The 56018-nt window shown below is 70.0% G+C and carries 55 protein-coding genes (1 of these 55 only partly in view); 32 read left to right on the forward strand and 23 right to left on the reverse strand.

Going from position 1 to position 56018, the window contains the following annotated elements:
- Positions 1 to 339, reverse strand: the 5' portion of a protein-coding gene (gene xylB / locus FB560_RS00765) for a xylulokinase (protein WP_141870614.1). Its footprint begins 972 nt before the window's first position; the window shows 339 of its 1311 coding nt (coding positions 1-339); it begins with the start codon at positions 337 to 339; its stop codon lies off the left edge, out of view.
- 8 nt (positions 340 to 347) lie between these two features.
- Positions 348 to 1538, reverse strand: coding sequence for a xylose isomerase (xylA, locus tag FB560_RS00770; RefSeq protein WP_141870615.1), 1191 nt, complete (start codon positions 1536 to 1538; stop codon positions 348 to 350).
- 124 nt (positions 1539 to 1662) lie between these two features.
- Between xylA and FB560_RS00775 the strand changes: the two genes are divergently transcribed.
- Positions 1663 to 2826, forward strand: a complete 1164-nt coding sequence (locus FB560_RS00775) for an ROK family transcriptional regulator (protein WP_229673371.1) — start codon at positions 1663 to 1665, stop codon at positions 2824 to 2826.
- A gap of 20 nt (positions 2827 to 2846) precedes the next feature.
- Here FB560_RS00775 and FB560_RS00780 read toward each other — a convergent pair whose 3' ends face one another.
- The gene (locus tag FB560_RS00780) at positions 2847 to 3512 is read right to left on the reverse strand and encodes a type 1 glutamine amidotransferase domain-containing protein (protein ID WP_141870617.1); all 666 of its coding nucleotides are present in this window, start codon (positions 3510 to 3512) and stop codon (positions 2847 to 2849) included.
- Positions 3513 to 3605: 93 nt separating this feature from the next.
- Here FB560_RS00780 and FB560_RS00785 point away from each other — a divergent pair, with 93 nt between their 5' ends.
- Positions 3606 to 4511 carry a LysR family transcriptional regulator gene (locus FB560_RS00785; RefSeq protein WP_141870618.1) on the forward strand — a complete coding sequence of 302 codons (906 nt, stop codon included), beginning with the start codon at positions 3606 to 3608 and terminating at the stop codon, positions 4509 to 4511.
- A 6-nt stretch (positions 4512 to 4517) separates the two neighbouring features.
- Here FB560_RS00785 and FB560_RS00790 read toward each other — a convergent pair whose 3' ends face one another.
- Positions 4518 to 5102, reverse strand: a complete 585-nt coding sequence (locus tag FB560_RS00790) for an antibiotic biosynthesis monooxygenase (protein WP_141870619.1) — start codon at positions 5100 to 5102, stop codon at positions 4518 to 4520.
- 437 nt (positions 5103 to 5539) lie between these two features.
- Here FB560_RS00790 and FB560_RS00795 point away from each other — a divergent pair, with 437 nt between their 5' ends.
- The 6 genes from FB560_RS00795 (at position 5540) to FB560_RS00820 (ending at position 12156) form a co-directional block, all read left to right on the forward strand.
- Positions 5540 to 6169 carry a response regulator transcription factor gene (locus FB560_RS00795; protein ID WP_170197997.1) on the forward strand — a complete coding sequence of 210 codons (630 nt, stop codon included), beginning with the start codon at positions 5540 to 5542 and terminating at the stop codon, positions 6167 to 6169.
- Between the two features lie 40 nt (positions 6170 to 6209).
- A complete protein-coding gene (locus tag FB560_RS00800; RefSeq protein WP_141870621.1) occupies positions 6210 to 7394 on the forward strand; it encodes a thiolase family protein in 1185 nt (394 codons plus the stop codon).
- A gap of 303 nt (positions 7395 to 7697) precedes the next feature.
- Positions 7698 to 9197, forward strand: coding sequence for a CoA-acylating methylmalonate-semialdehyde dehydrogenase (locus FB560_RS00805; RefSeq protein ID WP_141870622.1), 1500 nt, complete (start codon positions 7698 to 7700; stop codon positions 9195 to 9197).
- Positions 9198 to 9237: 40 nt separating this feature from the next.
- Entirely contained in the window at positions 9238 to 10419 is a 1182-nt protein-coding gene (locus FB560_RS00810) for an acyl-CoA dehydrogenase family protein (protein WP_141870623.1), read from the forward strand.
- Positions 10416 to 11303, forward strand: coding sequence for a 3-hydroxyisobutyrate dehydrogenase (mmsB, locus tag FB560_RS00815; protein ID WP_141870624.1), 888 nt, complete (start codon positions 10416 to 10418; stop codon positions 11301 to 11303). The genes FB560_RS00810 and mmsB overlap by 4 nt, the downstream gene beginning before the upstream one ends.
- 76 nt (positions 11304 to 11379) lie before the next feature.
- On the forward strand, positions 11380 to 12156 hold the full coding sequence (locus FB560_RS00820; protein ID WP_141870625.1) for an enoyl-CoA hydratase-related protein: 777 nt from the start codon (positions 11380 to 11382) through the stop codon (positions 12154 to 12156).
- Between the two features lie 10 nt (positions 12157 to 12166).
- Here FB560_RS00820 and FB560_RS00825 read toward each other — a convergent pair whose 3' ends face one another.
- Genes FB560_RS00825 through FB560_RS00835 form a run of 3 tightly spaced genes read right to left on the reverse strand, consistent with a single transcriptional unit; the run spans position 12167 to position 13615 of the window.
- Complete coding sequence (locus FB560_RS00825) at positions 12167 to 12610, reverse strand: YdeI/OmpD-associated family protein (protein ID WP_141870626.1); 444 nt, start codon at positions 12608 to 12610, stop codon at positions 12167 to 12169.
- Positions 12607 to 13077 (reverse strand): SRPBCC family protein, encoded by a 471-nt coding sequence (locus tag FB560_RS00830; protein WP_141870627.1) that lies wholly within the window; start codon positions 13075 to 13077, stop codon positions 12607 to 12609. The genes FB560_RS00825 and FB560_RS00830 overlap by 4 nt, the downstream gene beginning before the upstream one ends.
- A 1-nt stretch (position 13078) precedes the next feature.
- Positions 13079 to 13615 carry a MarR family winged helix-turn-helix transcriptional regulator gene (locus FB560_RS00835; RefSeq protein ID WP_141870628.1) on the reverse strand — a complete coding sequence of 179 codons (537 nt, stop codon included), beginning with the start codon at positions 13613 to 13615 and terminating at the stop codon, positions 13079 to 13081.
- A gap of 140 nt (positions 13616 to 13755) precedes the next feature.
- Between FB560_RS00835 and FB560_RS00840 the strand changes: the two genes are divergently transcribed.
- The 3 genes from FB560_RS00840 to FB560_RS00850 are packed head-to-tail and all read left to right on the forward strand — an operon-like array spanning position 13756 to position 17181.
- A complete protein-coding gene (locus FB560_RS00840; protein ID WP_141870629.1) occupies positions 13756 to 14532 on the forward strand; it encodes an electron transfer flavoprotein subunit beta/FixA family protein in 777 nt (258 codons plus the stop codon).
- Position 14533: 1 nt separating this feature from the next.
- Entirely contained in the window at positions 14534 to 15505 is a 972-nt protein-coding gene (locus FB560_RS00845; protein WP_141870630.1) for an electron transfer flavoprotein subunit alpha/FixB family protein, read from the forward strand.
- Positions 15506 to 15507: 2 nt separating this feature from the next.
- A complete protein-coding gene (locus tag FB560_RS00850; protein WP_141870631.1) occupies positions 15508 to 17181 on the forward strand; it encodes a cytochrome b/b6 domain-containing protein in 1674 nt (557 codons plus the stop codon).
- A 118-nt stretch (positions 17182 to 17299) separates the two neighbouring features.
- On the opposite strand, the gene FB560_RS00855 is transcribed toward FB560_RS00850, so the two are convergent.
- Entirely contained in the window at positions 17300 to 17806 is a 507-nt protein-coding gene (locus FB560_RS00855) for a GNAT family N-acetyltransferase (RefSeq protein WP_141870632.1), read from the reverse strand.
- A gap of 130 nt (positions 17807 to 17936) precedes the next feature.
- On the opposite strand from FB560_RS00855, the gene FB560_RS00860 reads away from it, so the two are divergent.
- Together FB560_RS00860 and FB560_RS00865 are read left to right on the forward strand one after the other, a co-directional pair.
- Entirely contained in the window at positions 17937 to 18497 is a 561-nt protein-coding gene (locus tag FB560_RS00860) for an acyl-CoA thioesterase (RefSeq protein ID WP_141870633.1), read from the forward strand.
- A gap of 35 nt (positions 18498 to 18532) precedes the next feature.
- On the forward strand, positions 18533 to 19933 hold the full coding sequence (locus FB560_RS00865; protein ID WP_141870634.1) for a hypothetical protein: 1401 nt from the start codon (positions 18533 to 18535) through the stop codon (positions 19931 to 19933).
- On the opposite strand, the gene FB560_RS00870 is transcribed toward FB560_RS00865, so the two are convergent.
- From FB560_RS00870 to FB560_RS00885, 4 genes are all read right to left on the reverse strand, one after another.
- Complete coding sequence (locus FB560_RS00870; RefSeq protein WP_141870635.1) at positions 19888 to 20478, reverse strand: hypothetical protein; 591 nt, start codon at positions 20476 to 20478, stop codon at positions 19888 to 19890. The genes FB560_RS00865 and FB560_RS00870 overlap by 46 nt on opposite strands.
- Complete coding sequence (locus tag FB560_RS00875; protein WP_141870636.1) at positions 20478 to 21038, reverse strand: DUF4352 domain-containing protein; 561 nt, start codon at positions 21036 to 21038, stop codon at positions 20478 to 20480. The genes FB560_RS00870 and FB560_RS00875 overlap by 1 nt, the downstream gene beginning before the upstream one ends.
- Complete coding sequence (locus FB560_RS00880; protein ID WP_141870637.1) at positions 21035 to 21730, reverse strand: hypothetical protein; 696 nt, start codon at positions 21728 to 21730, stop codon at positions 21035 to 21037. The genes FB560_RS00875 and FB560_RS00880 overlap by 4 nt, the downstream gene beginning before the upstream one ends.
- 83 nt (positions 21731 to 21813) lie before the next feature.
- On the reverse strand, positions 21814 to 22515 hold the full coding sequence (locus FB560_RS00885; RefSeq protein WP_141870638.1) for a hypothetical protein: 702 nt from the start codon (positions 22513 to 22515) through the stop codon (positions 21814 to 21816).
- A 272-nt stretch (positions 22516 to 22787) separates the two neighbouring features.
- Between FB560_RS00885 and FB560_RS00890 the strand changes: the two genes are divergently transcribed.
- The 6 genes from FB560_RS00890 to rocD all read left to right on the forward strand — a co-directional run bounded on the left by FB560_RS00890 (position 22788) and on the right by rocD (position 30541).
- Positions 22788 to 26471, forward strand: coding sequence for a proline dehydrogenase family protein (locus FB560_RS00890; RefSeq protein WP_141870639.1), 3684 nt, complete (start codon positions 22788 to 22790; stop codon positions 26469 to 26471).
- Positions 26472 to 26600: 129 nt separating this feature from the next.
- Positions 26601 to 27035 carry a hypothetical protein gene (locus tag FB560_RS00895; protein WP_141873057.1) on the forward strand — a complete coding sequence of 145 codons (435 nt, stop codon included), beginning with the start codon at positions 26601 to 26603 and terminating at the stop codon, positions 27033 to 27035.
- The gene (locus FB560_RS00900; protein WP_141870640.1) at positions 27035 to 27250 is read left to right on the forward strand and encodes a helix-turn-helix transcriptional regulator; all 216 of its coding nucleotides are present in this window, start codon (positions 27035 to 27037) and stop codon (positions 27248 to 27250) included. The genes FB560_RS00895 and FB560_RS00900 overlap by 1 nt, the downstream gene beginning before the upstream one ends.
- Before the next feature lies 1 nt (position 27251).
- Positions 27252 to 28250, forward strand: coding sequence for an NAD(P)-dependent alcohol dehydrogenase (locus FB560_RS00905; RefSeq protein WP_141870641.1), 999 nt, complete (start codon positions 27252 to 27254; stop codon positions 28248 to 28250).
- 175 nt (positions 28251 to 28425) lie between these two features.
- Positions 28426 to 29337, forward strand: coding sequence for a dimethylargininase (gene ddaH, locus FB560_RS00910; RefSeq protein ID WP_141870642.1), 912 nt, complete (start codon positions 28426 to 28428; stop codon positions 29335 to 29337).
- A 1-nt stretch (position 29338) separates the two neighbouring features.
- Complete coding sequence (gene rocD, locus FB560_RS00915; protein ID WP_141870643.1) at positions 29339 to 30541, forward strand: ornithine--oxo-acid transaminase; 1203 nt, start codon at positions 29339 to 29341, stop codon at positions 30539 to 30541.
- 141 nt (positions 30542 to 30682) lie between these two features.
- Here the strand turns inward: rocD and FB560_RS00920 are convergent, their stop codons facing one another.
- From FB560_RS00920 to FB560_RS00935, 4 genes are all read right to left on the reverse strand, one after another.
- Positions 30683 to 31018 carry a hypothetical protein gene (locus FB560_RS00920; protein WP_141870644.1) on the reverse strand — a complete coding sequence of 112 codons (336 nt, stop codon included), beginning with the start codon at positions 31016 to 31018 and terminating at the stop codon, positions 30683 to 30685.
- A gap of 62 nt (positions 31019 to 31080) precedes the next feature.
- Positions 31081 to 32886: a BCCT family transporter gene (locus tag FB560_RS00925; RefSeq protein WP_229673375.1), complete on the reverse strand. Its 1806-nt coding sequence runs from the start codon at positions 32884 to 32886 to the stop codon at positions 31081 to 31083.
- 138 nt (positions 32887 to 33024) lie between these two features.
- On the reverse strand, positions 33025 to 34353 hold the full coding sequence (locus FB560_RS00930; RefSeq protein WP_141870646.1) for an MFS transporter: 1329 nt from the start codon (positions 34351 to 34353) through the stop codon (positions 33025 to 33027).
- 5 nt (positions 34354 to 34358) lie between these two features.
- Positions 34359 to 34799, reverse strand: coding sequence for a MarR family winged helix-turn-helix transcriptional regulator (locus FB560_RS00935; protein ID WP_141870647.1), 441 nt, complete (start codon positions 34797 to 34799; stop codon positions 34359 to 34361).
- A gap of 82 nt (positions 34800 to 34881) precedes the next feature.
- Here FB560_RS00935 and FB560_RS00940 point away from each other — a divergent pair, with 82 nt between their 5' ends.
- The 5 genes from FB560_RS00940 to FB560_RS00960 all read left to right on the forward strand — a co-directional run bounded on the left by FB560_RS00940 (position 34882) and on the right by FB560_RS00960 (position 39531).
- Positions 34882 to 35619, forward strand: coding sequence for a copper homeostasis protein CutC (locus FB560_RS00940; protein WP_141870648.1), 738 nt, complete (start codon positions 34882 to 34884; stop codon positions 35617 to 35619).
- 32 nt (positions 35620 to 35651) lie between these two features.
- Positions 35652 to 36518, forward strand: a complete 867-nt coding sequence (locus tag FB560_RS00945) for an alpha/beta fold hydrolase (protein WP_141870649.1) — start codon at positions 35652 to 35654, stop codon at positions 36516 to 36518.
- 177 nt (positions 36519 to 36695) lie between these two features.
- Positions 36696 to 37433, forward strand: a complete 738-nt coding sequence (locus tag FB560_RS00950) for a DUF1684 domain-containing protein (RefSeq protein WP_141870650.1) — start codon at positions 36696 to 36698, stop codon at positions 37431 to 37433.
- 44 nt (positions 37434 to 37477) lie between these two features.
- Positions 37478 to 38527 carry a lipoyl protein ligase domain-containing protein gene (locus FB560_RS00955; protein ID WP_141870651.1) on the forward strand — a complete coding sequence of 350 codons (1050 nt, stop codon included), beginning with the start codon at positions 37478 to 37480 and terminating at the stop codon, positions 38525 to 38527.
- A 56-nt stretch (positions 38528 to 38583) separates the two neighbouring features.
- Positions 38584 to 39531, forward strand: a complete 948-nt coding sequence (locus FB560_RS00960) for a DNA-methyltransferase (RefSeq protein WP_229673379.1) — start codon at positions 38584 to 38586, stop codon at positions 39529 to 39531.
- Between the two features lie 5 nt (positions 39532 to 39536).
- Here the strand turns inward: FB560_RS00960 and FB560_RS00965 are convergent, their stop codons facing one another.
- A complete protein-coding gene (locus FB560_RS00965; protein ID WP_141870653.1) occupies positions 39537 to 40109 on the reverse strand; it encodes a TetR/AcrR family transcriptional regulator in 573 nt (190 codons plus the stop codon).
- A gap of 149 nt (positions 40110 to 40258) precedes the next feature.
- On the opposite strand from FB560_RS00965, the gene FB560_RS00970 reads away from it, so the two are divergent.
- The 4 genes from FB560_RS00970 (at position 40259) to FB560_RS00985 (ending at position 45052) form a co-directional block, all read left to right on the forward strand.
- Positions 40259 to 41566, forward strand: a complete 1308-nt coding sequence (locus tag FB560_RS00970) for an MFS transporter (RefSeq protein WP_141870654.1) — start codon at positions 40259 to 40261, stop codon at positions 41564 to 41566.
- Between the two features lie 29 nt (positions 41567 to 41595).
- Entirely contained in the window at positions 41596 to 43098 is a 1503-nt protein-coding gene (locus FB560_RS00975; RefSeq protein ID WP_141870655.1) for a carboxylesterase/lipase family protein, read from the forward strand.
- A 34-nt stretch (positions 43099 to 43132) separates the two neighbouring features.
- Complete coding sequence (locus FB560_RS00980; RefSeq protein ID WP_170197999.1) at positions 43133 to 43822, forward strand: phosphatase PAP2 family protein; 690 nt, start codon at positions 43133 to 43135, stop codon at positions 43820 to 43822.
- A 249-nt stretch (positions 43823 to 44071) separates the two neighbouring features.
- A complete protein-coding gene (locus FB560_RS00985) occupies positions 44072 to 45052 on the forward strand; it encodes a hypothetical protein (protein ID WP_141870657.1) in 981 nt (326 codons plus the stop codon).
- A gap of 208 nt (positions 45053 to 45260) precedes the next feature.
- Here FB560_RS00985 and FB560_RS00990 read toward each other — a convergent pair whose 3' ends face one another.
- The 3 genes from FB560_RS00990 to FB560_RS01000 are packed head-to-tail and all read right to left on the reverse strand — an operon-like array spanning position 45261 to position 47505.
- The gene (locus tag FB560_RS00990; RefSeq protein ID WP_141870658.1) at positions 45261 to 45608 is read right to left on the reverse strand and encodes a cupin domain-containing protein; all 348 of its coding nucleotides are present in this window, start codon (positions 45606 to 45608) and stop codon (positions 45261 to 45263) included.
- The gene (locus FB560_RS00995; RefSeq protein WP_141870659.1) at positions 45605 to 47008 is read right to left on the reverse strand and encodes an NAD(P)/FAD-dependent oxidoreductase; all 1404 of its coding nucleotides are present in this window, start codon (positions 47006 to 47008) and stop codon (positions 45605 to 45607) included. The genes FB560_RS00990 and FB560_RS00995 overlap by 4 nt, the downstream gene beginning before the upstream one ends.
- A gap of 29 nt (positions 47009 to 47037) precedes the next feature.
- Positions 47038 to 47505, reverse strand: a complete 468-nt coding sequence (locus FB560_RS01000; RefSeq protein ID WP_141870660.1) for an Lrp/AsnC family transcriptional regulator — start codon at positions 47503 to 47505, stop codon at positions 47038 to 47040.
- 99 nt (positions 47506 to 47604) lie between these two features.
- On the opposite strand from FB560_RS01000, the gene FB560_RS01005 reads away from it, so the two are divergent.
- The 4 genes from FB560_RS01005 (at position 47605) to FB560_RS01020 (ending at position 52583) form a co-directional block, all read left to right on the forward strand.
- Complete coding sequence (locus tag FB560_RS01005) at positions 47605 to 49038, forward strand: gamma-aminobutyraldehyde dehydrogenase (RefSeq protein WP_141870661.1); 1434 nt, start codon at positions 47605 to 47607, stop codon at positions 49036 to 49038.
- 131 nt (positions 49039 to 49169) lie between these two features.
- On the forward strand, positions 49170 to 50312 hold the full coding sequence (locus FB560_RS01010; RefSeq protein WP_141870662.1) for an ROK family transcriptional regulator: 1143 nt from the start codon (positions 49170 to 49172) through the stop codon (positions 50310 to 50312).
- 22 nt (positions 50313 to 50334) lie between these two features.
- Positions 50335 to 51261: a polysaccharide deacetylase family protein gene (locus tag FB560_RS01015; protein WP_141870663.1), complete on the forward strand. Its 927-nt coding sequence runs from the start codon at positions 50335 to 50337 to the stop codon at positions 51259 to 51261.
- On the forward strand, positions 51258 to 52583 hold the full coding sequence (locus tag FB560_RS01020) for an MFS transporter (protein ID WP_141870664.1): 1326 nt from the start codon (positions 51258 to 51260) through the stop codon (positions 52581 to 52583). The genes FB560_RS01015 and FB560_RS01020 overlap by 4 nt, the downstream gene beginning before the upstream one ends.
- Positions 52584 to 52586: 3 nt before the next feature.
- On the opposite strand, the gene galE is transcribed toward FB560_RS01020, so the two are convergent.
- Genes galE through galT form a run of 3 tightly spaced genes read right to left on the reverse strand, consistent with a single transcriptional unit; the run spans position 52587 to position 55949 of the window.
- Positions 52587 to 53564 (reverse strand): UDP-glucose 4-epimerase GalE, encoded by a 978-nt coding sequence (gene galE, locus FB560_RS01025; protein WP_141870665.1) that lies wholly within the window; start codon positions 53562 to 53564, stop codon positions 52587 to 52589.
- Positions 53565 to 53613: 49 nt separating this feature from the next.
- Complete coding sequence (galK, locus tag FB560_RS01030) at positions 53614 to 54792, reverse strand: galactokinase (RefSeq protein ID WP_141870666.1); 1179 nt, start codon at positions 54790 to 54792, stop codon at positions 53614 to 53616.
- Positions 54789 to 55949: a galactose-1-phosphate uridylyltransferase gene (galT, locus tag FB560_RS01035; protein ID WP_141873058.1), complete on the reverse strand. Its 1161-nt coding sequence runs from the start codon at positions 55947 to 55949 to the stop codon at positions 54789 to 54791. Before galT ends, galK begins: the two co-directional genes overlap by 4 nt.
- Between the last annotated feature and the right edge of the window lie 69 nt (positions 55950 to 56018).

Here is a 56018-nt window from a genome sequence, read left to right on the forward strand (position 1 = left end):
CGCGACCAGGTCCTGTGTGCCGAACTCGGCCACGAGGTCGGCCGCGGCGTCCGCGGAGCGGGTGTCGTTCCACAGCAGGGCGTCGCGGATGACTGCGCCGGAGGCATCGAGCGCCACCATCCCGTGCTGCTGTCCACCGATGGCCCAGGCCTCGATGTCGTCGAGTCCTCCAGCCTCGGCGATCGCGGCCGACAGCGCCGTCCACCACGACTCGGGGTCGACCGAGGTGCCGTCCGGGTGCGCGGCGCGGCCGGTGCGCACCACCGTGCCGGTCGCCGCATCCGTGACGACCACCTTGCAGGACTGGGTCGAGGAATCGACCCCGAGTGCGAGTGCCATGCTCGGACTCAGCGGGCGCCGAGGAGGTGCTCCGTGGCGAGCTGCTGCAGCCGCACGAATCCGAAGCCCTTGCCGCCGAAGTAGGCGTTCGCATCGAAGTCCTCGTAGGCGCTGCGGTCGGCGAGCAGGTCGTCGTATGACTCGCCCTCGCCCAGGGTGGGAGCGGCGAGTTCGATCACGCGCGCGGCGGCCAGGGCCTCCTGCACCTCGGGGTCGGCGCGGAACGCCGCGGCCCGCTCCTTGAGCAGCAGGTACGTGCGCATGTTGGCGGCGGCCGAGTCCCAGACGCCGGTCTCGTCTTCGGTGCGGCTCGGCTTGTAGTCGAAGTGACGCGGGCCGTCGTAGGCGGGGATGCCGTTCGGGCCGCCGTTCTCGAGCAGGTCGACGAGCGAGAACGCGTTGTGCAGGTCGCCGTGGCCGAACACCAGGTCCTGGTCGTACTTGATGCCGCGCTGGCCGTTGAGGTCGATGTGGAAGAGCTTGCCGTGGAACAGCGCCTGGGCGATCCCGGCGGTGAAGTTGAGTCCCGCCATCTGCTCGTGGCCGACTTCGGGGTTCACGCCGACGAGTTCGGGGCGCTCGAGCGAGTCGATGAACGCGATCGCGTGGCCGAGCGTGGGCAGCAGGATGTCGCCGCGCGGCTCGTTCGGCTTCGGCTCGATGGCGAAGCGGATGTCGTAGCCCTTGTCCGTCACGTAGTCGCCGAGCAGGTTGACGGCTTCGCGGTAGCGCTCGAGTGCACTGCGGACGTCCTTCGCCGAGTCGTACTCCGCACCCTCACGGCCGCCCCACATCACGAACGTCTTGGCGCCGAGCTCGGCGGCGAGGTCGAGGTTGCGCAGCACTTTGCGCAGCGCGAACCGGCGCACCTGGCGGTCGTTGGAGGTGAAGCCGCCGTCTTTGAAGACCGGGGCGGAGAAGAGGTTGGTGGTCACCATGGGCACGATCAGGCCGGTGTCGGCGAGCGCACCCTTGAGGCGATCGATCTGGGTCTGACGCTCGGCGTCGGTGGAGCCGAAGGCGAACAGGTCGTCGTCGTGGAAAGTGAGTCCGTACGCGCCCAGCTCGGAGAGCTTCTCGACCGCGTGCACGACGTCGAGCGCCGGGCGGGTGGGTCCGCCGAACGGGTCGGCGCCGTTGTAGCCGATGGTCCACAGGCCGAACGAGAACTTGTCGGCGCGGGTGGGGGTGAGGCTCATGATGCTCCTTCGCATGGTGCCGCACGGCGGCTTCCCGTAAAATGTTGTGAGCAACAACATATAACCTGAGGATGACGATGTCCAGCCTTCTAGACTGAGACGCCGAACCCCGATGGAGGACGATGTGACGACGGATGCTGCGCCGAAGGACAACGGCGACGGCGTGCGCGCCCGCAATCTCGCCCGCATCCTGCGCCTGGTGCATCTGGGGGGTCCGCAGTCGCGCGCCCAGCTGACGACGGCGACCGGGTTGAACAGGTCGACCGTCGCCGATCTCGTCGGCGAGCTGGTCGGCGACGGGTGGGTCGTGGAGCGGGAGCCCGATCCCGTCGGCCGGGTCGGCCGCCCTTCGCCCGTGGTGGAGGCGTCGCCCCGGCGCGTGGTCATCGCGGTGAACCCCGAGGTCGACGCGATCGAGATCGCCGCGGTGGATCTCGCCAGGGGCATCGCGCTGCGCGAACGGATCGAATCGGATGCCCTCCTGAGTGCGGAGGCGACCGCCGAGCTCGTCGCGGAGGTCATCGCACGCTGGCGCGACGAGGCGCTGCGCGGCTTCCGCCTCGTCGGCATCGGGATCGCGGTGCCGGGCCTGGTGCGTGCGGCCGACGGGCTGGTGCGCAACGCCCCGCACCTCGGCTGGGTCGATGCGCCGCTGCGCGCCCTGGTCGCTTCGCAGACGGGCCTGCCGGTGGCGGTGGGCAATGACGCGAGCCTGGGCGCACTCGCCGAGCATCTCTTCGGTGCTGCGGCGGGTGCGGATGACGTCATCTATCTCAACGGCGGCCCCTCGGGCATCGGCGGCGGGATCATCGTCCACGGCCTGCCGGTCGGGGGCGTCGGGGGATACGCCGGCGAGTTCGGGCAGAACCGCGTGCGCGCCGCCGGAGCGGAGGGGCCGGAGCCCATCGTGCTCGAGGACACCGTGAGCCGGGCGCGACTGCTCGCCGTGCTCGGGCTCCAGACGGCGGACGACCCGACGCTCGCCGAGGCGCTGGCCGCGGCGTCCGAGACCGCGGGCGATGTACAGGGGGAGAGTCGGCGCCAGCGGGTGGTGCTCGCGCAGGCGATCGCGGATGCCGTGAACATCCTCAACCCCTCCGTGGTCGTGCTCGGCGGTTTCCTCGCGATGCTCGTCGAGAGCGACCCCGAGGGCTTCGCCACCGCCGTCGCGACCGGGGCGATGGCGGAGAACGCCGAGGGGCTGCGCATCCTCTCGGCATCCCTCGCCGCCGACCGACTGCTGCTGGGTGCGGCCGAGCTCGCGTTCACCTCGGTCGGGGTGATCTGAGCCCGGTCAGCGCGCGAGTCTCAGGCCAGCGCGCTCAGCAGTGCCTGGGCCGCAGATGTCGAGGACTGCGGGTTCTGTCCGGTGATGAGCAGGCCGTCGACGACGGTGTGGTCGCTCCATGGTGCCGCGATCTCGACCTCGGCCCCGAGCGCACGCAGTGACGTCTCGAGCAGGTACGGCGCGCGATCCGCGAGTCCGCCGAGGCGCTCCTCCTCATCGGAGAATCCGGTGATCCGTCGTCCGGCCACCACCGACTCGCCCTCGGCGGAGCGGGCGGGCAGGAACGCGGCGAGCCCATGGCACACGGCAGCGAGCGGTCGGCCGCCGGCGACCGTCGCGGCGATCAGGGCCGCAGAGTCGGCGTCGACGGCGAGATCCTGCATGGGTCCGTGTCCGCCGGGGTAGTACACCGCGTCGAACGCGGCCGGCTCGACCTCGGCGAGCACGAGCGGGGTCGAGAGCGCGTCGATGTGCGCGATCGCCTCGGCGTCGCCGTCGGTCAGGCTCGTGGAGTCGACGGCAGGGATGACGCCGCCGGGGGTGGCGAAGGCGACATCGTGTCCGGCCTCCGTGAGGATGCGGTAGGGAGCGAGCAGTTCTTCGGCCCAGTAGCCGGTGGGGTGAGCGGTGCCGTCGTCGAGGGTCCAGGTGCGGGCGCCGGTGACGACGAAGAGGATGGTGGACATGCGATCTCCCGGGGTGAGGCGGCGGATGCCGCGCGTGTGCGGATACTCGGGACAACGAGCGCCTCTATGTGCTGATTCCGATAGATTGCCGATATGAGCAATCGGAATACCGATGGTTTGCAGGATCTCGGCCTGTGGCGCACGTTCCTGGCGGCATACCGCGCCGGGTCGGTGTCCGGGGCCGCGCGGATGCTCGGGCTCGCCCAGTCCTCGGTCACGGCGCAGCTGCAGTCGCTCGAGGCGACGCTCGGTGAGCCGCTGTTCGCCCGGCACGCGCGCGGCATCCGTCCCACCGCGCGCGCCGACGATCTCGCGGCGCGTCTGGCCGGCCCGCTCGACGCTGTGGCCATCGCGATCGGCGCAGATCCCTCCCGCCCTGTCGAGATCGCCCCCGTGAGGCTCGGCGGCGCCGCCGAGTTCCTCGCCACGGTCGTCATGCCGGCGCTGGCTCCGGCGGTCGCCGGCGGCCTTCGGCTCACGGTCACCGCCGGACTCGCGGACGATCTCCTGGAGCGGCTCGGTGCAGGCAGTCTCGATGTCGTGCTCTCCGCCGTCCGGCCGCGCGGGCGGCGGCTGCCCGCGGTCCCCTTGTTCGACGAGGAGTTCGTCCTGGTGGCCTCGCCCTCGCTCGGCATCCCGGCGGCGGCAGACCTGCGCGCCGAGGCGCTCGCCTCCCACCCCCTCCTCGCGTACGCGCAGGATGTGCCGATCCTGAGACGCTACTGGCGTCATGTGTTCGGCGCGCGCCTGGAGCGCGAACCTTCGCTCGTGGTCCCCGATCTGCGCGGTCTCGCCGCGGCCGCCGTCGCCGGAGCGGGGGTGACGGTGCTGCCCAGCTACCTGATCGCCGATGAACGGGCGGACGGTCGACTGATCGTGCTCCGCGAGACCGAGGATCCCCCCATCAACACGGTGTATCTGGTTCGCCGTCCCGGAGCCGTCGGCGAGGCGGTCACCGCGGTGGAGCGGATGCTGCGCGACGCCGCCCGGAGCCTGTGAACCTGATCAGCGGGCGAGCCAGCTCCGCAGCGAGCGGGTGACCCAGGGGAGCACCCAGTAGGTCATGATCGGCGTCAGGACCAGGGTCGTGCACAGCACGCGGAGCCAGATCGGCAGCGCATCCCACCCCGGCACCGGGCTCATCGCAGAGGTGAAGGCCAGGTTCACCGGGAAGAAGCCCAACCAGATCGTGACGGCCTGCTTCCAGCGCGGCGGGGCGTTCACGACGGCGACGGTCGCCGTGCCCTCGGCAGTCGGCAGAGTGATCGTGCCGGTGGAGGGCTCGTCGAACCATCCCTCGATGCCGCTGCGGCGCCGTGAGCGCTCGCTGCGGATGAAGCCCTCGCCCATCGACAGCCACCAGGCGCGTTCGCCCGACCGCTCCCACGCCACCAGGGTGTCCTCGTTCGCGAAGCGGTACAGCATGTGCCACACCTGCGAGTCCTCGCCGGCGCGCACCCAGCCGGAGCCGAGGAATCCCGGATACTTGTGCGCCATGTTGACCCCGGTCTGCACCCACGCCGTCGCCTCGGCGATGCGTGCGGGATCGACCTCGCGGCGGATGGAGACGGTGATGGGTTCGCTGGACATGGCAGGTCCTCGGAGAGGGGCGATCCGGATCGCGGATGCGCCGAGCGGTGGGGAGCGCCGGGGTAGGGGCGTGCCGTCGATTCTATGCGCCTCCCGCCGGGAAAGCCGTGCGGGGAAGCCGCTGGCGGTAGTCGCGCGCGATGATCGCGGATCGGAAGGATACGCGCCGTATGTCGGTGCGATGACCCCTACATGCGGGGGATTGCCCCCGCGTTCCTTGCGGGGGTGTCCTGACGGCGGGTAGACCCGATGGTGGCGGTCACGACCGCCGTGAGGGACCCTTCCTCCCCGGGGGGCCTCAGGGCTGCGGGGGATGGCATCTCCTCGCAGCCCACTGTCGTCCAGGGGAGGCGCGTGCAAGGGGACACCATGGGACGCACGCGAAGCAGAACGCCGGAGGAAGTAGGAGCAATTTGGGGAACGAAAATCGTATGGTCGTGTGCGTCGGGATCATCGATGACCATCGGGCGATGCTGCTGGGCACGACGGCGATCGTCAACGGTCATCCGGGAATGCACGTGGTCGCGATGGGCAAGACGGTCGCCGAACTCGTCGCATTCCGGCAGCGGATGGATGTCATCCTGCTCGGCCTGACGCTGTCGGACGGGTCGACGCCGGCGCAGAACATCGCGGCACTGTCCTGGACGGGAGCGCGGGTGCTGGCCTATGCCGCGGATGAGCAGATCGGGCTCATCCGCGAGGCGGCGAGAGCGGGGGCCGTAGGAATGATCAAGAAGTCGGACGAGGCGCCGCAGCTCGTCGCTACGTTGCGGGCCGCGGCACGTGGCCAGTTGGTCGCCGGCGCGGACTGGGTGCGGGGCGGCAGAGGAGACGCGTCGGGCGCGCGAATCAACCTCTCGACGAGGGAGAGCGAGGTGCTCGCGCTGTATGCCGCGGGGGAGACGGCGGAGCGGGTGGCGCAGGCGCTGTTCGTGTCACGCGAGACAGTGCTCGATCACATCCGCCGCATCCGGGTGAAGTACGCCGCGGTGGGTCGCCCTGCTCTCACGAAGGTCGACCTGTTCCGGAGGGCCGTCGAAGACGGATTCGTCCAACAGGACTCCTGACTTCTGTGCCCGCGCCGATCGGCGGGCGCAGAATGGGGAGATGAGCACACGCAGCGAAGCGGTCCTGGTCGATGTCGTCCGTACGCCGGTCGGACGAGGGAAGGCGGGGGGCGCACTGTCGGGCGTGCATCCGATCGACCTCGCCGCCGGAGTGCTCTCTGCTGTCCTCGCGCGGAACGGCCTGGAGTCGCGCCAGATCGATGACGTGCTGTTGGGTTGCGTGAGCCAGGTCGGCGAGCAGTCGATGAACATCGGGCGGCAGGCGGTGCTCGCGGCGGGATTCGATGAGACCGTCCCGGCATTCACGATCGATCGGCAGTGCGGATCGAGTCAGCAGGCCGTGCACATCGCCGCCCAGGGGATCATCGCCGGGTCCTACGACATCGTGATCGCCGGCGGGGTCGAGTCGATGAGCCGCGTGCCGTTGGGGGCATCCGCTGCCGGTGGCTCTCCGATCTCTCCGCGCCTGCGGGCCCGTTACCCCGAGGGCCTGGTGAACCAGGGGGTGTCCGCCGAGTTGATCGCGCAGCGCTGGGAGCTCACCCGGGAGCAGCTGGATGCCTACGCCGCGGAGTCGCATCGTCGCGCCGCGGCGGCGTGGACCGACGGATTCTTCGACAGGACGATGGTCGTGGTCCCCGAAGCGCCGGAGGCGGTGTCGGATGAGACCGTCCGCGCGGGAACGACGAGGGATCGGCTGGCCGCACTCTCGCCCGCGTTCCGCACGGATGCTCTGGCCGCGCGCTTCCCCGACCTGGACTGGCGCATCACCGCGGGCAACTCCTCTCCGCTGACGGATGGGGCGTCGGCGGCGCTGCTGATGAGCGCCGAGCGGGCCGAGGCCCTCGGTCTCACTCCTCGTGCCCGGTTCCATGCCTTCTCCGTCGTCGGCGACGATCCCCTGATGATGCTCACCGGTCCCATCCCCGCGACGCGACACGTGCTGGAGCGCGCGCGTCTCACGATCGACGATCTCGACGCGTACGAGGTCAATGAGGCATTCGCCTCGGTGCCGTTGGCCTGGGCGGCCGAGCTCGGGGCCGATGCGGAGAGGCTCAATCCGCGGGGAGGCGCGATCGCGCTCGGGCATGCGCTGGGCTCCTCCGGCACGCGGCTCCTCGGCACCCTCATCGACCACCTGGAGGCGACCGGCGGCCGATTCGGCCTGCAGACCATGTGCGAGGGCGGTGGCATGGCGAACGCCACGATCATCGAGCGGCTGTGAGCGACGGCATCCGCGACTGACTCCGCACGGAGAAGACCCCCGCCGACCCGATTCGGCGGGGGTCTTTGCGGTGCGGGACCGCTGCGGGAGCGTGAGCCGCTCACCGCGGCGCGGAAACCTGTGACTACCCGATCCGGTCTGAGTCTCTCCGCGCATCTGCAGTTGTAATCGATCGATGTGGACGCGGGGTGAACGGGTGAGGAACACCGTCGACGTGATAAATACATGGACGTCCTAGTAATTCTCCGGATGTCAGAGTAAAGTCGACATAGTGCCAATGTCGGCACGAAGGGACGTCACAAAATGACTCGTACTATCCCGCACTTCGTGGGCGGATCGCACCTCACGCCGGATGCCGGACGCTTCGCCGACGTGTTCGACCCCAGCACGGGAGCCGTGCAGGCCCGGGTGCCGCTCGCCTCGGCCGACGAGGTCCGTGCCGTGATCGCGAACGCGGAGGCCGCCCAGCTCGCCTGGGCGGCGACGAACCCGCAGAAGCGGGCGCGCGTGCTGCTGCGCTTTCTCGACCTGGTCCAGCGAGAGATGACCCCGCTCGCCGAGCTGCTCGCCAGCGAGCACGGCAAGACCGTCGACGACGCCAAGGGCGACATCCAGCGCGGTCTCGAGGTCATCGAGTTCTCCGCGGGAGCTCCGCACCTGCTCAAGGGGGAGTACTCGACGGGCGCGGGCGCCGGGATCGACGTGTATTCGATGCGGCAGCCGCTCGGGGTCGTCGCGGCGATCACCCCGTTCAACTTCCCGGCCATGATCCCGCTGTGGAAGGCGGGGCCGGCGCTCGCCGCCGGCAACGCGGTGGTGCTGAAGCCCAGCGAGCGCGACCCCTCGGTGCCGGTGCGCCTGGCCGAGCTGTTCCTCGAGGCGGGACTGCCCGCCGGAGTTCTGAACGTCGTGCACGGCGATAAAGAGGCCGTCGACACGCTGCTCACGGATGACCGTATCCGCGCGATCGGCTTCGTGGGTTCGACCCCCATCGCGGAGTACATCTACGCCACCGCCGCCGCGCACGGCAAGCGGGCGCAGTGCTTCGGCGGCGCCAAGAACCACATGATCGTGATGCCTGACGCCGACCTGGACCAGGCGGTGGACGCCCTCATCGGCGCCGGTTACGGCTCGGCGGGGGAGCGCTGCATGGCGATCTCGGTCGCGGTTCCCGTCGGCCGGCAGACGGCGGACGCTCTCGCGGCGAAGCTCACCGAGCGCGTCGCGCAGCTCCGCGTCGGCCCTTCCCTCTCCGCCGACGTCGACTACGGTCCGCTCGTGACACGCGCGGCGGTGGAGCGCGTCGAGGGCTACATCCAGCAGGGAGTCGACGAGGGGGCGACGCTGCTCGCCGATGGGCGCGGGTTCTCGGTGCCGGGGCACGAGGAGGGTTTCTACCTCGGCCCCACCCTGTTCGACCACGTCACGACCGACATGGCGATCTACCGCGAGGAGATCTTCGGTCCCGTGCTCGTGATCGCGCGCGCCGCCGACTACGAAGAGGCGCTGCGGATGGCCTCCGAGCACGAGTACGGCAACGGCGTCGCGATCTTCACCCGCGACGGTGACGCCGCCAGGGACTTCGCTGCACGCGTCGAGGTCGGGATGGTCGGCGTCAACGTGCCGATCCCCGTGCCGATCGCGTATTACACATTCGGCGGATGGAAGCGCAGCGGCTTCGGCGACCTGAACCAGCACGGCACCGACGCCTTCCGCTTCTACACCAAGACCAAGACCGTCACGAGTCGCTGGCCGTCGGGGATCCGCGACGGCGCCAGCTTCGTCATCCCCACCATGCACTGACCCATCGACACGTTCAGGGACTGAGGAATCAGGATTCGACATGACCATGACCACCACTGCCACCACCGCCGAGGAACGCGAGGCGATCCTCGGAGCCGTCCGCGAATTCGCCGAGACCGAGCTCGCGCCCTTCGCCGCCGAACGCGATGAGAAGCACATCTTCCCGCGCGAGTCGCTGGGCAAGGCCGGACAGCTCGGGCTCGGCGGCATCTACGTGCGCGAGGAATCGGGCGGTGCCGGCCTGGCCCGCGTCGACACCGTCGCGATCTTCGAAGAGCTCGCCAAGGGCGACCCCGCGGTCGCGGCCTACATCTCGATCCACAACATGGTGGTCTGGATGATCGACACCTACGGCACCGATGAGCAGATCGCGCGGTGGCTGCCCGATCTGACCGTGATGTCGGAATTCGGCGGCTACTGCCTGACCGAGCCCGGCGCCGGGTCCGACGCGGCGAACATCGCGACGAGCGCAGTCCTCGACGGCGACGACTACGTGCTCACAGGGGTCAAGCAGTTCATCTCCGGAGCCGGTGAAGCCGCGGTCTACGTCGTGATGGCCCGGACGGGCGAGGCCGGCGCTCGCGGCATCAGTGCGTTCCTGGTCGCCGGTGACGCCGAGGGGCTGAGCTTCGGCGCTCCCGAGAAGAAGATGGGATGGCACGCGCAGCCCACCCGACAGGTCGTCCTCGACGGCGTGCGGGTGCCGTCATCCGCTCTCCTCGGCGAGGAGGGGCGCGGCTTCGCGATCGCGATGTCGGCGCTGAACGGCGGCCGCCTCAACATCGCCGCCTGCTCGCTCGGGGGAGCGCAGTGGGCGCTCGACCGCGCCGTGCAGTACGTGCACGAGCGGGTGGCGTTCGGTGAGGCGCTCGCCGAGAAGCAGTCGATCCTGTTCGCGATCGCCGACATGCGCACCGACCTGCAGGCCGCACGGCTCATGGTCCGTGACGGCGCCGAAGCGGTCGACGCGCACGCCCCCGACGCCACGATGCGCTGCGCGATGGCCAAGCGCTTCGCGACCGATGCCGGCTTCGACGTCGCGAACCGGGCGCTGCAGCTGCACGGCGGCTACGGCTATCTGCAGGACTACGGCATCGAGAAGGTCGTGCGCGATCTGCGGGTGCATCAGATCCTGGAGGGGACGAACGAGATCATGCGGCTGATCGTCGGCCGCGAGATGCTGCGGCCCTCCGGAGCGACTTCCGTCCGGAGCGCATCATGACCCGCATCGCCTTCCTCGGGCTCGGCCACATGGGGTTGCCCATGGCGAAGAACCTCGTCGCCGCCGGGCACGAGGTGCACGGCTTCGACCTCGTGCCTGCGGCGATCGCCGCGGCCGGAGAGGCCGGCATCCCGGTCGCGGCGAGCGGGGCGGATGCCGTCGCCGATGCGGACGTGGTCATCACGATGTTCCCGGCGGGCAAGCACGTGATCGACGCCTACCGGGGTGAGCTGCTCGCCGCGGCGCGACCCGGAACGCTCTTCATCGAATCCTCCACGATCGCGGTCGACGAGGCGAGGGCGGCGCATGCGCTCGCGATCGCCGCCGGCCACCGCAACATCGATGCGCCCGTCTCGGGCGGCGTGGTCGGGGCCGAGAACGGCACACTCGCGTTCATGGTCGGCGGTGAGGATGACGACGTCGCGGCGGCGCTGCCGCTGCTCGAGGTCATGGGGAAGCGCATCGTGCACTGCGGGGGCCCGGGGCTCGGCCAGGCCGCGAAGGTCTGCAACAACATGGTGCTCGCGGTCTCGCAGATCGCGGTCGCCGAGGCCTTCGTGCTCGGCGAACGGCTGGGACTCGAGCACCAGGCGCTGTTCGACGTGGTGTCGCAGGCGTCGGGCCAGTGCTGGTCGATCACGACGAACTGCCCGGTACCGGGACCTGTGCCGACGAGTCCGGCCAATCGCGACTACCAGCCCGGGTTCGCCGGGGCCCTGATGGCGAAGGACCTCGGACTCGCGCTGCAGGCGATCGAGCAGACAGCGACGGATGCGCAGATGGGCCGCTTGGCGCAGCAGATCTACGCCGCATTCGCGGCCGGCGACGGCGCGGGTCGGGACTTCTCGGGGATCATCACCGACATCCGCGAAGACCGGGTGTGATCCTGCCCGGTCGAGAGTCGCGACGATACGGAACGCGACGATACTGGGGAGACGACGACGTGGAGGCGGGAACGACATGACCGAGTACGAGACGATCCTGGTCGAGCAGCGCGGGCGGGTGGGGTGGATCACCCTGAACCGCCCCGAGGCCCTGAATGCGCTGAACGGCCGCCTGGCGGATGAGGTCACGGCCGCCGCGCTCGCGTTCGACGCCGATGACGGCGTGGGCGCGATCGTCGTCACCGGATCCGAGAAGGCGTTCGCGGCCGGTGCCGACATCAAGGAGATGGAGGGGATGTCGGGCGCGGAGATGCTCGAGACCGACCACTTCGGCGTCTGGCATGCGTTCGCTGCCGTGCGCACCCCGGTCATCGCCGCCGTCTCCGGGTTCGCGCTCGGCGGCGGCTGCGAGCTCGCGATGATGTGCGACATCATCCTCGCGGCGGACACCGCGAAGTTCGGCCAGCCGGAGATCAACCTCGGAGTCATCCCCGGCATGGGTGGCACGCAGCGACTGATCCGCGCTGTCGGCTACTACAAGGCGGCGGAGCTCGTGCTGTCCGGTCGGTTCATGGGTGCGGAGGAGGCCGAGCGGGCCGGGCTCGTCTCGCGGGTGGTTCCGGCATCCGATCTGCTCGCCGAGACGACCACGCTCGCCGAGACCATCGCCTCGAAGTCCCTGCCGTCGCTGTACGCCGCGAAGGCCGCGCTGGATACCGCGATGGAGACCACCCTCGCCGAGGGGCTGGCTCACGAGAAGCGCGCGTTCGCCGCACTGTTCGACACGGCGGACCAGAAGGAAGGCATGTCCGCCTTCCGCGAGAAGCGCGCGCCCCGGTTCGAGAACCGCTGACGTGTCCCTCTCAGCCGCGCAGCGACTCGACGATCTTGGCGATGCGCCGGTCGCGCGTCTCCTCCTGCTTGGCGTCGGCGACCGTGCGGGCGTGCTCCTTGCGGACCGAGTAGCTCAGCGCGTCGAAGGCGGCGCGCAGCGCGGGGTCGGCGTCGAGGGCTTCGGCCAGTGCGGCGGGCACCTCGACCGTGCGCTCGGCGGCATCCACCCGGATCACGGCATCGACCTCCTGGCCGATCTCGAGCCCCAGCTCGGCGCGGACGGCCTTGTTGAAGCCGATCATGTTCTCGCCGCCCATACGCGCCAGCCGCAGTCGCGCGGTCTGCCCGCCGATCGTGACGACCACAGGAAAGGCCTTGCCTCCGCCGAGGGAGGCGACCTGCTCGTCGCTGAGCAGGATCGCCGCAGCAGGACCACGGCCGGTGAGGACGGTGTGAAGTCGCAGTTCGCTCATGCCGTCAGCGTACGCCCGCGGCCCTCGATCTCGGAGACAAGGGCAGCGTTGCGCTCCGCGATGAGTCGGCGCATGTACGAGCGCAGGAACAGCGCGTCGACCGCGCGCCCCAGCGGCCCGAGCGGGGAGCGGAACGTGATCCTGTCGCTCATCAGCGTGCCGCGCGGATGCTCTTCGAAGACGTGCTCATGCAGGAACGAACCGAACGGACCGGCGAGCTGGCGGTCACGGAACCCGCGCGGCGGATCGATGTCGAACACGATCGTGCGCAGCCGGAACGGGATCCCGAAATGGCGAGCTCTCCAGGTCACCGTCGAGCCCTCCGCGAACCGGTTTCCCGCCGGCGCCTCGATCATCGTCTCGCCGTATCGAGCCATCGACCGCACGTGCAGGTCCGGGTCGAGGGACGCCGCGAACACGAGGGCAGGCGGCGCAGCGATGACCGTCTCGAGCACGAACCGCGCCATGTCAGAGCGGCTCGGGAAGCGGACGCGGCTCGGTGAAGTCGCCGGCGCCCTTGCGGAGCCGCGCCACGATCGCGACGAGCTCCGCGGCGTCCGCGGAGCTGATGCCCGGCGCGGCGAACACATCGGCGTTGAGCGCCGTCGTCGCGCGCTCGACCAGATCGCGTCCCTCATCGGTCAGGGCGAGAAGCGCCGCCCTGCCGTCGTGGGGATGCGGTTCGCGAACGATCAGACCGTCGCGCACGAGCCGGTCCGCCGTGCTCGTCACCGTGGTCGCGTGCACCTGGAGTCGTGCCACGACGCTCGACAGCGGCAGGCGCCCGGCACGGCTGAACGCCAGCAGACGCAGCACCTCGTAGCGGGCGAAGCTCAGCGCGAAGGGCTTGAGCGCGGAATCCACCCTGGCGAGCAGCAGCTGCTGTGCCCGCATGACCGAGGTGACCACGGCCATGCCGTCGGCGGCATCCGACCATCCGTGCGCGATCCACTGCCGCTTCGCCTCGGCGAGCGGATCAACGGGCAGCGGGCGGGATCGGACCACGCCTCTACGCTACCGGCGGGGGCCGGTGTCGCGGCTGCGGCGCGACGGGAGCAGTTCGCGCGCAGGGTGGATCTGCGTCGCAACAGAGGTGGCACTCAGTGTCGCGGGGCTAGAATCGGAGCAGTCGTGAGGAGCAATCGATGAAGATCTTCGTCCTGGTCAAAGAGGTGCCGGACACCTATGGCGATCGCAAGCTGAATCTCGAGACCGGGCTGGCCGATCGTGCGGCCGGTGACGTCGTCCTCGACGAGATCACGGAACGAGCGCTCGAGGTCGCACTGAGCCACGCCGACAAGAACGAGGGCGTCGAGGTGGTGGCGCTCTCGATGGCTCCCGAGACGTCGACCGCGTCGATCCGTCGGGCGCTCGCGATCGGTGCGGCATCCGCCGTGCACATCGCCGATCCCGCGCTCGCCGGTGCCGATCTCGGACTCACCGCGGAGGTGCTGGCCGCCGCCATCCGTCGCGGCGGACCCGATCTCGTGATCACCGGAAACCTGTCGACGGATGGCTCGGGCGGTGTGCTCCCGGCGATGCTCGCCGAGCACCTCGGATACGCGCAGGTCACGGCGCTCTCGTCCGTCGAGATCACCGCGGATGCCGTCTCCGGCAGTCGTGCCGCTGACGCCGGTGCCCAGCAGGTCTCGGCGGCGCTGCCGGCCGTGATCTCGATCACCGAGGCGCTGCCCGACGCGCGCTTCCCCAACTTCAAGGGCATCATGGCCGCGAAGAAGAAGCCGCTGGAGGTGCTGTCGCTGGCAGACCTCGACGTCTCCGCCGACCCCGCAGCGGCACCTCGCACGATCATGACCGCGGTGGCGGAGAAGCCGCCGCGCGCTGCGGGCGTGAAGATCACCGACGAAGGCGATGCCGGCACGAAGCTGGTCGAGTACCTCGTGCAGAACAGGCTGGTGTGAGATGACGTATCCCGAGAACCCGATCCTGGTCCTGGTCGATGTCGATCCCGCGGGCAACGCCGCGAGCAGCACCGCGGCGCTGATCGGCGCCGCCTCCACCGTGGGGTCGCCGGTCGTGCTCGTCGTCGGCGGCACGCAGGCTGCCGTCGATCAGGCCGCCGCCGCGGGCGCCGCGTTCGTGCTCACCGCGGAAGGTGATCAGGCCGCACTCACCGTGCCGATCGTCGACGCCCTGCAGGCCGCGTTCGACCGCGTCGGACCGGACGCCGTGCTGATATCGAACTCCATCGCCGGTCGTGATGTCGCCGGTCGCTTCGCGGTGCGCACCAAGAGCGCACTGTCGGTCGACGCGATCGGGCTGTCCCGCGACGACGAGGGCATCGTCGCGCATCACTCGGTCTACGGCGGCGCCTACCTGGTGGACTCCGCGCCGACGTTCGGCGTGCCCGTGATCACGGTGCGCCAGGGAGCGGTGGATGCCCGAGCGGATGCCGTCGCCTCGCCCACGGTCGAGGTGATCGAGGTCGCCGCGTCGGGTGCTGTCGCCGCTACGGCCGGTGCGATCGAGGCCGTCGAGGTCGCCTCCTCGCGGCCAGAGCTGCGCGGCGCGACCAGAGTCGTGTCGGGCGGCCGCGGACTCGCCTCGAAGGAGAAGTTCGTGCTCGTCGAGGAGCTCGCCGACGCGCTCGGCGCCGCGGTCGGAGCCTCTCGTGCCGCCGTCGATGCGGGGTACATCCCGCAGTCGCATCAGGTGGGGCAGACCGGTGTCTCGGTGTCGCCGCAGCTGTATGTCGCGCTCGGGATCTCGGGTGCGATCCAGCACCGCGCGGGCATGCAGACCTCCAAGACCATCGTCGCGATCAACAAGGACGGCGAAGCGCCGATCTTCGACGTGGCCGACTTCGGCATCGTCGGCGACCTGTTCACGGTCGTGCCCCAGGTGATCGCCGCCCTCGAGGCGCGGAAGAAGTAGGCATGGCGACGCGGATGCTGCGGCGCGGGCTGCCGCGTGTGGCGGGCGGGGAACCCTGGCCGCCCGCTGTCGAGATCGCGGATGCTGCTGCCGCCGTCGCGGGCGTGGACCCTTCGACGAGCTCGGGGCCCCCGGTCTCGGTCGCTGCGTCTGCGTCGGTCGTGGAGACCGCGCCGGTCGCTGAACCCGCGCCGGTCGCGGCGCCCGCGCCGGTCGCGGAGCCGGTCGAAACGTCTCCAGCCTCGCCGACCACCGTGCTCCGGCTCCGTCGGGGGCTCCCGCGCGTGCCGGGCGGTGAGCCCTGGCCTCCTGCCGAGGCGACCGCTGCCCCCGCGAGTGTTTCGCCGCCCCCGGCACCGGTGGATGCATCCGCTCCCCGGGAGGCGCCCACGGCAGCGGCCGTGACACCGCCGACCGCCGTCGCGGTACCAGCCACAGCGGCACCCGCCGAGCCTGCGGCAGGTGCAGCGGCGGCGCCGGTCGCAGCAGCAGCCGCCGCCACGATGGTGCGCCGCGGCCTCCCGCGAGTCGCTGGTGGGGAGCCATGGCCCCCGGCCGACACCGCTCCGATGCGGGCGAGCACTTCGACGGGTGCAGAGGCGCAGGCTGTGGTGGCGGACGGCCCTTCGACCGGTTCGGGGGCGCAGGCCGTGGCCGTGCCCGCAGCGCGCGCGAGCGTGCTCGCCTCCGACATCGACACCCCGCTGCGCGGGACGCGCACGGTGTGGGACGGCAGTGCTCCGCGGCATCTTCCTGCGGCGCCGGCACCGGCATCCGCTCGCCCTCGTCCGACCTGGCCGCAGGCGATCGCCGTGCTCATGGGAGCCGCCGCACTCGGCGTGCTCGCCGGGGCCGTGATCGCGTTCGTGCGCACGCTGCTGAGCTTCCCGTTCATGCAGGACTTCCTCGCGGCGTTCCCCGGCGAGTACGAGTCGCCCATCGCGGTCGCCCCCGGGTTCGCACCCTGGATCGGCTGGCAGCACTTCTTCAACGTGTTCCTGATGGTGCTGATCATCCGCTCCGGTCTGCGGGTGCGCAGCGAGAAGCGGCCGACCGTGTTCTGGTCGCCGCGCAACAACCCCAAGGGCAAGATCAGCCTGACGCTCTGGTTCCACCAGGCGCTCGACATCCTGTGGCTCGTCAACGGCGTGATCTTCGTGGTGCTGCTGATCGTCACCGGGCACTGGGTGCGCATCGTGCCGACCAGCTGGGAGGTCTTCCCGAACGCGCTGTCGGCGGCGCTGCAGTACGTCTCGTTCGACTGGCCGCATGAGAACGGCTGGAACAACTACAACAGCCTGCAGCAGCTCGCGTACTTCGCGACGGTGTTCCTGGCGGCGCCGCTCGCGGCGATCACCGGTTTCCGCATGTCGGGCATGTGGCCCAAGAAGGCCGAGGGGCTGTCGAAGGCGTATCCGGTGGAGTGGGCCCGCGCCCTGCACTTCCCGGTGATGCTGTACTTCGTGGCGTTCATCATCGCCCACGTGGCGCTGGTGATGCTCACCGGATTCCTGCGCAACCTCAACCACATGTACGCCTCGCAGGACGCCGTCACCTGGACCGGATTCTGGGTGTTCGTGGCATCCCTCGTGGTGATCGCCGGGGCATGGTTCGCCGCGCGTCCGCTGGTGCTGGCGCCGATCGCCAAGACGATGGGCACCGTCTCCGGACGCTGAGCCGGGTGCATCCGCTCCGTCGCCGAGACCCACCGCCAACGCCGAGACCCACCGTCACAGACATCTGCGGCGGTGGGTCTCGGCGTCACGGATGGGTCTCGGCGACCCCGTGCGCGGGTCAGCGGGTGAAGCGGACCTCGGTCAGCGTCTCGCCGAGGAACGGCTCGGTGTGCTGAGCGCCGTCGAGGGCGAAGCCGTTGCGCGTGTAGAAGCGGTGCGCGCGAGGGTTGTCCTCCGCGACCCACAGGTACAGCGGCTCGTCCTTCTCGACGGCCGCATCGAACAGCTTCTGGCCGATGCCGGTGGAGTGCCAGGCGTCGAGCAGATAGATGAAGTACAGCTCGCGGAACGCGGGAGCATCCTTGTCGCGGGCGGGACCGGAGCCGGCGAAGCCGACGATCTCGCCGTCGACGAGCGCGGCGTTCATCTTGAAGTCCGGGCCCTGAGAAGCCCAGTGCGTCCACAGCTCCGCCATGCGGCGGGGGGACACCTTCTCGAGCGCGGCCTTGCTGATCAGGTGGTCGTAGGTCTCGTGCCAGCACTGGGCGTGCACGCGACCAAGGGCTTCCGCATCCACATCACGGACCGGACGGACAATGACTTCAGGCTGGGCTTCGGCGCTCATGCGGCGACTCTACGCGTGGCTCCCGTGATCAGGAAATCGAGCGGATGCCCTCCTACTCGCACCCGCGCGCACTGGAGGTTTCCGACAACGGTATTCGCGATTCATGCACTTCTGGCTACGATCGATCCTCGTGAACGTGATCTGGCGCACTCTCCTGGTGATCCTCGGCGCTCGGCGTCGCGTACGACGGGGCAAGACCCTCGAACCGAACGCCGTCGGCAGCATCCGCCTGACGACGCTGCCGACCGACATCGACATCCTGCGGCACATGAACAACGGCCGCTATCTGTCGTTGTTCGACCTCGGGCGCTGGGACCTCCTGATCCGCACCGGCCTGTTCGACGCGATGAACAAACGCGGCTGGTACGCGGTCGTCTCGAGCGAGACCGTCACCTTCCGCAAGTCGCTCGAGCTGTGGCAGCGCTTCGACGTGCAGTCGAGATTCGTCGGTCACGACGAGAAGGCGCTGTTCCTCGAGCATCGCGCGGTCGTGGACGGCGAGGTCTATGCCAAGGTCATCGTGCGGGCCCGGATGCTGCGCCGCAGCGGCGGCACGGTGTCGCACGAGGAGCTGTTCGGCGCCCTCGGCAAGCCCGAGGGCGTGCCGGAGATCGACGAGTGGATCCACGACTGGGCCGCGGCGTCCGCCCTGCCGCCGACCCGCAGCGCGGCACCGAGCGTCTGGCACTGATCCGCACGATGCCCTCCTCGCGATAACTTAGGCGGGTGCTGGCAATCCTGAAGACCGCGGGTCACGTGCTCTGGAGGCACTGGCCTGCGCTGATGGCGTGGTACTTGGCCGGAGTCCTGGTGCACTACGCGATCACCCAGATCGCCGGCACGATCGGCGCCTCCTCGGCCACCCTCGGGTTCCTCGTGCTCCCGCTGGCCATCCTCGCGCGACTGGTCAGCCTCGTCGCGATGTTCCTCGTGCTGCGCGACGGACTGCGCAATCTGCAGGAGGTCGCTCCGCTCCCGGAGTCCGCCGTCGACCGCCGACGCACCTTCCTGTCGGCGCTGCTCACCGGCATCCTCCCCTTCTTCGCGGTCTACTGGGCACAGGGGCTCCTGGGCGAGGATGTGCGGGCGTACTCATCGCGCGCGCTCGCCGTGCGAAGCAGCATCACCGCCGTGGCGGGGTTCAACGGGGAGCCTCCGATCAGCGATCAGGACACGGTGCTCAATCTGCCTCTCAACGGCTGGACGGTCGCGATCATCGTGCTCGCGTTCGCCGGTCGCTGGGCGTGGTCGAAATGGTCGTCGAAACTGGCCTCCTGGCTGTCGCCGGTCGCGGTCTACTTCGAGGTCGTGTGGGTCTTCTTCTCGGTGCTCCTGCTGGGCGACATCTTCGACGCGATCAAGGCCTGGGTCGACAGCCGCGCCGCGATGGCGTTCCTCGAGACGGTGCGCGAACAGATCCTCGATGCGATCGCGCCGCTGCGGTGGCTGTGGGACGGCATCGGATGGGTGCTCTCGGAGGCGGGACCCGTGCTGATCGCGCCGCTCGCCTGGCTCACCATCGCCGGTGTCGTGTTCGGACAGGCGATCGTCGCGGAGAAGCTCCGGGTGGAGAGCGAACTGGTCGCCCGGATCCGTGAGCACGCCGCGGTGATCCCGAATCCTCTGGTGCGGCGGCTGAAGGACCTCGGCGATGAGCTCGGCGCGCGTTTCCGCCCGATCGGGCGCGCGCTGCTGCTGATGTGGCGGGCGGGCCCGCTGCTGGTCGCGTCCTATGCGCTGCTGTACGTGATCGTCAAGGCGGCGGAGTCGTTCCTTGCGTTCGGTGTCACACGGCTGGTCGGTCCGCACGACTACTTCTTCTGGGCCATCGCCACACCCCTCGTGTCCCTCGTCCCGCTGCTGCTGATGGAGCCGGTGCGGATCGCCGTCATCAGTGGCGCCTATGACGCGACCCTCGGCCGTCTGCGCCGCAAGCAGCAGGAGCGCACGGAGGATGCGGGCCTCTCGCCCGCGGAGGCTGAGGTGCGGGCGGTGGCCGACGCCGCCGGTCTGCTGCCGTCGTCGGTCGATGCCGTGGCCGCGGCGGTGGTCTCCGCCCCGGCGCGGGACGTCGTCGGCGGTCAGCGTTCCAGCGAGAACCTCACGAAGGACCCGCCGGCCTTGTAGGGAGCGATGTCGACCCAGAACGGGCCCTCGACGTCATCCGGCACCACGAACGGCAGGATCAGCTCGTAGGGCGCCGCCGTGTCCGACACGCAGATCTCCGGTTCGTCCGGATGCGAGAGCAGCCCGATCTGCGAACGCGCCGACTTCCACTCCCGTCCCGTCTGCTGATCGACGAGCACCGGATCCATGCAGCCGACGCCCTTCGCGTCGGGGTCGACCGGCACGCCGACCGCGATCACCGTGGCGCCTGCCGGTACATCGAGGCCGGTGAGGTCATCCAGCTCGCCGCCACGCACCGGACCCCAGGTCGCTCCGGCCAGCTCGGCGGATTCGTCCTCGTCGACGGTGACCGGCGCGAACGGACGCGCGCCGTACCCGTAGTACTGGAACCACTCGTGCCAGCCGATCCCCGCCACGGTCGCCGGGGCGAGCACGGCCAGCGCGACCAGCGCGAGTCTGTTGCTGCGCCACCAGGAGACGGGCTTCGCCGGCTCGCTGACGGGTGTCGCGGGCGTCGGGGGCGCGGGTGGTATGGGAATCGTCATCACCGGGCCCACCCGTTCTCATCCAGGAGCACCTCGGCATCGACGGGCAGGTCGTCGAGAGCGATGGGGAGGTCGATCACACCGTCGAGCAGCACTTCGCGATACGAACCGCTCGGCACGCCCAGGCGGAGCGTGGCTCTACCGGTGAGCGCGTCCTGGGGGAGCTCGAACGCAAGGCTCCCGGATCGAGGGACGCCGGTGATCAGGCGCTGATCGACCAACGTGGTACCACGGTCGGTCGCGCTGAAGGTGCGGTCGCCGATGACCAGCTGCGCGAGGGAGAGGGTCCCCAGCTCCTGGGTGACCACGGAGGCGGCCTCCAGATCGACGACGAGCCAGGATCCCTCCGCGCTCCAGCCCTTGGCATCCGTCACCCGGTTCGCGAGGCGCACATCCGTGACGGTGACGGCGAGGTTGCGGGTGACCGCCTGCTCGCCGACCGTCGCGGCCACGGGGAAGGGCGCGATCGTCGAGTCGTCGGGCAGTGTGACCTTCGACACACCCCACGCGACCACGAGGAGTGTGAGGGTGAGCAGCCAGACCAGGATGTGCTTCTTCACGGCGTCGTCACCTCCTGGATCGTCGTCGTCACGGTCGCGCCGATGCGGACCTCGTCCCAGTAGTCGCCCCGCATCACGCTCTTCCCCACATAGTGAGTGGAGTCGGGCAACGTCAGAGTGATCTCTTCGCCGTCATGGAAGTCGTCGGGGCCGACGATCCAGGCGACGAGGAGACGGGCGGGCACATCGGGTTGCAGCATCGGTGAGCCGAGGCCGTCATCCGCGCGCGAGACCGATGCGGGCTCATCGATCCCGTCCACGCGGATGCCGTCGATCACCGGCGGGTTCTTCCCGCCCGAGACGGACATGCGCGGGGTCGGGAAGGTGTTGACGACGTCGACCGTCACGACGAGCACCCGCTCGTTCTTCTCCTCGTCGGGGTACACGTAGGCGTTGCCGCGGTCGCTGCGCAGCTCGACTCCCACGACCGTCATCTCGAGATCCGACCCGGAGAAGGTGTCGCCGGCGGCGAGTTCAGGGAGGGGATCGACGGCCGCGGCCTGCAGGCCGCCGAAGAGTGCCGTGGTCGCCAGGAGCGCCGCCCCGCCGGCCGTGAGGAGCCAGGACGTGGGGATCAGATCGATGCTGCGCCGCGCCCAGGCGAGCACCTTCGCGCGGGCCCCGGCGTTGGCGGCCGCCACCGCAGCGGAATCGCCGTCGGGGGTGCTGCTCTCCGGCGGTGTCGTGGTCACGGCAACAGCATAGAGCGGCGACAGCTGACGGACGGTGTGACGTTCTCGTCCGGCAGCGGGCGCCGAGCGAACCGGGCCGAGGCTCAGGCGGACGGCACGCAGCCATCCGGCTGCGAGATGAGGGGCAGGCTCACCCAGATGTCGTCGTTGTAGGTGATCCCGGTCGCCGCGACCGGTGGCATGGTCCAGATGTACTCGAAGGTCGTCGGGCCCGAGCTCGGGGCGATCCACGTGAGAGAGAACTGCTGGCTGCCGGTGGTCGCGTTGACCGGCCCGATCGGGACCTGGGTGCCGGCTGACTGGGCGGGCTTGGTCGAGAAGCGCTGCTGCCGGATGCCGCCGACCGCGACGTCCATCGTGGTCACGACCTGCGTCGTCGCCGCCGCAAGGTTGCCGAGCAGAGAGAACGTGAAGACATACGTCACGCCGGCCACCGCGTCGAAGGTCGCGGTGATCGCACTGACGTAGTCCACCGCGGCGGCATTCGTCACGCGGTAGAAGTTGTCGTTGTACTGGCGGTAGCCGAGGCGTCCATCGACCGTGCGCCAGGAGTTGTTGGCGCCGGCATCCTGGTTCCGACCGGACCGAGGATCCTCCAGCGCCCATGCCGCCGACGTCGCCGGAAGGAACGCGCACGCCGGAAGCGCCGCTGTCGACGCCGCCGTCAGGGGCGTCGCGACCGCCGCCGCGATGACGGGCAGCGACCAGGCCGCAGCGCGGACCACCGTGCGCCTGGTGGGAGGGGGCGGCGTCGCCTCCGCGTCGTCTGGCATCTCTTCGGTCATGGTCTCCCCCTGGTGCGTGCGTCCCCGTGGCGCGCCGAACCGCAGCGGATGGCGGTGCGGCCTCTGGGCGTCGTGTGCCTGAGCGGGCTCTCGGGCATTCCAGAAAAGGCTACGAATCCGCGCATCGTCGCGGTATCCCCAGTGGTGGGGATCTCCGGTGGCCGCCGCAGGCAGACCGTGCCGGCGCGCATGGCCTGCGGTCGCTCGCGTCATCCGGTCGAGACGCGGCTCCGCTCGCGGATCAGGAGCTGTTCGAGTCCTAGGCTGGGCCCATGGTCGAGTCGTCGTCATCCTCCGCTGATGCCGAGGCATCCGCTCCCCTTGCCGAACGCGCCGTCGATCTCGCTCGTCGCTGGGTGATCGAGGCCGGTGCCGCCGACGTCGATCCCGCCGCAGAGCGTCTCGCCGGCGTCCTGCAGGATGCCGGTGGTCTGCCGTTCACCCTCGGTTTCGTCGACGGCGTGATGCGTCCGGAGAGTCTCGGTGCCGCGGCATCTCAGCTGCACCGCATCGCCCCGGACGTGCCCGGCTTCCTGCCCTGGTACCTGCGCGGAGCCGTGCGTCTCGGCGGCGGCGTCGCGCCCCTGCTGCCCTCGCCCGTGGTGCCGATCGCGCGCAGGGTGCTGCGTGACATGGTCGGACACCTCGTGGTCGATGCGCGACCGGCGAAGCTCGGACCGGCCATCGCGAAGCTGCGTGACCCCTCGACCGGCTCAGGGGCCGCCGTCCGCCTCAACCTCAACCTGCTGGGCGAAGCCGTGCTCGGAGAGGCAGAGGCGAAGCGCCGGCTCGACGGCATCCACGAACTGATCCGACGCCCCGACGTCGACTACGTCTCGGTCAAGGTCTCGGCGATCATGAGCCACATCTCGATGTGGGCGTTCGACGACGTGGTCGATCAGGTCGTCGAACGGCTGCTGCCGTTGTACCTGACGGCAGGGGAGGATGCCGGGGCCGGACCCACGTTCATCAACCTCGACATGGAGGAGTACCGCGACCTGGATCTCACGATCGCGGTGTTCACGCGCCTGCTCGAGGATCCGCGACTGCAGGGACTCGAGGCGGGCATCGTGCTGCAGGCCTATCTGCCCGATGCGCTGCCCGCGTTGCAGGAGCTCACGGCGTGGGCGCGCGAGCGCGTCGAGTACGGCGGCGCCCCCATCAAGGTGCGTCTGGTGAAGGGCGCCAACCTCGCGATGGAACAGGTCGAGGCGAAGATCCACGGCTGGACGCCCGCGACCTACGACACCAAGCTCGACACCGATGCGAACTACCTGCGCTGCCTCGACTGGGCACTGCAGCCCGAGAACACCGCCGCCGTACGCCTCGGCATCGCCGGGCACAACCTGTTCGGCATCGCCTACGCCTGGCTGCTCGCGGGGGAGCGCGGTGTGCGCGACGAGATCGAGTTCGAGATGCTGCTCGGCATGGCGCAGGGGCAGGTGCAGGCGGTCTCCCGCGAGGTCGGAGCCGTGCTGCTGTACGTGCCCGTGGTCGCGCCCGCCGAGTTCGACGTGGCCATCAGCTACCTGGTGCGGCGGCTCGAGGAGAGCGCCTCGCCCGACAACTTCCTGTCGGCTGCGCTCCGGCTGGACGAGGACGAGTCGCTGTTCGTCCGTGAGCGGGACCGCTTCCTCGATGCGCTGGACCGCTCGACCGAGCCGACGTTCTGGCGGGGCCCGCGGCGCACCCAGAACCGTCTCGCCCCGATGCACGAAGCGGTGCGCCCTGTGCCTGCCGCCCCGGTGCCCGAAGCGGACCTCACCAAGGCGGTGCTCGGCATCTCCCGCGGCTCCGATGGCGAAGCATTCCTCGAGACGGCCGTGTACTCGACGCGTGAGCTGGACGCGGATGCCGGTGGCGCTCCCGGTTTCGTGAACGCACCGGACACCGACCCCGCGCTGGCCGCGAACCGCGAGTGGGCGCAGGACGTGCGCGAACGCATCGCGGATTCCTCCGCCGGCGTAGACACCCTCGCGACCTCCCGCGTCGAGGATGCCGGGACGCTGGACGAGCTCGTCCGTCAGGTGCGGGATGCGGCGCCGAGCTGGGGGTCGCGCCCCGCGGCCGAGCGCGCCGAGGTGCTGCTGCGCGCGGCGGCCGCACTCGAGTCGCACCGCGGAGAGCTGATCGAGGTCGCAGCATCCGAGACCGGCAAGGTCTTCGCCGAGGCGGACGTCGAGGTCAGCGAGGCCGTCGACTTCGCCCGGTATTACGCCGCCAAGGCCAGGGAACTCGACGCGATCTCGGGGGCGGCCTTCGTACCGGCGGCGGTGACCGTGGTCGCTCCGCCGTGGAACTTCCCCGTCGCGATCCCCGCCGGCGGGGTGCTGGCGGCGCTCGCCGCGGGATCGGGAGTCGTGTTCAAGCCCGCCCCGCAGGCGCGACGGTGTGCGGCGGTCGTCGCCGAGGCGCTCTGGCAGGCAGGGGTACCGCGTGATGTGCTGGCCCTCGTCGACATCGAGGAGGGCGAGCTCGGCCAGGCGCTCATCACGCATGAGGCCGTCGACCGCGTCATCCTCACCGGCTCCTGGGACACGGCGGCGCTGTTCCGCTCGTGGCGTCCCGATCTGCCCCTGCTCGCCGAGACCAGCGGCAAGAACGCGATCATCATCACGCCGTCGGCCGATCTCGACCTGGCGGTCGCCGACCTCGTGAAGAGCGCGTTCGGGCACGCAGGGCAGAAGTGCTCGGCCGCGTCCCTCGCCATCCTCGTCGGGCCGGTCGGCCGCTCGCAGCGTTTCGCGCGACAGCTCGCCGATGCCGTGCGCTCGCTGCATGTGGGATGGCCGAGCGACCCCCTCGCCGAGGTGGGCCCGGTGATCGAGAAGCCGCAGGGCAAGCTGGCCTGGGCGCTGACAGCGCTCGAGGGCGACGAGCAGTGGCTCATCGAACCGGCCGTCGCGGCCGACGATGAGAGCGGGCGGCTGTGGCGCCCCGGCGTGCGCGTCGGCGTGCAGGTCGGGTCGCGGTTCCACACCGAGGAGTTCTTCGGACCCGTGCTCGGGATCATGCACGCCCCGACCCTCGCGCGAGCCGTCGAGATGCAGAATGCGGTCGCCTACGGACTGACCGCGGGGCTGCACACGCAGAACCCCGACGACCTGGCGTTCTGGCTCGACCGGGTGCAGGCCGGCAACCTCTACGTCAACCGCGGCATCACCGGTGCGATCGTGCAGCGGCAGCCGTTCGGCGGATGGAAGCGCTCCTCGGTGGGACCCGGCGCGAAGGCCGGTGGGCCGAACTACCTGATCGGGCTGGGCACGTGGCGCTCGCAGCCAGGAGCCGCGGCATCCAGCACGCTGCACCTGCGCGGCCTGGACTCGCGGATCACGGCGCTGATCGAATCCGCTCAACCGTCGTTGGAGTACGAGACGTTCGAGTGGTTGCGTCGCTCCGCCCTGTCGGATGCGCTCGCCTGGGACCGCGAGTTCGGCCAGGTGCGCGACGTGTCGCGGCTCGGGGTGGAGCGGAACCTGTTCCGCTACCGGCCGCTGCCGGTCGAGATCCGAGCCGCGGCCGATGCTCCGCTGCAGGATCTGCTGCGCGCCGTGATCGCTGCGGTGCGCGCCGGCGCCGCCTTCACGCTCTCGACCCCGGTCGGGCTTCCCGCCGGGGTGCGTCACGCGCTCGGAGACCTCGACGCCGCGGTACACCTGGAGAGCGACGAGGAGTGGATGCAGCGGATGCTGCGCCGCGAGGAGTCCGTCGAGCCAGGGGCGACTCCGGCACCGCGGGTGAACCGGGTGCGTCTGGTCGGCCCGCGCGATGCGGTCGCTGTCCTGCACGCCGCGCTCGCCGCTGCGGTGGAGGGCGACCCCGACCTCGCGGTGTACGACGGCGAGGTGACGGCCGCCGGGCGCATCGAGCTGCTGCCGTTCGTGCACGAGCAGTCCATCAGCATCACCGCACACCGCTACGGCAACCCCGACCGCACGTTCAGCGACGTGATCTGAGGCCGCGGCGGGCGCGCGGCGTGTCCTGACCCCTCGCGAAGAAACACAGCGCGTGTAAAGAATTGTTGACATCCGGCTGCACGGCGACGTACAGTGAGCGTGTCAATAATTCTTTACACGGAGGTCGTCATGGTCTACGAGGAACGCAACGCCTGGGCGGGGCTCATCGTGAGTCCGATCTCGATGATCGTCTACGTCGTGCTGGTGCTCCGACAGGCCGGGGGAGGACCGCTGACCGATGTCGACTGGTTCCCCCTCATGCTGTGGGTCATCGGCGCGAGCATCGTGGCGACGATCGTGCTCAGCATCGTGTGGGGCATGATCGCCGGTGCCAAGGACCCGGACGGCGTTGGTCGCTCCGACATCCGCGACCGCGACATCAGCCGCATGGGCGGCCGCGTCGAACAGGCCTTCGTGGTGATCGCGGGGCTCGGGGTGATCGCGCTGTGCGCGGTGGGTGCCGATGTGTTCTGGATCGCGAACACCATGTACGCCGGATTCGCGGTCGCGGCGCTCGTCGGCGGTATCGCCCGTGTCATCGCCTACCGTCGGGGCCTGGTGTGATGGTCAAGCCGACTCTCGTCTCCAACAGCATCCGCCAGCATCGCGAGGCCGCGGGCCTCACGCAGGCCGAGCTCGCCCGCACCGTCGGGGTGACCCGGCAGACCCTCATCGCGATCGAGCAGGAGAAGTACTCTCCGACCCTCGAGCTCGCGTTCCAGATCGCCCGCGCCTTCGGTGTGGGGATCGACGACCTCTTCCAGTACCCGGAGCACTGACATGACCGAGATGAAGTCCGCCTGGCGCGGGGAGGCCTACGGGCCCTCCGCCGGCACGACGCTCGCCCAGATCCCCGTCCCCGCTCCGCGCCGCGGGGAGGTGCTGCTGAAGGTGAGAGCGACCGCGCTGAACGCGGGCGACGTGCGCCTGATGCTCGGGGATCCGCTGCTCGTGCGTCCGATCTTCGGTCTCACGCGGCCGAAGTATCCGGTGCGCGGCATGGATGTCGCGGGCACGGTCGTCGCGGTCGGCCCGGATGTGGTCGGCGCCGAGGTCGGCGAAGAGGTCATCGGGGAGCTCTCCGGCGGCGGCGGGCTCGCACCCTACGCCACGGTCGCCGCATCCCGACTGGTGCCACGGCCGGCCGACATCGCCCCGGAGCCCGCCGCCTGCCTGCCGATCGCCGGCGGCACCGCGTGGCAGGCGCTCGACCTGGCCGGCGTCGGACTCACCGCGGCCACCGCGCCGCGCGTGCTGATCATCGGAGCATCCGGAGGCGTCGGGACCTTCGCGGTGCAGCTGGCCGCGCTCCGAGGTGCCGAGGTCTGGGCGACATGCGGTGCCCGCAACGCCCCGCTCGTCGAGCGGCTCGGCGCGGTGCGCACGCTCGACCACCGCACGCATCCGCTCTCGGAGCTGCCCACCGCGCACTTCGACGCGGTCATCGACATCGCCGGCGGGGTGCCGCTGCGCGCGCTGCAGCGACTGGTCGCTCCCGGCGGCACCGTCGTGCTGGCGACCGGCGACGGCGGCCACGTGCTCGGACCGATACCGCGGATGCTGAAGGCCGCGTTCCTGTCGATCGGCTCGCGCCGACGCATCCGTCCGCTGACCGCGACGACCAGGCCGGAGGTGCTGCGCACGCTGCTCGAGCTGACGGCCGAGGGGCGCATCGTGCCGGTGATCGAGCGTGAGTACGCGTTCGCCGAGGCATCCGCCGCCCTCGCCCACATCGAGGCCGGTCACACGGTCGGCAAGGTGGTCGTGCGCGCCGCATAGCCGTCCGGAGAGCCGTGCCGCGACACCCTGGCGTCGCACAGCGGGCGGATGACACAATGGAGCGTGGCGTGCCCGAGTCGCATCTTCCCCGCCGCCGGCTCTGAACGAGCGGCGGGTCGAAGGACCGTCGGGCCCCTGGACAGCGTCCGCCGGAACAGTTCCTCGAGGAGCACCCATGTCGATGCCTGAGACCACCGTCACCTCAACACCCGCGCGCACCGCGCACCACCGCCGCTACCTGATGTGCCGCCCCGAGCACTTCACCGTCAGCTACACGATCAACCCATGGATGGAGCCGACGAAGCCGACCGACACCGCCAAGGCCGTCGCGCAGTGGCAGAAGCTCCACGACCTGTACCTCGAGCTCGGGCACGAGGTCGAGCTGATCGATCCGCTGGCCGACTACCCCGACATGGTCTACACCGCGAACGGCGGCTTCCTGATCGACGGCCGCGCCTACGTGCCGAAGTTCCGCTTCGTCGAGCGCGCCGGCGAGGCTCCGGCTTTCGCGGACTGGTTCCGCAGCGCCGGCTATGACACCGTCATCCCGGAAGAGGTCAACGAGGGCGAAGGCGACTTCCTGCTCGTCGGCGACGTGATCCTCGCCGGCACGGGCTTCCGCTCGACCGGCGACAGCCACCGCGAGGTGGGCGAGGTCTTCGGCCGCGAGGTCGTCTCGCTGAACCTGGTCGACCCGCGCTTCTACCACCTCGACACGGCGATCGCGGTGCTCGATCCGGTGCAGGGCGTCGAGAACGGCGGACCGGAGCACGCCAACATCGCCTACCTTCCCGGCGCCTTCGACGACGCGAGTCGCGCGATCCTCGAGGAGCGCTTCCCCGACGCGATCCTGGTGTCGGACGAGGACGGCTCGGTCTTCGGGCTGAACTCCGCGAGCGACGGCTACAACGTGGTCATCTCGCCCCGCGCGAAGGGCTTCGAGGCGCAGCTGCGCGAGCGCGGCTACAACCCGATCATGGTGGACCTCTCCGAGCTGCTGCTCGGCGGCGGCGGCATCAAGTGCTGCACGCTCGAGCTGCGCCCTTCGTCTCGTCGCTCCGCTCCTCGCTCAGGAACCGGTGAGTGACATGACTGCGACTCCCGAGCGAGCGAAGCGAGACGCAGGACACGTCGCGCACAACTACCACCCGCTACCCGTCAACATCGCCCGCGGGGACGGCGCCTGGGTGACGGATGTCGAGGGCAAGCGCTACCTCGACCTGCTCGCCGCGTACTCCGCGGTGAACTTCGGGCACCGGCACCCTGCCCTCGTCGCCGCGCTCACCGAGCAGCTCGGCCGGGTCACGCTCACCAGCCGTGCGTTCGAGAGCGACCGGCTCGAGCCGTTCGCCGCCGCTCTCGCGAAGCTCTGCGGCAAGGATCTCGTGCTGCCCATGAACACGGGCGCCGAGGCGGTCGAGACCGGCATCAAGGTCGCGCGCGCCTGGGGTTACCGGGTCAAGGGCATCGCCGACGGCCGGGCCCGGATCATCGTCGCGGCAGGCAACTTCCACGGTCGCACCACCACGATCATCAGCTTCAGCGACGACGAGTCGGCCCGAGAGGGCTTCGGCCCGTACACGCCCGGCTTCGACATCGTGCCCTACGGGGACGCGGATGCCATCGCCGCGGCCATCACGGATGACACGGCAGCCGTGCTGATCGAGCCGATCCAGGGCGAAGCCGGCGTCGTGATCCCGCCGGAGGGGTACCTGCGCCGCATCCGCGAGATCTGCGACGAGAAGAACGTGCTCTTCATCGCCGACGAGATCCAGGCGGGGCTCGGCCGCGTCGGCGAGACCTTCGCCTGCGACCGTGAGGGCGTGGTGCCCGATCTGTACCTGCTCGGCAAGGCGCTCGGCGGCGGCATCCTCCCGGTGTCGGCGGTCGTCGGCGACGAGGACGTGCTCGGTGTCATCCGTCCCGGCGAGCACGGCTCGACCTTCGGGGGCAACCCGCTCGCGGCGGCCGTGGGGCTGCGCGTCGTCGAGATGCTCGAGTCGGGGGAGTTCCAGGAGCGCGCCCGTGCTCTCGGTGCACACCTCGACCAGGGTCTGCAGCCGCTCATCGGACACGGCGTCACGGCGGTGCGCATCGCCGGACTCTGGGCCGGCGTCGACATCGACCCCGCCAAGGGCAGCGGGCGAGAGATCGCAGAGAAGCTGCTCGATCGCGGGGTCCTCGTGAAGGACACGCACGGACAGACCATCCGCATCGCGCCACCGCTCGTGATCCGCGCGACCGAGCTCGACTGGGCTGTGGAGCAGTTGCGGGTGGTTCTCGGGGCGTAGGCCCTGCATCCATCCGGAGCCGTCGGGTGAACTTTGCGGCCCTGATCAAGAATCGCGGACGAATCGTGAGGATTCCTCCGCGATTCTTCACTTCCTCCGAAAAACGGAAGGCCGGTTCAGGAGGCAGGCCGGCGCCGGGACTCAGGCCGGCGGATTGTCGGGGTCGAGCAGCTTGAGCGTGTCCTCTTCGGCGGGGTTGTCGGCCTGCAGCTGCTCCTCGGTCGTCTCGTCGCCGCCGAGCGGGGCGGGGGTGTCGTCGTCGCGGCTCGCGTCGCCCTGGATCGCACCGTCGGGGGAGTGGCCGTGGCCGGCGTCGCCCTGGATCGCGCCGTGCGGAGAGTCGCCGTGCGAGCTGTCGCCCTGCAGTGCGCCGCCCTGGCTGCCGCCCTGCGGGTCATGCTCCTGGGTGCCGTCGACGTCGGATGCCCCTTCTGCGGGGTCCTGGGGGTGGGGTGTGGTGTCGTTGTTCTCAGTCATGACGTGAACGTACGTCCGTGACGCCGGGGTCGCGCACCCCCTTGACACCACGCCCGAACGGCTCAGCGCGGGTACTGGGGCGACTCGTCCTCGCCGTGCGAAGGCACATCCGGATCGTCGTATCCCGAGAGCTCATCCGACGACACGAGGTCGTCGACGTCGAGCGTGGCCGGCCCGGCATCCGCCTTCGATTCGGTGTTCAACAGGTGTGCGGGGATCCGGATCGGCGTGGTCGGGGCGACGGGCAGACCGAGTCGGCGCTGCAGCGAGCGCATCCACCGCGGCTGCGCCCCGAGCACTCCTCGTTCGTCGCGCGACTCGACCTCGAGACCGTAGTAGTCGCCGATCTTGTCGATCAGCTGCGCGCGCTCCGCACGGGCGTAGGCGCGTCGCTCGCGGGTGAAGGCGACGACCGTCGACCAGCAGATCAGCAGCATCACGACGCTGAACGGCAGCGCGATCGTGATCGCGGCGGTCTGCAGCGCGGTCAGGCCGCCGGCGAGCAGCAGGGCGATCGCGAGGGCGGCGGTGACCGCGACGAAGAACGTGCGGATCCAGCGCTTCGGGTTCTGCTGGCCGCCGGTCGCGATCATGCCCATCACGAGCGCGCCGGAGTCGGCGGAGGTCACGAAGAAGATCGCGATCAGCAGCACGGCGCCCAGGCTCACGATCGTGCTGCCCGGCACGTGCTCGAGCAGTCCGAACAGCGCGCCCTGCAGATCGACGGTGCCGTCGGGTCCGGTCAGCGTGCCGGGCGACTGCAGCTCGATCGCGAGGGCCGATCCGCCCAGTACCGCGAACCACAGGATGCCGAGCAGGGTCGGCACCAGGATGACGCCGGCGACGAACTCACGCACCGTGCGCCCCTTGGAGATGCGGGCGATGAAGATGCCGACGAACGGCGCCCACGAGATCCACCAGCCCCAGTAGAACGAGGTCCACTGCGCCTGCCACTCCTCACCCGCGGTTCCCTGGAACGCGCTGACGTTGAACGAGAGGCCGACGAAGTTCTGCACGTAATAGCCGATCGACTGCACGAACTCGCGCAGCAGGAACTCGGTGGGACCGACGGCCAGCAGATACAGCACGAGCAGTCCCGCCATGACGAGGTTGGCGTTCGACAGCCACTTCATGCCCTTGGTGACGCCCGAGAGCACGGACATCAGCACGAAGACCGAGATGATCAGGATGATGATGACCTGCGTGGTCTGGTCGGGCTTCGCCAGTCCTGCGGCACTGAGTCCGGCGCTGATCTGGATCACGCCGAGTCCGAGCGAGGTCGCGACGCCGAACAGCGTGCCGACCAGGGCGATCACATCGATCGCGTGGCCCCACCCTCCCTCGACGCGCTTGCCGAGCAGCGGCTCGAGGGTCCAGCGGATCGAGATCGGACGCCTGCGGCGGTGGATGGCGTAAGCCAGGGCGAGGCCGATCACGACGTAGATCGACCAGGCGTGCACGCCCCAGTGCAGGTAGGTCTGGCCCAGCGCGGCCTGCGCGAGCTGTTCCGGTGTCCCGGTGACGCCGGGGCGCGGGGTCGCGAAGTGCGTGAGGGGTTCGCTCACGCCGTAGAACACCAGGCCGATGCCCATACCCGCGGCGAACAGCAGCGAGAACCACGACATGAGCGAGAACTCCGGCTCGTCGTCATCCCGGCCGAGCTTGATGTCGCCGAAGCGGCTGAAGCCCAGGTACAGGCTGAACGCGACGAAGAACGCGGCGATCAGCACGTAGTACCAGTTGAAGGCGTTGACGATCGTCGTCTGGATCGCCCCGAACAGCGCCTCGGCGAGATGAGGGGCGGCGAGCGTGAAGGCGACGAAGGCGACGATGATGACCGTCGCGGGCCAGAAGACCCAGCGCTGCACGGGGGGGCAGCGAACGGCGGGATGTCTCGCCCGCTGCGGTGTCCGTGGAGACGGGATCCGAGGGTCCGGCATCCGACGGCTGGGGCGTGTTCTCCGGTCCGCTCATGCGTCAACGGTATATCGCTGACGCGCCGGCGGTCAGTCCTTGGGTCGCGCGGAGCGGATCGGAGTGGTCACGGCGGCCTCGTCGCTGAACTCCACGGGGTCGACCTCGTCGATGATGCTGAGCGGTCGCGTCTCGTCGAGTGTGAGCAGGAATCGGCGGTTCTCGTCGCGATGCAGCCGCCCGGAGGTGAACACCCAGATCGCACCGATCGCGCAGGCGATGAGGCCGGCCGTACCGCCCAGCATGATGGCCGCGCGCGGGCCGAACGCGTCGGCGACCCATCCGGCGATCGGCGCGCCGACCGGCGTCGAGCCCATGATCACGGCCATGTACAGGGCGAGCACGCGGCCGCGCAGGGCGGGGTCGGTGGTCATCTGCACGTAGCCGTTGGCCGTGGTCAGCAGGGTCACGATCATGAAGCCGGTGAACATCAGGGTCACGGCGTAGGCGGCATAGCTGGGCATCGCGGACGACACGAACGCGGCGATGCCGAATCCGCCCGCCGCGAAGATCACCACGCGCACGCGGGCACGGTCGCGGCGGGCGGCGAGCAGGGCTCCGGCCAGCGACCCGATCGCGAGGATCGAGCTGAGCACGCCGTAGCCGTCTGCGCCGGAGCCGAACTCGATGGCCATCGTCGAGGCGAAGATCGGGAAGTTCATGCCGAAGGCGCCGATCAGGAACACGGTCACGAACACGACGCGCAGGTCGCTGCGCCCCCAGACGTAGCGGAACCCGGCCGCGAGGCCCCCGCGGTTGCGGTGCTTCGGGCGGGGCGCGAGCAGGCTCGTGCGCAGCATCGCCAGGGCGAGGATCATCGCGAGGAAGGTCGCCGCATTGACGATGAACACCCACCCGGAGCCGATCGCGACGATCAGCAGTCCGCCGACGGCCGGCCCGATCATGCGGGCCAGGTTGAAGGATGCGGAGTTCAGCGCGACCGCGTTGGAGGTGTCGCCCGTGGAGACCATGTCGGAGACGAACGCCTGGCGCGCCGGTGCATCGAAGGCGTTCACGACGCCGAAGCCGAGGGCGAAGCAGAACATCATCGGCAGGGTCATCAGACCGTTGAGCAGCAGCACGCCCACCGCGATCGCGAGCCCGAGCAGTGCGGTCTGCGTCGTGAGCAGGATGCGGCGCCGCTCGAACCGGTCGGCCACCCAGCCGGTGAGACTGACGAGCACCAGAGGCGGACCGAACTGCAGCGCCATCGTGATGCCCATGGCGGTCGCGTCGTTGTCGGTCAGCTCGGTGAGCACGACCCAGTCCTGGGCGGTCGCCTGCATCCAGCCGCCGACGTTGGAGACCAGGGCACCGGCGAACCAGATGCGGTAGTTGATGTTCGCGAAGGAACGGAACATGGCGCTCATCGGTCGGTCACCCGCCGCATCAGGGCGCTCGCCGTGCGCAGCGTCTCGAGCTCCTCCTCGGTGTAGTCGAGTTCGCGGAGCATGTCGGCGAGCAGCTCATCGCGGCGGCGGATGGTCTCGACCACGATCTCGGTGCCGGTCTCGGTGATGTCGACCTGCACGCGGCGACGATCGTCCTCATCGGGGGTGCGCACCACGAAGCCCTGCTTCTCGAGGCCGTCGACCGTGCTGGTCATCGATGGCGCCGCGACGCGCTCGTGCTCGGCGAGAGCGGAGATCGTGCGGCGGCCGTGCATGCGCAGCGTCGCGAGCACGGCGAGCTGAGCATCGCTCATGGCGTCGGCGGCACGGGCGGATCGGAGCCGACGGGCCAGACGGAAAGTGGCCATGCGCAGGTCTGTGGCCGTGAGGTGGAGGAATTCTTCAGACGCAGACATTACTTAGATAGCCTATCTAATCTTTCTGCGCAGGGGAAGGCGGATGCCGTCGACGCGGCGCGCACCGGGCAGAATGGAGGGCGTGACCCGAACTCTCGCCTTGGAACTCGCCGTACAGGACCCCGCAGGCGTCCGCATCGCCACGGAGGTCGGCGCCGTGCGCGTCGAGCTCGCGACCGCCCTCGCGCTGGGTGGGCTCACCCCGTCGCAGGCCACGGTCGAGCTCGCGGTCGAGACCGCGGGCGACTCCGGCCCCGAGGTGCACGTGCTGATCCGGCCGCGCGCCGGAGGGTTCCACTACGACGCCGATGAGCTCGTGGTCGCCGAGCGCGATGTGCGCCTGGCGCTCGCCTCCGGCGCCGCCGGTGTCGTCATCGGCGCGCTCGACGCGGAGGGGCGCCTCGACAGCGACGCGATGACCCGCCTGCGCGACGCCGCCGGTGGAGCGTCCGTGACACTCCACCGGGCCATCGACGTGACGGCGGATCCGCTGGCCACGCTCGCGGCCGCGCGGAGTCTCGGCCTGCGTCGCGTGCTCACCTCGGGAGGCGCCTCGGCTGCGATCGACGGCATCGACACCCTGCGCGCGCTCGTCGCCGCGGCCGAGGGCGAGATCGAGATCATGGCCGGCAGCGGCGTGGATGCCGCCACGGCCCCCGCACTCGCCGCAATCGGCGTCGACGCCCTGCACTTCTCCGCCAAGCGCGCGGTGCGCGAAGACGGCGGGGTGCGGATGGGCTCCGCCTCCGACGGCGTCGGAGGGTATGAGGTCACGGATCGCGACATCGCGCTCGGTGTGCGGGCGGCGCTCGGTCTGTAGCCGGTCCTCTCCTCCATGGGTAGGCTCTCAGCGTGACGGATACGCGAGAATTCACGGATGCCCACGGCATCGCCATCGTCTATGACGTCCACCCGGCGGAGGGTACGCCGCGCGGGATCGTGCAGCTGCTGCACGGCGTCGGCGAGCACGCTGGGCGCTACGGCGCACTGATCGCCGCGCTCACCGGCGCGGGGTTCACGGTCTACGCCGACGACCACCGAGGACACGGTCGCACGGGCATCCGTCAGCATGAGGGTCCTGCCAAGCTCGGCAGGCTCGGCAAGGGTGGGCTGCGTGCGGCGGAAGAAGCGGTCTGGCAGCTGACCGGCATCATCCGTGGCGAGAACCCCGACCTCCCTCTCGTGCTGCTCGGTCACTCGTGGGGTTCGTTCCTCGCGCAGATGCTCGTCAACGATCACCCTGACGCCTGGGACGCTGTCATCCTCTCCGGCTCTGCGCTGCGCATGCCCGGCTCGCTGAACGCGGCGCCGCTGAACGCCCGGTGGGCGGGTCCGGACGCGACCGGGTTCGAGTGGCTCAGCCGCGACCCCGCGGTGTGGGACTCCTTCGAGAACGACCCGTTGACCACCGATGTGCCGCTGCTCAAGCTCTTCGGTCCGGTCGAGGCCGCGAAGCTCTACGGGCGGCCGGCGAAGGACCTGGCCGCGAAGGGCCACGACATCCCGCTGCTGCTCCTGGTCGGGCGCGACGACCCTGTCGGCGGACCGCGCAGCGTGCACAAGCTCGCCGAGGAGTACCGCACCCGCTCCGGCTTCACCGACGTCACGACGCTGGTGTACCCGGACGCGCGGCACGAGATCTTCAACGAACTGCAGCAGGCCGAGGTGCGCGCCGACGTGCTCTCCTGGCTCGACACGCATCTCCCGCCGCGCGACTGATCGGGTTCCCCGGCGTCGCCGTGTTACGCACGATGAACGCGCATGACAGCCGGTGAAGCCGCATGACGTTCCCCTCGAAGGTGCGCTCAGCTGCCGCATAGATTCGGGGCATCATTCCGCGGACGAGCGAGGTGAGGTCCCCCGAGCGGTGCCCTCGCACGGGAGGGAACTGCTCCGATGAGTTTCGAGAAGGACTGGCAGGACTGGCACACGTCGCGCGAGCGCTATGCGGGCGCGGAGTACGGGCCGGCGGCGCTCGAGTCGACCAACTGGCTCATCACCGAGCCGGCCGCCGTCGACGGCATCCCCGGCCTCTGGGCGCTCACCGAGGACGGTGGCATCCGCGGCAGCGATCTCGGGCAGACCGGTGAGAGCGTCGCGCTCCGTGGAGTGCAGACGCTGCGGCTCGGCCGGCGAGAGTTGCGACGGTTCACGCGCAACGGCACGGTCGCGCTGCGCGTCTACAACCCCGGACGGTTGGAGCGGGAGCGCTTCAGCGGGATCGACGCCTACCGGCCCGATCGCGCGTGGCGGGTGCCGGCGACATTCGAGCCGACACCGGGGGAACAGGTCACGATCACCACGGTCGACGGCGCGGCGCACGAGTCTCCCCTCGCCGGTCGCCTGCGCTTCACTCTGCGCGAGAAGGAGCACGAGCTGACGGTCACCCGCAATGCGCAGGGGGCGCTGAGCGCGGTGTTCGGCGACGGGACCAACGGGCGGGAGACCTATCGGTTTCGGTTCCTGCCCATCGACGAACCGGAGGCCGACGGGACGGCGGTGATCGACTTCAACAGGGCGTATCTGCCGCCGTGCGCATTCTCCGACCAGTTCGTGTGCCCGCTGCCCCCGGAGGGCAACCGCTACACGGTGCCGATCCGCGCCGGAGAGCGCGCGGTGGTGCTGGGACGCTGACGCCGGACCGGGCTGTCGAGGCCTCGCGGACTTAAGCTGGAACCGTGCACGGTGAATACAAGGTCCCAGGGGGAAAGCTCGTCGTCGTCGACCTGGATGTCGAGGACGGCAGGATCGCGCGATTCCGCCTCGCCGGCGACTTCTTCCTCGAGCCGGACTCCGCGCTCGACGACATCAACGCCGCGGTGACGGGGCTGCCGGTCGAGACGGATGCCACCGCCATCGCCACCGCCGTGCGCGAGGCCCTGCCCGCGGGGGCCCAGCTGCTCGGGTTCACCCCCGATGCGGTCGGCACGGCCGTGCGCCGCGCACTCGTGACCGCCCCGGGCTGGCGCGATTTCGACTGGGAGATCGTGCATGACAAGGCCGTCTCTCCGCGCATGAACCTCGCGCTCGACGAGGTGCTCACGGCACGCGTGGGCGAGGGGCGTCGCCGTCCCACCCTGCGCATCTGGGAGTGGGACGAGTCCGCCGTGGTGATCGGCTCCTTCCAGTCGTACCGCAACGAGGTCGACCCGGAGGGGGCGGCCCGCCACGGATTCGATGTCGTGCGCCGGATCTCCGGCGGCGGGGCGATGCTCATGGCGGCAGGGCAGATCATCACCTACTCGCTCTATGTGCCGGCGTCGCTGGTCGCGGGCATGACCTTCGCCGACTCCTACGCCTTCCTCGACGACTGGGTGCTGCAGGCGCTGCGCTCGCTCGGGATCGACGCGGTCTACCAGCCGCTCAACGACATCGCGAGCCCGACGGGCAAGATCGGCGGTGCCGCGCAGAAGCGCCTCGCGAACGGGGGAGTGCTGCACCACGCGACTCTCTCCTACGACATCGACGGTCAGATGATGACCGAGGTGCTGCGCATCGGGCGCGAGAAGCTGAGCGACAAGGGCACCACGTCTGCGGCGAAGCGCGTGGATCCGCTGCGCAGCCAGACCGGACTCACCCGCGCCGAGATCATCGAGCGCTTCATCGGCACCTTCCGCTCGCTGACGGATGCCGAGACCGGAGCGATCAGCGCCGAGGAGTATGCCGCCGCCGAGGCGCTGGTGGAGTCGAAGTTCGCCACCGACGCGTGGCTGCACCGGGTCCCGTGACCGATCCTTCGACAGGCTCAGGACCCCCCGAGGCGGACGGCGCGGAGGCCCCGGAGCTGACGCCCGGTGCTGTCACGATCATCGAGGGTGACAACCTCGCCGCGGCCGCGACCCTGCCCGCGGCATCCTTCACCCTGATCTACCTCGATCCGCCGTTCAACACCGGCCGTACGCAGGAGCGGCAGGTGGTGACCGCGAGGCGGACCTCCACAACTCCGGAAGAACCGAGCGCTCCGGCGGCAGATGGGGCCGAAGCTGGCGAATCAGCCGCAGATCTCCGGAGTTCTGGAGCGGAAGCCGCCGAGACCGCCGGCGAGACCGAGATCCGCCACGGCTTCCACGGCCACGCCTATGAGCGGGTGCGGGGCATGCTGCGCACCTATGACGACCGCTTCGACGACTACGGCACCTTCCTGATGCCGAGGCTCGAGGAGGCCTGGCGGCTGCTCGCCGATGACGGCACCCTGTACCTGCACCTCGACTACCGCGAGGCCCACTACGCCAAGGTCATGCTCGACGCCGTGTTCGGTCGCGACTCGTTCCTCAACGAGCTCATCTGGGCCTACGACTACGGGGCGAAGTCGCGGCGGCGCTGGCCCACCAAGCACGACACGATCCTGGTCTACGTGAAGAACCCGCGGTCGTACGTCTTCAACGCCGATGAGATCGATCGGGAGCCGTACATGGCGCCGGGCCTCGTGACGCCCGAGAAGGCAGCGCGCGGCAAGCTGCCGACCGACGTCTGGTGGCACACGATCGTCCCCACCACGGGCCGCGAGAAGACCGGATACCCCACGCAGAAACCTGAGGGGATCCTCCGCCGGATCATCCGCGCCTCCAGTCGCCCCGGCGACCGCGTGCTCGACCTCTTCGCGGGAAGCGGCACGACCGGTGCGGTGGCGTCGGCCCTGGGCCGCGACGCGGTGCTGGTCGACGACAATCCGGAAGCGGTCCGCGTGATGCGCGAGCGGATGCCGCACGCCGAGGTGACGACGCTGGGCTGAGCCACTCAGTGCGAGGGGCGCAGCAGCACCAGGAACTGCTCGATCTCGCCGGCCATGTCGAGTGAGGGGTCGAGCATCCACGCGGACTGCAGCCCGTCGGCCAGGGCATGCATGGTGCGCACGATCCAGGCGGGGTCGAGGTCGTCGCGCAGCAGCCCTGCCTGTTGGTCGGCGGCGACCTGGGCGCGGGTGAAGTCCTCCACGCGGGCGGTGCGTTCGCGGAAGTACGCGTGTGCGGGGTGTTCGGGGTCGCCCGCCTCGGCGGCGAGCTGCGCGTAGAGCTGCACGAGTCCTGGCACGGAGGCGTTGTGGCGCGTGACGGCGAGGAACGCCTGCACCACGTCCTCTCCGGCGTACTCCTGCTCGTCCCGGTCGTCGCGGGCCCGGAGGATCGCGACGAACAGCTCCTCCTTGGTGCCGAAGTAGTGCAGCAGGCCCGCCGGGCTGAGGCCGGCGGCATCCGCGATCTCGCGTACGGATGCCTTGCGGTAGCCGTGCTCGGCGACGACGGCGAGGGCGGCCTCGAGGATCTCCTCGCGCTTGACCACGCCCTTCGCGTACGCCCCCCGTGTCGCCATGGCCCCAGCGTATCCGTGCGTGCGGGATCTCGAAAACCAAACGATGTTCGTGAATCACTTGCGTCCGCGTCCGTTGATCTGTCACGATGTGCGTTGAATCCCGAACAACGTTTGGTATTGGTCCTGAATCCGCTCAACGAGGAGCCGACATGTCCGTATCCCCTCTCGATCCCGCCACCGATCTCGCGCCCACCGGCGCCATCCGTTCCGTCCCGCCTGCCGCGGGCGAACCGGCCGCCAGTCCTCCGGCGAACCGGCGCCTGCTGCCCAGCCTGCTCCTGGCCTCGCTGACGCTGTTCGCCACCTACGGCGGACTGATCGCGATCCTGCTGCCCAGCCAGGTGCTCCTCATCGACGAGCAGAACAAGGTGGCCAACCTCGGCCTCGTCACCACGATCTCATTCGTCTTCACGCTGTTCGCCCAGCCGATTGTGGGAGCGCTCAGCGACCGCACACGCTCACGCTTCGGTCGCCGGGTGCCGTGGATGGTGCTCGGGGCGATCATCGGCGGGATCTTCCTGTTCGGGTTGGGATCGCTGCGCGACATCCTGTGGATCACGGTGTTCTGGGTCGTCATCCAGGTCGCCCTCAACTTCTTCCAGGCGCCGCTCACCGCCATCACCGCCGACCGGTTCCCACGGGCCCAGCGCGGCGGGGCGAGCGCCATGATCGGCCTGGGCACGCAGCTCGGGATGACCGTCGGCATCATGCTCGCCGGTGCCTTCGCGGCGCAGCTCGGCATCGGGTACGCCGTGTTCGGCGGGGCCGTGATCGTGGCGGCCGTGCTGTTCGCGCTCGTCAATCGGGACTGGTCGTCGAAGGAGGCCGCGGTCGATCCGTTCCGCTGGGGCGCGTTCTTCCGCGGATTCTGGATCGACCCGCGCCGCCACCCCGACTTCGCCTGGGCGTTCGCCGCCCGTTTCCTGCTGATCCTCGGCTACTTCGTCGTCAGCGCCTACCAGCTCTACATGCTCACCGACTACATCGGGATGCCGCTCGCGGATGCCCAGGGTGCGGTCGTCACCCTGACCCTGGTCGCCTTCATCCCGACGCTCATTGCGATCGCGCTCTCCGGGTGGTGGAGCGACAAGGTGGGGCGGCGCAAGGTGTTCATCTATGCGGCGTCGGTGGTCATGGTGGTCGGCCTCGCGATGCCGCTGCTCCAGCCCAACATGACCGGAATGATCCTGATGAGCGTCATCAACGGCATCGGCTTCGGGCTCTACATGTCGGTGGATGCCGCGCTGATGACCGAGGTGCTGCCGAACGAGGGCGTGTCCGCGGGCAAGGATCTCGGCATCCTGAACGTCGCCACCAACGTGCCGCAGGCGCTGAGCCCCGCGATCGGCGGCATCATCATCACGGCTCTCGGCGGCTATGCGACGCTCTTCGTGTTCGCGATCGTGTTCGTGATCCTCGCCGCCGTCGCGACCGCGCCGATCAAGGGAGTGCGCTGATGTTCACGATTGAACAGGAGAATGCTGTGATGACCGATACTCCAACGGACTTCGTCGAGGTCGCCACCGCTGCGGGTCGGGTGCGCGGACGCTGGCGCCCGACGACCGGAGGACGGGGGAATCCGCGCTCCGCCGCATTCCTCGGCATCCCGTTCGCGGAGGCGCCGATCGACGAGCTGCGGTTCCAGGCCCCCGTTCCGAAGGCGCCGTGGGAGGGCGTGCGCGATGCGCTCGAGTTCGCCGCCACGGCGCAGCGGGGTGATCCCGGCGTCACGCTCATCCCCGAGCCGAGCGTCGAGGGCGAGTCGACTCTGAACGTGAACGTCTTCACTCCGGCACCCTCGCGCCCTGGACCGTCGGATGCCGGTCTGCCGGTGCTCGTCTGGATCCACGGCGGCGGCTATTTCGCGGGCTCTCCGGCGAGCCCCTGGTACGACGGGCGCAACTTCAACCGCGACGGCGTCGTGACCGTGTCGATCTCGTACCGGCTCGGCTTCGACGGCTTCGGCTGGATCGCGGATGCGCCGTCGAACCGCGGCGTCCGGGACTGGCTGCTCGCGCTGGAGTGGGTGCAGCAGAACATCGCGGCGTTCGGGGGTGACCCGGCGCGGGTGACGATCGCCGGGCAGTCCGCAGGCGGAGGTGCGGTGCTGACCCTGCTGGGCATGCAGCAGGCGCAGCACCTGTTCCACGGCGTCTACGCGATCTCCGGTGCGCTCGCCGACGTCGCGTCCGCACGGGCAGAGGCGTTCGGGCGCGGGCTGGCGGCGACCGCCGGGGTCGAACCGACCGTGGCCGGCTTCTCCTCACTGAGCGAGGACCGGGTGCTCGCTCTGCAGAAGAAGGCGACGCAGCTCGGGCCCTCGTCGATCGGGAGCGTGGTCGACGAGGGGCTGCCCCTGGGCCCGACGATCGACGGAGATCTGCTGCCGCGGTCGACGCGCGAGTCGCTGGTCGCCGGGGTCGGTGCCGACAAGCCGTTGGTGCTCGGCGCGACGGATGACGAGTTCACGATGGCCTTCTCGGATGCCGAGAAGGCGCTGCGCTGGGTGCCCCGAGGGCCGCTGCTGAAGAAGCTCGGACTTCCGAAGAGCGCGCGCCGTGAGTACCTCGCCGCCAATGCCGACGTCGCGGCGCTGAGCACGGCGCGCCTCGCCGGACGTCTGCTCACGGATCGGATGTTCCGCGCGGCGCTGCTGCGCGTGGTCGCCGACCGGGGCGCTGCGCCCACCTGGGTCTACCGTTTCTCGTGGCCGTCCGGGCACTTCGGCTTCGCCGAGCACTGCCTCGACGTGCCGTTCTTCTTCGACTGCCTCGACGGTCCTGCGATGGAGCCGCTGGCCGGCCCGAACCCTCCGCAGTCGCTGGCGGATGAGGTGCACGGTGCGGCGGTCGCCTTCATCGTCGGGGGAGACCCCGGCTGGCCTCGCCACGAGGGTGTCGGGGGCGTCGCCCGGGTGTACGACACGCCCACGCGCGACGTCGCGGACGCCTACGCCTCCGTGCGCCCGCTGCTGGACGACGCGTCGTGACCGCGGCGAAGAGGTCGGGAGCGACACCCGACCGGTGGTCAGCGTGCGCCCGCGACGGATGCTCTGGACCGCGCTCGCACTGCTGACCGTGTTCATCGTGCTCGCTCTCGGCGTGCTCGCCGCCCCCGACTCTCCATGGACGCAAGGGCTCGATGATGCGTGGCGCCGCGCGGTCGGGGTCGGACCGGAGTCCTGGCTGCCCGGCACGGCGGTCGCGCAGATGTTCCAGCACCTCGGTCAGCTGCCGGGCGCGGTGCTGATGTTCCTCGTGTTGCCGCTCACGCTCGTCGTGCTGGGGCGGTGGCGGTCGGCGCTGTTCGTGATCGCGGTGCAGCTGGCGGGCCCCGGTCTGCTGTCGCAGCTGACGAAGAACCTCATCGATCGGCCTCGGCCCGCGGCGGATGCGGGTCTGTTCGGCCCGCTCGTGCAGGTCGACCACGGCTCGTTCCCCTCGGGGCACTCGGTCAGCATGGCGGCGCTCATCATCACGGTGCTCGCGCTGATCCCGGCATCCGCGGTGTGGGCGCGACGCGCGTGGATCGTGCTCGGGGTGCTGCTCGCCGTCGGCATGGTCTGGCAGCGCACCCTGATCAACGCGCACTGGTTCAGCGACACCTGTGCCGGGCTGATCGGCGGGACCGCCGTCGCCCTGCTGCTGTGGTGGGCGTTCCTGCCGTGGCTGCGGTGCGATCAGGCGCGGCGGGTGTGGTTCCTGCGGCGATGAGCATGCCTGCGCGGGGAGTTGGCACCTCTGGTCGCTCTGAGCGCGTTTCAGCGACGACGGGTGCCAATCAGTTCGCGGGTTGAGGTCTGCAGTTGGCACCTGTTGCCGCATCAGCACTCTGAGAGCGACGGCAGGTGCCAACTCCGCCCGGTGGGCATTGCTTCTGCACAGGACGATGTGGAGAAGCATCGTGCACGGATGCCGTGATCGCGGCATGCGTGCACGACCATGTGACCGCAGGATCGAGCGATGTCCCGTCCGCCTCGTGCACTCCCGCCCAGCCTCGGCACCGTTTTCACTCCCGAGCAGGCGAGGGCGGCGGGGGTGACGGCCCGGCGACTGCGCGCGCGCGATCTCGATCACGTCCACCGTGGGCTGCTCGTGATCTCGGCGCCCGATGAAGCAGAGTTCGAAGACGGTGAGCCTTTCGCACGTGATCGCGCGATGCGCACACGGATGCTGCGGCGTGCGCAGTGGTATGACCGGGTGATGGTGGCCCATGCGTTCTTCGTCGGCCGCACGGCCGCGGGCATCTGGCGGCTGCCTGTCGAGTGTGATGGCGAACTGGAGGTCGGTGTTCTTCCGCCTCATCGAGCGCCTCGCCGTCGTGGCATATCCGGTCGTCAGATTGCGAGTCATCTCGTGTCGGTCTGCGAGCGCGATGGGCTTCGGGTCGCTGGTCCCGCATCGACGTGGGCCCTGTTGGCCGAAGACCTCTCGGTGCGCGAACTCATCGTGGTGGGTGACGCCGCCGTTCACGTCCCCCGGGACGAGTTCGCGCGTCGTCGTCCGGAGCAGGCGCTGGCCACCGTGGAACAGCTGCGGGCGGCCGTCGCCGCCGGCTCTCGTCGGGGAGTGGAGAAGCTGCGTGCGGCGGTCGAGCGAGTGTGCACTGCGAGCGCGTCACCTCTGGAGACCGACTTTCGACTGGATGCCGAAGAAGCGGGTCTCCCCGCTCCGACGCTCGACGCGGAGATCCGTGACCGACGGGGCAGACTGCTCGGCGTGACCGAGCTCGCCTACCTGGAGTTCGCGGTGCTGGTCGAGATCGAGGGTGATCATCACCGCACTTCCCGCCGGCAGTGGAACCGCGACATCGAGAAATACGCCGCCTATGTCGCGGAAGGATTCGAAGTCGTCCGACTCACCTCGGCGCACATCCGGAGCGCCGACGCCGTCGGCATCAGCATGGTGCGCGACGCGCTCATCCGCCATGGCTGGCGCCCCTGACCTCTTGCCTCTTGCGCTTGCCGCCTGTGTGGCGCGCACGGAGTTGGCACCTCGCGTCGCTTTGGCGATGCTTACGCGACGAGAGGCGTCAACTTCTTCTGGCGGCGGCGGATGCAGTTGGCACGTGGTGTCGGCATCGGCACGGTAGAACGGCGAGAGGTGTCAACTTCATGCCTGCGCGGGAGCGCAGAAGGGAGGAGGAGCCTCCTCAGGCGATGTAGACCTTGCGCAGCGTCTCGGTGACGGTCCAGGTGGTGCGCTGTCCCTCGAGCAGGCACACCACCGAACCGGGCCCCACCGCGAGGTCGGGTAGCGCAGGGTCGTCGAAGGCGATCGTGGCGTGCCCGGAGAGCACGACGAACACCTCGTCGACCTCGGTGTCGGTGGCGCTGCCCGGCGTCATCTCCCAGATGCCGATCTCGACGCCACCCATTTCGGTGAGTGCATGAACGGCGGTCGTCGGAGAACCCGCGAGCACCTCCGCGGCCGGCAGGGGTTCATGCGCGAGGGGGAGAGCCACGGCGTCCACGCCGGTCCCCGCGGCGAGACCGCTCACGAGTCGAAGCCCATGCCGAGCGCATCGAGCGTCTTGAGGAAGAGGTTGCGCTTGCCGTCGCGGTGGTCGGCCTGGTTCATGGCCGCGCGCACCAGGTTGATGCCGATCGCGGCGGCGGGCTCCGGTGGGAACGGCACGGGCTTCTCCCGCACCATCTTCAGCGCGGTGCGCTCGGTCTCCTCGCCCGCGAGCTTGTCGAGCATGACGTCGGCGGCGAACCGCGCCGCGCCGACACCGAGTCCGGTGAATCCGGTCGCATAGGCCACGCGCCCCTTGCGGGCGGTGCCGAAGAAGGCGCAGAACCGGCTGGACGAGTCGATCGCACCGGCCCAGCGGTGCGTGAAGGAGAGCCCCGCGAGCTGCGGGAACGTCGTGAAGAAGTGCGAGGCGAGGCGCCGGTGGCTCTCCATGCGGTCCTCGTACTCCGGGCGCACCTTGCCGCCGTAGTGGTAGATCGCGTCGTAGCCGCCGAACAGGATGCGGTTGTCGGCGGTGAGGCGGTAGTAGTGGAACTGGTTGGCGCTGTCCGCGAGGCCCTGACGGTTCGACCAGCCGATCGACGCGAGCTGTGCGTCCGAGAGCGGCTCGGTCATCAGCACGTAGTCGTACACGGGGACGGTCATCAGGCGGTTGCGCTTGAGGAGCGAGGGGAAGACGTTGGTGCCGAGCGCCACGGCATCCGCTGTCACGCGTCCGCCATCCGTGATCAGCGTGATCGCCGAGGAGCCGTCCCCTTCGATGCCGCGCACGAGTGTGCGCTCGTGGATCTCGACGCCCAGGTCGGTGGCGACGCGGGCGAGCTCGAGGCCCAGCTTGGCGGGGTGCACCATCGCGCACCCCTCGCGGTCCCAGGAGCCGGCGAGGAAGGTCTCGGAATGCACCTCGGCCTGCACGGCATCCCTGTCGAGGAAGTCGGCCTCCCCGCGGTACCACTCGACCTGATGCGGCTCGACCGCGACCGCCATCTGGCCGGTGCGCTCGAAGTCGGTGTCCATGCCGTAGCGCGCGATGGTCTGTGCGATGCCGTCGAGGTTCTCGAGGCCCATCTCCTCGAGTCGGTCGATCTCCTCGGGCCAGCGGTTCACACCGTTCTCATGCCCGTGCGTGAGGCTCGCCTCGCAGAACCCGCCGTTGCGCCCGGACGCGGCCCACGCCACACGTGACGCCTCGAGCAGCACGACCCGTCGTTCGGGATCGCGCTCCTTGGCGCGGATCGCGGTCCACAGACCGGTGTAGCCGCCACCGACGATCACGAGGTCGGCGTGCACGGAGCCCCGGAGCGGCGGATGTGCCGGTCGCTCGACGTCATCGAGCCAGAACACCCCGAAGGCCGTGGAGCGCAGGGAGTCGTCGATGACGGACTGCGGCGGCTGCTGACGCTCGAAGACGGTGGTTCCCATGATCACTCCGTTGGATGAGAGGGCGCGCCTCAGCGCGTACCCCAGTTGTAGAGGTCTTTGTAGAGCCCCGCATAGAGCAGGCTCTCGGTGTGCGCGATGCCGGGGATCGTGCGGATGCGGGTGGCGATGAGGTCGATCAGGTGCTCGTCGCTCTCGCACACGGCTTCGACGAGGATGTCGAAGGTGCCGAGGGTGACGACGACATAGGCGAGCTCGGGGATCTTCGTGAGTTCCTCGGCGATCGTGCGCGGATCGGCGGAGACGCGGATGCCGATCATCGACATGCGGTGGAAGCCGAGCTGCATCGGATCGGTGACGGCGACGATCTGGATGATGCCCGCTTCGGTCATCCGCTGGACGCGCTGGCGGGCCGCCGCCTCGCTGAGCCCGACCTCGCGACCGATCTCTGCGTATGGCCGGCGGCCGTCCTCCTGGAGGAGTTCGACGATCCGTTTGGAGATGTCGTCCAGGGCAGGCTGCTTCGGCGTGGTGCTCATGTGTCGATATTGACAGGTTGAGCATGCCCTGGCAACTGATTCAGTTGTTTCGTCAGGAAAGTCCTTCAGATTTCGCACACTCCTCGCTACCATGAGGGCATGCCTTCAGAGACGTTGCAGAACTTCATCGGCGGTCGCTACGTTCCCGTGCGCGGAGCAGGCAGTCTGCCGCTCATCGATCCGGCGACCGAAGAGGAGTACGGCGCCCTCCCGGTGTCGGACGGCAGCGACGTCGACGACGCGTACGCCGCGGCATCCGCTGCCTTCCCGCTTTGGCGCGACACCACGCCCGCCGACCGGCAGCTGGCGCTGTTCCGGATCGCGGATGCCATGCTCGCCCGCGCCGAGGAGTTCGCCGATCTGGAATCGCGCGACACCGGCAAGCCGCGGGCGACCCTCGTCGCCGACGAGATCATGCAGTCGGTCGACCAGCTGCGCTTCTTCGCCGGCGCCGCCCGCAGCCTGGAGGGCCGCGCTGCGGGGGAGTACCTCGCCGGGCACACCTCTTTCGTGCGCCGCGAGCCCATCGGTGTGATCGGTCAGGTCACCCCCTGGAACTATCCGCTCAACATGGCGGTGTGGAAGATCGCGCCGGCGCTCGCCGCAGGTAACACCGTCGTGCTGAAGCCGGCGGAATCCACGCCGCTCACGACGCTGCTGCTGGCCGAGATCGTCGCGGCGCACACGCCGGCGGGCACACTGAACGTCGTGCTCGGCGACCGCGACACCGGCGTCGCGCTGGTGGAGCACCCGACGCCGCAGATGGTCGCGATCACCGGATCCGTGCGCGCCGGCATGGCCGTGGCCCGGTCGGCCGCGAACGACGTCAAGCGCGTGCACCTCGAGCTGGGCGGCAAGGCGCCGGCGATCGTGTTCGCGGACGCGTCGATCGAGAAGGCCGTCGAGGGCATCATCACCGGCGCCTTCTTCAACGCCGGCCAGGACTGCACCGCGGCGACACGGGTGCTCGTGCACTCCTCGCTGCATGACGAGCTGGTCGACGCCCTCGTCGCTCGGGCCCGCACGCACGCGCGCACCGGCGGACCGCATGAGGAGGGAGTGCTCTACGGTCCCCTCAGCAGCGCCGCACAGCTGGCCCAGGTGTCGGGTTTCATCGAGCGGCTCCCCGCCCACGCGAAGATCGAGACCGGCGGCGTGCGACAGGGCGACCGCGGCTACTTCTGGGAGGCCACGATCGTCTCGGGACTGCACCAGGACGACGAGGCCGTGCAGGGCGAGATCTTCGGACCGGTGCTCACGGTGCAGTCGTTCTCCGAAGACGCCGAGGCTCTGGCGATGGCGAACGACGTGCCGTACGCACTGGCCTCCTCGGTGTGGACCACGGATCACGCCCGCGCCATGCGGTTCTCCCGCGACCTCGACTTCGGATGCGTGTGGATCAACACCCACATCCCGTTCGTGTCGGACATGCCCCACGGCGGTTTCAAGCACTCCGGCTACGGCAAGGACCTCTCGCAGTACGGCTTCGACGACTACACGCGCATCAAGCACGTGATGTCGGCGCTGGACTGAGGTTCTCGCGGCCTGCGTCGCGACCACCCGAGCATCCCGCGCACCATCCCCTCCCGTCATGTTTCCGGTCGGCGGCCCGGCGGCGTGACGCGATGTGGGAGGCTGGGCGGAGCTGACCCGGGGGGATCGTCATGACCAGGCCACTCGCAGGGCCACAGACCCTGCTCCGCGCACTCAACGGTCGCGCGATTCTCGAAGCGCTCGCGCGCACCGGCCCGCGCACGCGCGCCGAGCTGATGGCCGCCACCGGGTTGTCCCGCACCGCCGTCACCCAGGTGCTGCGCATGCTCGAGGGAGCGGGTGCCGTGGCGCCGGCGGGGGTCGACCGTGACACCCGCGGTCCTGCCGCGGGTCGAGTCGCGCTGCACCCGCATCTCGGGTTCGCCGCGGCGATCCACGCCGACCACCACGCGGCGCACGTCGTGCTCGTCGATCCGACCGGCGCCGTGCGCGCCGAACTGCATGAGGACTTCCCCCGCGCCGACGACCGCGTCGGCCACATCGCGCGCCTGGTCGATCGCGGCCGACGCGCGGTGAAGGGACCGGTGCACGCGGCGGTCGTCGGCGTGCCGGGCATCGTCACCGCCGACGGCGGCATCCGCAACGACGAAGGCCCGGACGGCGGGGCGTTCCGCTCTGCGCTGACAGCGGCGCTCGGCTGCGAGGTCCGCATCGAGAACGACGTCAACCTCGCGGCTCTCGCCGAGCTCTCCGTCGGCGCGGTCGCCGACCTCTCCAGCTTCGCGCTGCTGCTGCTCGTCGACGACGGACTGGGGGCGGGGATCGTGATCGACGGCGCCCTGCACCGCGGATCCTCCGGGGTGGCCGGCGAGATCATGTACCTGCCGCAGAGTCCGCTGCCGATCGGCGCTCCGGTCGTGAACGACGCCGTGGTGAGCGACCTCGCGCGCGTGTACGACCTCGACCCCGGAGAGCTGCTCGGGGCGCACCTGGAAGCCGCCGCCGGCGGCGACGCGGCGGCGCTGCAACTCGTCGCCGAGCTCGCCAGACGCCTGGTCCTGATCGCCGGCACCATCACGCTCGTGCTCGACCCCGAGGCTTTCATCCTGAGCGGCAGCGCCGCTCATCCGGTCCTCGCCGAGGCGGTCCACCGGGTCGCGGAGGAATACTCCCCGCTGCTGCCCGTGCGGTTCCGTGTGTCGTCCTTCGGCGTCGAAGCGCCGCTGGTCGGCGCGACGGGCGAGGCGGCATCCGCCCTTCGCGCCGCCCTGTTCGCCCGTATCCTCACGCCGGCCGACAAGACCGTACGCTGACCCCACCCGACAGGAGTCGACGATGACTGCCCCTTCCGATCTCGCCGAACGTCTCGGGCTCGCCCCCGGAGCCAGAGCGATCATCCTCAACGCCGACGACTTCGGCATGTGCCACGCGGCCAACACCGCGATCGTCGAGCTGCTGGATGCCGGACGCGTCGACTCCACGACGGTGATGGTCCCGTGCGCCTGGGCGCCGGAGGCGCTGGCGTTCGCCGCCGCGCGCACCGACCTCGACGTCGGCGTGCATCTGGTGCTCACGAGCGAGTGGTCCCGCTACCGCTGGCGTCCGCTCACGGGCACCGCGACGAGCCTGGTCGACGCCGACGGCTACTTCCCGCCCGATGTGGTCGCGGTCGAGCAGCGCGCCGTCACCGAGGAGGTCGCGGCCGAGCTCGCCGCGCAACTGCAGGCCGCGCTCGACGCGGGGGTCGACGTCACGCACCTCGACAACCACATGGGATCCGTCTACGGGCTCGCGACGGGCCGGGACTTCCTCGGTCCGGTCTTCGCGCTCGCCGCCCAGCACGGGCTGCCCTTCCGTCTGCCGCGCAGCATCGACGGCGTCGGCGCCGACCTCGCGATGCAGGCCACGCTGGATCGCGCGGCGGCGACGGCCGACGGGCTGGGAGTCGAGATCATCGACCGTCTCTGGTCGCACCCCTTCGAGCTGGTCGGCGAGGGCACGGACGCCGCCGAGACCTACGAGCAGGTGCGCGACGGCTTCGTCGCCCTGCTGCGTGCGGTCCCCGCCGGCGTCACCGAGATCTATCTGCATCCGATGACCGACACGGAGGAGCTGCGGTCCGCTGTCGACTTCGCCGCCGTCAAGCGGGGCTACGAGCTGCGCCTGCTCTCCGACCCGGTCGTGATTCAGGCGATCGCCGACGAAGGGCTCGTGCGGATCGGCTGGCGCGCGCTCCGCGACCTGCAGCGGGGCACGCGATGACCTCGCTCGCCACGCGCCTGCGCGATCGGCGCCTCGATGCGGCACCGACCAGGGCGCAGTCGATCGCCTTCGGAGCCTCCGGGTTCCCCACCCAGCTCATGGCGCAGACGTTCTCGGCGTTCATCGTCTACTTCTACGTCTCGCACCTCGCGGTGCCCCCGGGGTGGGTGGCCGCGGCGATGATCGCGCACGGCATCCTCAACGCGCTGCTGAACCCTGTCGTCGGCGCGCTGTCGGACCGGATCCGCACCCCCTGGGGCCGCCGCATCCCGTGGATCGGCTTCGGCATCGTGCCGTTGGTGGTCGCCTTCGTGCTGATCTGGACACCGCCCGAGCTGCCGACCGGGGGACTGATCGCGTGGTTCCTCGTCGTCGTCGCGGTCTACGACATCGCTTTCGTGGTCGTGGTGCTCAACATCTCGGCGCTGTTCCCCGAGATCTTCCGCACCACGGAGGAGCGCGCGCGGGGGAACGTTCCCCGGCAGATCTTCGCGATCCTGGGCATGGTGCTCGGCACCGCGGGGGCGCCGCTGCTGTACGAATCGATCGGATGGCCGGGCATGGCGCTCGTGCTGGGCGCGGTGTGTCTCGTGCTGCTGGTCTGGTCGTTCCTCGGCGGCATGATCGAACGTCGTGTGCCCGAGGCGGCCTCCGAGGCGATGCGCTTCCGCGACCAGCTGAAGTACACCTTCGCGAACCGCGCATTCGTGCCGTACGTGCTCGGCTCGCTGTTCGTGCAGACCTCGATCGCGATCATCCTCGCCGCCGTGCCGTTCTACGTGCGCTACTCGCTGCACGCCGCAGAGGGCGAGAGCAGTCTGCTGCTCGGCGCGATCTTCGTCACCGCGATCCCCTCGATCGTGCTGTGGAGCGCGGTCGTCCGCCGCACGACTCCGCGCACGGCCGTGCTGTGGAGCGTGGCCGTGTTCGGCATCGCCGTGCTCGGCTACCTGGTGCCGTCGACCGTGCTCGGCGCGGTGCTCGTGGGCGTCGGCGTGGGTGTCGGTGTCGGCGGTCTGCTGCAGCTCCTCGAGGTGATGCTCGCGCAGATCATCGATGAGGATGCCGTGCGCACGGGCCATCGACGCGAAGGCGCCTACTTCGGAGTGAACGGCTTCGTGGTGCGCGGCTCGGTCGTGCTGCAGGCGATCGTCGCGGCCGTGGTGCTCACGTCATCCGGGTTCGACGCGGCGCTCGAGGACGCGCAGCCCGTGACCGTCGACGGCGGCATCCGGCTCATGCTCGCCGTGATCCCGCTGCTGTTCACGGCACTCGCCTGGCTCTGCTTCTGGATCTACCCGATCCGCAGCCGAGACCTCTGACGCTCAGTCGGCGTTGCGGCGGGCTTCCCAGCCCGTGCGCACCATCTCGTCGACCGTGTAGCGCATGGTCCACTCGAGGTCGCGGGCCGCGAGCTCTCCTGTCGCCACGATCCGGTCGGGGTCTCCGGGGCGACGCGGGCCGATCTCGGGGGTGAAGTCGATGCCGGTCACGCGGGCGACGGCATCCATGATCTGCTTCACGCTCAAGCCGTCGCCCGAGCCGAGGTTGTAGGCGGGCTCGATCGCCTCGCCGGCCGACAGGCGCTTCGCGGCGGCGACGTGAGCGGCGGCGATGTCGCCGACGTGCACGTAGTCGCGCACGTTCGTGCCGTCCTCGGTCGCGTAGTCGTCGCCGAAGATCTTGGGCGTGTTCCCGGCGATCAGTGCTTCGAACACGATCGGGAAGAGGTTGTGCGGGCTGACGTCGTACACGGTCGGGTCTGCGGAGCCGACGACGTTGAAGTAGCGCAGCGAGGTGTGGCGCAGCGGCGTCTCGGAGTCCGCGGTCGCGATGGCCTGGTCGCGCAGCAGCCACTCGCCGATCAGCTTGGACTCGCCATACGGACTGGCGGGCTTCTTCGCGGTGTCTTCGACGACGAGCGCGACATCCGGGGTCCCGAACACCGCGGCGGATGACGAGAACACGATGTTCGCGACGCCGGCGGCCTGCATGGCCTCGAGGATCACACGCGTGCCTTCGACGTTCTGCGCATAGGTGTGCAGCGGGCGCTGCACCGAGACCCCGGCGTACTTGTAACCGGCGACGTGGATCACTCCTTCCGCGTCGTGGTCGCGGAGCGTCTTCTCGACGAGCTCGCGATCGAGGATGCTGCCCTGCACGAACGCCACGCCCTCCGGCACGAATGACGCCACCCCGCTGGAGAGGTCGTCGAGCACGACCGGGGTGAGCCCGGCATCCGCGAGAGCGCGAACCACGTGCGCACCGATGTAGCCGGCTCCGCCGGTGACGATCCAGGACATTGCATTCCTCTCCTGCCGCACCCGAAGGGCGGCTCCGTCTTTCATTCTCTCAGGCGTCGCGGTGCGCGCCGGCGGCCGGGACCACCGTGAACAGGTGCGGGGCGCCGAATCCGGCCTGCGCGAAGGCGTCCTCCACCGCGGCCGACACCGCGTCGACCGCACTCTGCTCGATCAGCGCGATCGCGGCGCCGCCGAATCCGCCGCCGGTCATCCGGGCGCCGATCGCTCCGGCCGCCAGAGCGGCCTCCACCGCGGTGTCGAGCTCGGGCACCGAGATCTCGAAGTCGTCGCGCATCGAGGCGTGCGAGGCGATGAGCAGTTCGCCGATGGCCCGCGCCCCCTGCTCGCGCAGCACGCGCACGGTGTCGAGCACGCGCTGGTTCTCGGTCACGATGTGCCGCACGCGGCGGAACGTGACGTCGTCCATGAGCTCCTCGGCGCGAGGGAGGTCGGCCACCGACACGTCGCGCAGGCTCGAGACGCCCATGACCGCTGCGCCCTTCTCGCACGACGCGCGGCGCTCGCCATAGCCTCCCGTGGAGTGGGCGTGCTTCACGCGCGTGTCCATGACGAGGATCGCGAGGCCGGACGCCGCGGCACCGACCGGCACCGTCTGCGCCTCCAGCGAGCGGCAGTCGAGGAAGATCGCCTCATCCGGCTCGCCGAGCATCGACGCCATCTGATCCATGATCCCGGTCGGCGCTCCGACGGCCTCGTTCTCGGCACGGCGTCCGACGCGGGCGAGCGCCACACGGTCGAGCCCGGCATCCCAGAGGTCGTTCAGAGCGGATGCCGTGGCGCCCTCGATCGCTGCCGAGGAGGAGAGCCCGGCGCCGACGGGCACGTCGGAGGCGATCGCGATGTCGACGCCGTGACCGGAGGCTCCCGCCAGCTGCAGGGCCCAGGCGACGCCCAGGGGGTACGCGGCCCACTCGGGGACAGCGGGCTGCGAGCCCGTGCGGGTGGGGAACAGGGAGACCAGCTCATCGAGTCCGACCTCGACCGCATCATCCGCGAAGGTCGAGGCCACGCGGATGCGTCCGTCATCGCGCGTGCCGACCGCCGCGACCGTGCGGTGCGGAATCGCGAACGGCAGCACGAAGCCCTCGTTGTAGTCGGTGTGCTCGCCGATCAGATTGACGCGACCGGGGGCCGACCACAGTCCGTCCGGCTCGTATCCCGTGAGTGCGCTGAAGAGTGCGCGGGCGCTGTCCTGTGCGGCGGTCATGCGGAGGCCTCCTCGGCGCGGGCGATGGCTTCGCGGATGCGGGCGGCGCCCTGCTCCGGGGTGACCTCGGCGGCCCAGGCCCACATGGCGGCCTCGGAGCCGGCGAGGAACTTGAGCTTGTCTGCGGCCCGACGCGGGCTCGTGAGCTGCAGGTGCAGGCGCACGGTGTCGCGGCCCACGTTCACCGGGGCCTGGTGCCACGCGGCGATGTACGGCGTCGGCGTGTCGTAGAGCGCATCGACGCCGCGCAGCAGACGCAGGTACAGCGGCGCGAGCTCGTCGCGTTCGGCCTCCGACGTCGCCGCGAAGTCGGGAACGTGGCGGTGCGGCATCAGGTGCACCTCCAGGGGCCAGCGGGCCGCGAACGGCACGAAAGCGGTCCAGTGCTCACCGCGGAACACGACACGCTCGGAGGCCTGCTCGAACTCCAGCACGCGGGCGAACAGATCGGGCGCGGTGCGGTCGATCGCCTCGAGCAGACGGGTCGTGCGCGGCGTCACGTAGGGGTAGGCGTAGAGCTGGCCGTGCGGATGCGGCAGGGTCACGCCGATCGCCTCGCCGCGGTTCTCGAACGGGAACACCTGCTCGATGCCCGGCAGCTGCGACAACGCTGCGGTGCGGTCGGCCCAGGCTTCGATCACGGTGCGGGCACGGGTGACGGACTGGGTGCCGAAGGACCCGGAGTGCTCGGGGCTGAAGCACACGACCTCACAGCGTCCGACCGAGGTGCGGGTGCGTCCGAGCCCGAGTGCGGCGAGGTCGTCGAGCCCGCGGGGAGGGTTGCTCGCGGCGGGGGCTGTGCCGAGCGCCTCGGCCAGCGCGGGACCGAACGCAGGGGAGCGGTTCTCGAACACCGCGACGTCGTAGAGCGACGGCACCTCCGACGGGTTCGTCGGGGTCTGCGGCGCGAGCGGGTCGGCGTCGGCGCCGGGCATCATGACGCGGTTCTGGCGGTTCGCGGCGACCGTGATCCAGTCGCCGGTCAGCACGTCGAGGCGCATGGTGGCGGTGTCGGGGCGGGGGTCGAGCGTGCGGGCGTCGACGGCGCGGTCGGGGCCGAGCGTCGAGTCGCGATCGTCGTAGTAGATGATGTCGCGGCCGTCGGACAGCACCGTGGCGCGCTTGACGACACCGCCGCCGAGGGTTTCGGTGCGCATCTCAGGGAGTTCGGGCGTGTTCACGTAAACATGGTACGACTTCGGGCGTGATAACGTCAACATTCCGGA

The sequence above is a fragment of the Microbacterium saperdae genome (assembly GCF_006716345.1).
Classification (GTDB): domain Bacteria; phylum Actinomycetota; class Actinomycetes; order Actinomycetales; family Microbacteriaceae; genus Microbacterium; species Microbacterium saperdae.

Bases quoted from the DNA above. Each gene is read 5' to 3' on its own strand.
- FB560_RS00890 (WP_141870639.1), top strand. From the start codon at position 22,788: ATGGTCGAGTCGTCGTCATCCTCCGCTGATGCCGAGGCATCCGCTCCC.
- FB560_RS01020 (WP_141870664.1), top strand. From the start codon at position 51,258: ATGACCTCGCTCGCCACGCGCCTGCGCGATCGGCGCCTCGATGCGGCA.
- FB560_RS00935 (WP_141870647.1), bottom strand. From the start codon at position 34,799: ATGTCTGCGTCTGAAGAATTCCTCCACCTCACGGCCACAGACCTGCGC.
- FB560_RS00965 (WP_141870653.1), bottom strand. From the start codon at position 40,109: ATGGCGACACGGGGGGCGTACGCGAAGGGCGTGGTCAAGCGCGAGGAG.
- FB560_RS01015 (WP_141870663.1), top strand. From the start codon at position 50,335: ATGACTGCCCCTTCCGATCTCGCCGAACGTCTCGGGCTCGCCCCCGGA.
- galE (WP_141870665.1), bottom strand. From the start codon at position 53,564: ATGTCCTGGATCGTCACCGGCGGAGCCGGCTACATCGGTGCGCACGTG.
- FB560_RS00800 (WP_141870621.1), top strand. From the start codon at position 6,210: ATGAGCACACGCAGCGAAGCGGTCCTGGTCGATGTCGTCCGTACGCCG.
- FB560_RS00850 (WP_141870631.1), top strand. From the start codon at position 15,508: ATGGCGACGCGGATGCTGCGGCGCGGGCTGCCGCGTGTGGCGGGCGGG.
- FB560_RS00970 (WP_141870654.1), top strand. From the start codon at position 40,259: ATGTCCGTATCCCCTCTCGATCCCGCCACCGATCTCGCGCCCACCGGC.
- xylA (WP_141870615.1), bottom strand. From the start codon at position 1,538: ATGAGCCTCACCCCCACCCGCGCCGACAAGTTCTCGTTCGGCCTGTGG.
- FB560_RS00825 (WP_141870626.1), bottom strand. From the start codon at position 12,610: ATGAGCGAACTGCGACTTCACACCGTCCTCACCGGCCGTGGTCCTGCT.
- FB560_RS00905 (WP_141870641.1), top strand. From the start codon at position 27,252: ATGACCGAGATGAAGTCCGCCTGGCGCGGGGAGGCCTACGGGCCCTCC.
- galT (WP_141873058.1), bottom strand. From the start codon at position 55,949: ATGCGCACCGAAACCCTCGGCGGCGGTGTCGTCAAGCGCGCCACGGTG.
- FB560_RS00830 (WP_141870627.1), bottom strand. From the start codon at position 13,077: ATGGCGCGGTTCGTGCTCGAGACGGTCATCGCTGCGCCGCCTGCCCTC.
- FB560_RS00790 (WP_141870619.1), bottom strand. From the start codon at position 5,102: ATGTCCAGCGAACCCATCACCGTCTCCATCCGCCGCGAGGTCGATCCC.
- FB560_RS00785 (WP_141870618.1), top strand. From the start codon at position 3,606: ATGAGCAATCGGAATACCGATGGTTTGCAGGATCTCGGCCTGTGGCGC.
- rocD (WP_141870643.1), top strand. From the start codon at position 29,339: ATGACTGCGACTCCCGAGCGAGCGAAGCGAGACGCAGGACACGTCGCG.
- FB560_RS00920 (WP_141870644.1), bottom strand. From the start codon at position 31,018: ATGACTGAGAACAACGACACCACACCCCACCCCCAGGACCCCGCAGAA.
- ddaH (WP_141870642.1), top strand. From the start codon at position 28,426: ATGTCGATGCCTGAGACCACCGTCACCTCAACACCCGCGCGCACCGCG.
- FB560_RS00810 (WP_141870623.1), top strand. From the start codon at position 9,238: ATGACCATGACCACCACTGCCACCACCGCCGAGGAACGCGAGGCGATC.
- FB560_RS00845 (WP_141870630.1), top strand. From the start codon at position 14,534: ATGACGTATCCCGAGAACCCGATCCTGGTCCTGGTCGATGTCGATCCC.
- FB560_RS00950 (WP_141870650.1), top strand. From the start codon at position 36,696: ATGAGTTTCGAGAAGGACTGGCAGGACTGGCACACGTCGCGCGAGCGC.
- FB560_RS00855 (WP_141870632.1), bottom strand. From the start codon at position 17,806: ATGAGCGCCGAAGCCCAGCCTGAAGTCATTGTCCGTCCGGTCCGTGAT.
- FB560_RS00780 (WP_141870617.1), bottom strand. From the start codon at position 3,512: ATGTCCACCATCCTCTTCGTCGTCACCGGCGCCCGCACCTGGACCCTC.
- FB560_RS01005 (WP_141870661.1), top strand. From the start codon at position 47,605: ATGCCTTCAGAGACGTTGCAGAACTTCATCGGCGGTCGCTACGTTCCC.
- FB560_RS00930 (WP_141870646.1), bottom strand. From the start codon at position 34,353: ATGTTCCGTTCCTTCGCGAACATCAACTACCGCATCTGGTTCGCCGGT.
- FB560_RS00895 (WP_141873057.1), top strand. From the start codon at position 26,601: ATGGTCTACGAGGAACGCAACGCCTGGGCGGGGCTCATCGTGAGTCCG.
- mmsB (WP_141870624.1), top strand. From the start codon at position 10,416: ATGACCCGCATCGCCTTCCTCGGGCTCGGCCACATGGGGTTGCCCATG.
- galK (WP_141870666.1), bottom strand. From the start codon at position 54,792: ATGACCGCCGCACAGGACAGCGCCCGCGCACTCTTCAGCGCACTCACG.
- FB560_RS00985 (WP_141870657.1), top strand. From the start codon at position 44,072: ATGTCCCGTCCGCCTCGTGCACTCCCGCCCAGCCTCGGCACCGTTTTC.
- FB560_RS00885 (WP_141870638.1), bottom strand. From the start codon at position 22,515: ATGACCGAAGAGATGCCAGACGACGCGGAGGCGACGCCGCCCCCTCCC.
- FB560_RS00870 (WP_141870635.1), bottom strand. From the start codon at position 20,478: ATGACGATTCCCATACCACCCGCGCCCCCGACGCCCGCGACACCCGTC.
- FB560_RS00820 (WP_141870625.1), top strand. From the start codon at position 11,380: ATGACCGAGTACGAGACGATCCTGGTCGAGCAGCGCGGGCGGGTGGGG.
- FB560_RS01010 (WP_141870662.1), top strand. From the start codon at position 49,170: ATGACCAGGCCACTCGCAGGGCCACAGACCCTGCTCCGCGCACTCAAC.
- FB560_RS01000 (WP_141870660.1), bottom strand. From the start codon at position 47,505: ATGAGCACCACGCCGAAGCAGCCTGCCCTGGACGACATCTCCAAACGG.
- FB560_RS00995 (WP_141870659.1), bottom strand. From the start codon at position 47,008: ATGGGAACCACCGTCTTCGAGCGTCAGCAGCCGCCGCAGTCCGTCATC.
- FB560_RS00900 (WP_141870640.1), top strand. From the start codon at position 27,035: ATGGTCAAGCCGACTCTCGTCTCCAACAGCATCCGCCAGCATCGCGAG.
- FB560_RS00840 (WP_141870629.1), top strand. From the start codon at position 13,756: ATGAAGATCTTCGTCCTGGTCAAAGAGGTGCCGGACACCTATGGCGAT.
- FB560_RS00805 (WP_141870622.1), top strand. From the start codon at position 7,698: ATGACTCGTACTATCCCGCACTTCGTGGGCGGATCGCACCTCACGCCG.
- FB560_RS00975 (WP_141870655.1), top strand. From the start codon at position 41,596: ATGACCGATACTCCAACGGACTTCGTCGAGGTCGCCACCGCTGCGGGT.